68 protein-coding genes, 1 other RNA gene, 1 pseudogene and 1 riboswitch (2 of these 71 cut by a window edge) are annotated in these 56,330 nt (G+C 46.1%); of the genes and pseudogenes, 62 read left to right on the top strand and 8 right to left on the bottom strand.

Going from position 1 to position 56,330, the window contains the following annotated elements; all coding sequences use genetic code 11:
• From IV40_RS06605 to IV40_RS06425, 36 genes and pseudogenes are all read left to right on the top strand, one after another.
• Nucleotides 1–454: pseudogene (locus IV40_RS06605) on the top strand (recombinase RecT); it begins 399 nt to the left of the window's first position.
• Nucleotides 414–1,241, top strand: a complete 828-nt coding sequence (locus IV40_RS06600; protein ID WP_057769727.1) for a PD-(D/E)XK nuclease-like domain-containing protein — start codon at nt 414–416, stop codon at nt 1,239–1,241. The pseudogene IV40_RS06605 and the gene IV40_RS06600 overlap by 41 nt, the downstream one beginning before the upstream one ends.
• A 15-nt stretch (nt 1,242–1,256) precedes the next feature.
• On the top strand, nt 1,257–2,276 hold the full coding sequence (locus IV40_RS06595) for a DnaD domain protein (protein WP_057769725.1): 1,020 nt from the start codon (nt 1,257–1,259) through the stop codon (nt 2,274–2,276).
• Nucleotides 2,269–2,604: a hypothetical protein gene (locus tag IV40_RS06590; RefSeq protein ID WP_057769723.1), complete on the top strand. Its 336-nt coding sequence runs from the start codon at nt 2,269–2,271 to the stop codon at nt 2,602–2,604. The genes IV40_RS06595 and IV40_RS06590 overlap by 8 nt, the downstream gene beginning before the upstream one ends.
• Complete coding sequence (locus IV40_RS06585; protein ID WP_057769721.1) at nt 2,604–3,023, top strand: hypothetical protein; 420 nt, start codon at nt 2,604–2,606, stop codon at nt 3,021–3,023. Before IV40_RS06590 ends, IV40_RS06585 begins: the two co-directional genes overlap by 1 nt.
• Entirely contained in the window at nt 3,020–3,274 is a 255-nt protein-coding gene (locus IV40_RS06580; RefSeq protein WP_057769719.1) for a hypothetical protein, read from the top strand. Before IV40_RS06585 ends, IV40_RS06580 begins: the two co-directional genes overlap by 4 nt.
• Nucleotides 3,261–3,689, top strand: coding sequence for a YopX family protein (locus IV40_RS06575; RefSeq protein ID WP_057769716.1), 429 nt, complete (start codon nt 3,261–3,263; stop codon nt 3,687–3,689). Before IV40_RS06580 ends, IV40_RS06575 begins: the two co-directional genes overlap by 14 nt.
• Nucleotides 3,686–3,973 carry a DUF6440 family protein gene (locus tag IV40_RS06570; RefSeq protein WP_057769714.1) on the top strand — a complete coding sequence of 96 codons (288 nt, stop codon included), beginning with the start codon at nt 3,686–3,688 and terminating at the stop codon, nt 3,971–3,973. The genes IV40_RS06575 and IV40_RS06570 overlap by 4 nt, the downstream gene beginning before the upstream one ends.
• Nucleotides 3,970–4,470, top strand: a complete 501-nt coding sequence (gene ssb, locus IV40_RS06565) for a single-stranded DNA-binding protein (RefSeq protein WP_057769713.1) — start codon at nt 3,970–3,972, stop codon at nt 4,468–4,470. Before IV40_RS06570 ends, ssb begins: the two co-directional genes overlap by 4 nt.
• A 14-nt stretch (nt 4,471–4,484) precedes the next feature.
• Nucleotides 4,485–4,754, top strand: a complete 270-nt coding sequence (locus IV40_RS06560) for a hypothetical protein (protein WP_057769710.1) — start codon at nt 4,485–4,487, stop codon at nt 4,752–4,754.
• Between the two features lie 589 nt (nt 4,755–5,343).
• Nucleotides 5,344–5,781, top strand: coding sequence for an ArpU family phage packaging/lysis transcriptional regulator (locus IV40_RS06550; RefSeq protein WP_057769706.1), 438 nt, complete (start codon nt 5,344–5,346; stop codon nt 5,779–5,781).
• Nucleotides 5,782–6,480: 699 nt separating this feature from the next.
• Entirely contained in the window at nt 6,481–6,666 is a 186-nt protein-coding gene (locus tag IV40_RS06545) for a hypothetical protein (protein WP_057769703.1), read from the top strand.
• A 199-nt stretch (nt 6,667–6,865) separates the two neighbouring features.
• Complete coding sequence (locus tag IV40_RS06540; protein WP_057769702.1) at nt 6,866–7,309, top strand: hypothetical protein; 444 nt, start codon at nt 6,866–6,868, stop codon at nt 7,307–7,309.
• The gene (locus tag IV40_RS06535; protein ID WP_057769700.1) at nt 7,293–8,558 is read left to right on the top strand and encodes a PBSX family phage terminase large subunit; all 1,266 of its coding nucleotides are present in this window, start codon (nt 7,293–7,295) and stop codon (nt 8,556–8,558) included. Before IV40_RS06540 ends, IV40_RS06535 begins: the two co-directional genes overlap by 17 nt.
• Nucleotides 8,559–8,642: 84 nt before the next feature.
• Nucleotides 8,643–9,959 (top strand): phage portal protein, encoded by a 1,317-nt coding sequence (locus IV40_RS06530; protein WP_082617858.1) that lies wholly within the window; start codon nt 8,643–8,645, stop codon nt 9,957–9,959.
• Between the two features lie 5 nt (nt 9,960–9,964).
• Nucleotides 9,965–11,692, top strand: coding sequence for a minor capsid protein (locus IV40_RS06525; RefSeq protein WP_057769695.1), 1,728 nt, complete (start codon nt 9,965–9,967; stop codon nt 11,690–11,692).
• A 4-nt stretch (nt 11,693–11,696) separates the two neighbouring features.
• Nucleotides 11,697–11,936, top strand: a complete 240-nt coding sequence (locus IV40_RS06520; protein ID WP_057769693.1) for a hypothetical protein — start codon at nt 11,697–11,699, stop codon at nt 11,934–11,936.
• A 123-nt stretch (nt 11,937–12,059) separates the two neighbouring features.
• On the top strand, nt 12,060–12,695 hold the full coding sequence (locus tag IV40_RS06515) for a DUF4355 domain-containing protein (protein WP_057769691.1): 636 nt from the start codon (nt 12,060–12,062) through the stop codon (nt 12,693–12,695).
• A 1-nt stretch (nt 12,696) separates the two neighbouring features.
• The gene (locus tag IV40_RS06510) at nt 12,697–13,569 is read left to right on the top strand and encodes a N4-gp56 family major capsid protein (protein WP_057769689.1); all 873 of its coding nucleotides are present in this window, start codon (nt 12,697–12,699) and stop codon (nt 13,567–13,569) included.
• Between the two features lie 16 nt (nt 13,570–13,585).
• The gene (locus IV40_RS06505; RefSeq protein ID WP_057769687.1) at nt 13,586–13,963 is read left to right on the top strand and encodes a phage head-tail connector protein; all 378 of its coding nucleotides are present in this window, start codon (nt 13,586–13,588) and stop codon (nt 13,961–13,963) included.
• A complete protein-coding gene (locus IV40_RS06500) occupies nt 13,953–14,264 on the top strand; it encodes a hypothetical protein (RefSeq protein ID WP_057769685.1) in 312 nt (103 codons plus the stop codon). Before IV40_RS06505 ends, IV40_RS06500 begins: the two co-directional genes overlap by 11 nt.
• The gene (locus tag IV40_RS06495) at nt 14,254–14,607 is read left to right on the top strand and encodes an HK97-gp10 family putative phage morphogenesis protein (RefSeq protein WP_057769683.1); all 354 of its coding nucleotides are present in this window, start codon (nt 14,254–14,256) and stop codon (nt 14,605–14,607) included. The genes IV40_RS06500 and IV40_RS06495 overlap by 11 nt, the downstream gene beginning before the upstream one ends.
• Nucleotides 14,608–14,615: 8 nt before the next feature.
• Nucleotides 14,616–15,002: a DUF3168 domain-containing protein gene (locus tag IV40_RS06490; RefSeq protein ID WP_057769681.1), complete on the top strand. Its 387-nt coding sequence runs from the start codon at nt 14,616–14,618 to the stop codon at nt 15,000–15,002.
• An 11-nt stretch (nt 15,003–15,013) separates the two neighbouring features.
• Nucleotides 15,014–15,622, top strand: coding sequence for a phage tail tube protein (locus tag IV40_RS06485; RefSeq protein ID WP_057769678.1), 609 nt, complete (start codon nt 15,014–15,016; stop codon nt 15,620–15,622).
• A 64-nt stretch (nt 15,623–15,686) separates the two neighbouring features.
• The gene (locus IV40_RS06480) at nt 15,687–16,019 is read left to right on the top strand and encodes a tail assembly chaperone (protein ID WP_057769676.1); all 333 of its coding nucleotides are present in this window, start codon (nt 15,687–15,689) and stop codon (nt 16,017–16,019) included.
• A gap of 92 nt (nt 16,020–16,111) precedes the next feature.
• Nucleotides 16,112–16,468 (top strand): hypothetical protein, encoded by a 357-nt coding sequence (locus IV40_RS06475; protein WP_057769960.1) that lies wholly within the window; start codon nt 16,112–16,114, stop codon nt 16,466–16,468.
• Complete coding sequence (locus IV40_RS06470; RefSeq protein WP_057769674.1) at nt 16,455–19,475, top strand: phage tail tape measure protein; 3,021 nt, start codon at nt 16,455–16,457, stop codon at nt 19,473–19,475. Before IV40_RS06475 ends, IV40_RS06470 begins: the two co-directional genes overlap by 14 nt.
• Before the next feature lies 1 nt (nt 19,476).
• On the top strand, nt 19,477–20,244 hold the full coding sequence (locus IV40_RS06465) for a hypothetical protein (RefSeq protein WP_057769672.1): 768 nt from the start codon (nt 19,477–19,479) through the stop codon (nt 20,242–20,244).
• Nucleotides 20,241–22,580: a phage tail protein gene (locus IV40_RS06460; RefSeq protein WP_057769670.1), complete on the top strand. Its 2,340-nt coding sequence runs from the start codon at nt 20,241–20,243 to the stop codon at nt 22,578–22,580. The genes IV40_RS06465 and IV40_RS06460 overlap by 4 nt, the downstream gene beginning before the upstream one ends.
• Nucleotides 22,570–23,046 carry a hypothetical protein gene (locus IV40_RS06455; protein ID WP_057769667.1) on the top strand — a complete coding sequence of 159 codons (477 nt, stop codon included), beginning with the start codon at nt 22,570–22,572 and terminating at the stop codon, nt 23,044–23,046. Before IV40_RS06460 ends, IV40_RS06455 begins: the two co-directional genes overlap by 11 nt.
• 12 nt (nt 23,047–23,058) lie before the next feature.
• Nucleotides 23,059–23,676, top strand: a complete 618-nt coding sequence (locus IV40_RS06450) for a hypothetical protein (RefSeq protein WP_057769665.1) — start codon at nt 23,059–23,061, stop codon at nt 23,674–23,676.
• Nucleotides 23,677–25,182 (top strand): glycerophosphodiester phosphodiesterase family protein, encoded by a 1,506-nt coding sequence (locus IV40_RS06445; protein ID WP_057769664.1) that lies wholly within the window; start codon nt 23,677–23,679, stop codon nt 25,180–25,182.
• Nucleotides 25,183–25,194: 12 nt separating this feature from the next.
• Nucleotides 25,195–26,337 carry a hypothetical protein gene (locus IV40_RS06440; protein ID WP_057769662.1) on the top strand — a complete coding sequence of 381 codons (1,143 nt, stop codon included), beginning with the start codon at nt 25,195–25,197 and terminating at the stop codon, nt 26,335–26,337.
• Nucleotides 26,338–26,964: an SGNH/GDSL hydrolase family protein gene (locus IV40_RS06435; RefSeq protein WP_082617816.1), complete on the top strand. Its 627-nt coding sequence runs from the start codon at nt 26,338–26,340 to the stop codon at nt 26,962–26,964.
• Between the two features lie 40 nt (nt 26,965–27,004).
• Entirely contained in the window at nt 27,005–27,493 is a 489-nt protein-coding gene (locus IV40_RS06430; protein ID WP_057769658.1) for a phage holin family protein, read from the top strand.
• Nucleotides 27,477–28,424 carry a GH25 family lysozyme gene (locus tag IV40_RS06425; protein WP_057769655.1) on the top strand — a complete coding sequence of 316 codons (948 nt, stop codon included), beginning with the start codon at nt 27,477–27,479 and terminating at the stop codon, nt 28,422–28,424. Before IV40_RS06430 ends, IV40_RS06425 begins: the two co-directional genes overlap by 17 nt.
• A gap of 217 nt (nt 28,425–28,641) precedes the next feature.
• On the opposite strand, the gene IV40_RS10740 is transcribed toward IV40_RS06425, so the two are convergent.
• Genes IV40_RS10740 through IV40_RS06410 form a run of 4 tightly spaced genes read right to left on the bottom strand, consistent with a single transcriptional unit; the run spans nt 28,642 to nt 31,825 of the window.
• Nucleotides 28,642–28,818 (bottom strand): hypothetical protein, encoded by a 177-nt coding sequence (locus IV40_RS10740; protein ID WP_156404251.1) that lies wholly within the window; start codon nt 28,816–28,818, stop codon nt 28,642–28,644.
• Nucleotides 28,809–29,318: an IbrB-like domain-containing protein gene (locus tag IV40_RS06420; protein WP_057769653.1), complete on the bottom strand. Its 510-nt coding sequence runs from the start codon at nt 29,316–29,318 to the stop codon at nt 28,809–28,811. The genes IV40_RS10740 and IV40_RS06420 overlap by 10 nt, the downstream gene beginning before the upstream one ends.
• A gap of 9 nt (nt 29,319–29,327) precedes the next feature.
• Complete coding sequence (locus IV40_RS06415; protein WP_057769651.1) at nt 29,328–30,626, bottom strand: DUF3440 domain-containing protein; 1,299 nt, start codon at nt 30,624–30,626, stop codon at nt 29,328–29,330.
• Entirely contained in the window at nt 30,626–31,825 is a 1,200-nt protein-coding gene (locus IV40_RS06410) for an SNF2-related protein (protein ID WP_057769650.1), read from the bottom strand. The genes IV40_RS06415 and IV40_RS06410 overlap by 1 nt, the downstream gene beginning before the upstream one ends.
• A gap of 90 nt (nt 31,826–31,915) precedes the next feature.
• Here IV40_RS06410 and IV40_RS06405 point away from each other — a divergent pair, with 90 nt between their 5' ends.
• Nucleotides 31,916–32,278, top strand: coding sequence for a hypothetical protein (locus tag IV40_RS06405; protein WP_057769649.1), 363 nt, complete (start codon nt 31,916–31,918; stop codon nt 32,276–32,278).
• 34 nt (nt 32,279–32,312) lie between these two features.
• Here the strand turns inward: IV40_RS06405 and IV40_RS06400 are convergent, their stop codons facing one another.
• Nucleotides 32,313–32,498: a hypothetical protein gene (locus IV40_RS06400; protein ID WP_057769648.1), complete on the bottom strand. Its 186-nt coding sequence runs from the start codon at nt 32,496–32,498 to the stop codon at nt 32,313–32,315.
• Between the two features lie 725 nt (nt 32,499–33,223).
• Here IV40_RS06400 and mprF point away from each other — a divergent pair.
• The 15 genes from mprF (at nt 33,224) to IV40_RS06330 (ending at nt 44,769) form a co-directional block, all read left to right on the top strand.
• Nucleotides 33,224–35,833 (top strand): bifunctional lysylphosphatidylglycerol flippase/synthetase MprF, encoded by a 2,610-nt coding sequence (gene mprF, locus IV40_RS06395; protein ID WP_057769647.1) that lies wholly within the window; start codon nt 33,224–33,226, stop codon nt 35,831–35,833.
• 3 nt (nt 35,834–35,836) lie between these two features.
• Entirely contained in the window at nt 35,837–36,442 is a 606-nt protein-coding gene (locus IV40_RS06390) for a class I SAM-dependent methyltransferase (RefSeq protein ID WP_057769645.1), read from the top strand.
• A gap of 70 nt (nt 36,443–36,512) precedes the next feature.
• Nucleotides 36,513–36,842, top strand: a complete 330-nt coding sequence (locus tag IV40_RS06385) for a hypothetical protein (RefSeq protein WP_057769643.1) — start codon at nt 36,513–36,515, stop codon at nt 36,840–36,842.
• Between the two features lie 94 nt (nt 36,843–36,936).
• Nucleotides 36,937–37,431, top strand: a complete 495-nt coding sequence (gene tadA, locus IV40_RS06380) for a tRNA adenosine(34) deaminase TadA (RefSeq protein ID WP_476737433.1) — start codon at nt 36,937–36,939, stop codon at nt 37,429–37,431.
• Between the two features lie 36 nt (nt 37,432–37,467).
• Nucleotides 37,468–37,564: signal recognition particle sRNA small type (gene ffs, locus IV40_RS10600), an RNA gene on the top strand.
• An 80-nt stretch (nt 37,565–37,644) separates the two neighbouring features.
• On the top strand, nt 37,645–39,354 hold the full coding sequence (gene dnaX / locus IV40_RS06375) for a DNA polymerase III subunit gamma/tau (RefSeq protein ID WP_057769641.1): 1,710 nt from the start codon (nt 37,645–37,647) through the stop codon (nt 39,352–39,354).
• Nucleotides 39,355–39,366: 12 nt separating this feature from the next.
• The gene (locus tag IV40_RS06370; RefSeq protein WP_057769639.1) at nt 39,367–39,672 is read left to right on the top strand and encodes a YbaB/EbfC family nucleoid-associated protein; all 306 of its coding nucleotides are present in this window, start codon (nt 39,367–39,369) and stop codon (nt 39,670–39,672) included.
• 34 nt (nt 39,673–39,706) lie between these two features.
• Nucleotides 39,707–40,306, top strand: coding sequence for a recombination mediator RecR (gene recR / locus IV40_RS06365; RefSeq protein WP_057769636.1), 600 nt, complete (start codon nt 39,707–39,709; stop codon nt 40,304–40,306).
• A 12-nt stretch (nt 40,307–40,318) separates the two neighbouring features.
• Complete coding sequence (locus IV40_RS06360) at nt 40,319–40,588, top strand: YaaL family protein (protein ID WP_057769634.1); 270 nt, start codon at nt 40,319–40,321, stop codon at nt 40,586–40,588.
• A 148-nt stretch (nt 40,589–40,736) separates the two neighbouring features.
• A complete protein-coding gene (gene tmk, locus IV40_RS06355; RefSeq protein ID WP_057769632.1) occupies nt 40,737–41,384 on the top strand; it encodes a dTMP kinase in 648 nt (215 codons plus the stop codon).
• A gap of 6 nt (nt 41,385–41,390) precedes the next feature.
• Nucleotides 41,391–41,720, top strand: coding sequence for a cyclic-di-AMP receptor (locus tag IV40_RS06350; RefSeq protein ID WP_057769630.1), 330 nt, complete (start codon nt 41,391–41,393; stop codon nt 41,718–41,720).
• A 2-nt stretch (nt 41,721–41,722) separates the two neighbouring features.
• Entirely contained in the window at nt 41,723–42,739 is a 1,017-nt protein-coding gene (holB, locus tag IV40_RS06345) for a DNA polymerase III subunit delta' (protein ID WP_057769628.1), read from the top strand.
• Nucleotides 42,736–43,083, top strand: a complete 348-nt coding sequence (locus IV40_RS06340) for a DNA replication initiation control protein YabA (protein WP_057769626.1) — start codon at nt 42,736–42,738, stop codon at nt 43,081–43,083. Before holB ends, IV40_RS06340 begins: the two co-directional genes overlap by 4 nt.
• A 26-nt stretch (nt 43,084–43,109) precedes the next feature.
• Entirely contained in the window at nt 43,110–43,988 is an 879-nt protein-coding gene (gene rsmI, locus IV40_RS06335) for a 16S rRNA (cytidine(1402)-2'-O)-methyltransferase (protein ID WP_057769624.1), read from the top strand.
• Between the two features lie 16 nt (nt 43,989–44,004).
• Complete coding sequence (locus tag IV40_RS06330; protein WP_057769622.1) at nt 44,005–44,769, top strand: acyl-[acyl-carrier-protein] thioesterase; 765 nt, start codon at nt 44,005–44,007, stop codon at nt 44,767–44,769.
• Nucleotides 44,770–44,826: 57 nt separating this feature from the next.
• Here IV40_RS06330 and IV40_RS06325 read toward each other — a convergent pair whose 3' ends face one another.
• The gene (locus IV40_RS06325; RefSeq protein ID WP_057769619.1) at nt 44,827–45,861 is read right to left on the bottom strand and encodes an NAD-dependent epimerase/dehydratase family protein; all 1,035 of its coding nucleotides are present in this window, start codon (nt 45,859–45,861) and stop codon (nt 44,827–44,829) included.
• Nucleotides 45,862–45,942: 81 nt separating this feature from the next.
• Between IV40_RS06325 and IV40_RS06320 the strand changes: the two genes are divergently transcribed.
• Nucleotides 45,943–46,380 (top strand): MerR family transcriptional regulator, encoded by a 438-nt coding sequence (locus tag IV40_RS06320; RefSeq protein ID WP_057769617.1) that lies wholly within the window; start codon nt 45,943–45,945, stop codon nt 46,378–46,380.
• Nucleotides 46,381–46,414: 34 nt separating this feature from the next.
• Here IV40_RS06320 and IV40_RS06315 read toward each other — a convergent pair whose 3' ends face one another.
• On the bottom strand, nt 46,415–47,389 hold the full coding sequence (locus IV40_RS06315) for an asparaginase (RefSeq protein WP_057769615.1): 975 nt from the start codon (nt 47,387–47,389) through the stop codon (nt 46,415–46,417).
• 122 nt (nt 47,390–47,511) lie between these two features.
• Nucleotides 47,512–47,616: riboswitch (THF riboswitch) on the top strand.
• Between the two features lie 38 nt (nt 47,617–47,654).
• Between IV40_RS06315 and IV40_RS06310 the strand changes: the two genes are divergently transcribed.
• From IV40_RS06310 to IV40_RS06290, 5 genes are all read left to right on the top strand, one after another.
• Entirely contained in the window at nt 47,655–48,194 is a 540-nt protein-coding gene (locus IV40_RS06310; protein ID WP_057769614.1) for a folate family ECF transporter S component, read from the top strand.
• Nucleotides 48,195–48,313: 119 nt separating this feature from the next.
• Nucleotides 48,314–49,042: a tRNA (adenosine(37)-N6)-threonylcarbamoyltransferase complex dimerization subunit type 1 TsaB gene (tsaB, locus tag IV40_RS06305; RefSeq protein ID WP_057769612.1), complete on the top strand. Its 729-nt coding sequence runs from the start codon at nt 48,314–48,316 to the stop codon at nt 49,040–49,042.
• Complete coding sequence (gene rimI, locus IV40_RS06300; RefSeq protein WP_057769610.1) at nt 49,026–49,577, top strand: ribosomal protein S18-alanine N-acetyltransferase; 552 nt, start codon at nt 49,026–49,028, stop codon at nt 49,575–49,577. The genes tsaB and rimI overlap by 17 nt, the downstream gene beginning before the upstream one ends.
• Nucleotides 49,578–49,595: 18 nt before the next feature.
• The gene (gene tsaD, locus IV40_RS06295) at nt 49,596–50,636 is read left to right on the top strand and encodes a tRNA (adenosine(37)-N6)-threonylcarbamoyltransferase complex transferase subunit TsaD (protein WP_057769609.1); all 1,041 of its coding nucleotides are present in this window, start codon (nt 49,596–49,598) and stop codon (nt 50,634–50,636) included.
• A gap of 160 nt (nt 50,637–50,796) precedes the next feature.
• Nucleotides 50,797–51,123, top strand: a complete 327-nt coding sequence (locus IV40_RS06290) for a PTS sugar transporter subunit IIB (protein ID WP_057769607.1) — start codon at nt 50,797–50,799, stop codon at nt 51,121–51,123.
• Between the two features lie 60 nt (nt 51,124–51,183).
• Here the strand turns inward: IV40_RS06290 and IV40_RS06285 are convergent, their stop codons facing one another.
• Nucleotides 51,184–53,136 (bottom strand): ABC-F family ATP-binding cassette domain-containing protein, encoded by a 1,953-nt coding sequence (locus IV40_RS06285; RefSeq protein WP_057769605.1) that lies wholly within the window; start codon nt 53,134–53,136, stop codon nt 51,184–51,186.
• 203 nt (nt 53,137–53,339) lie between these two features.
• Between IV40_RS06285 and IV40_RS06280 the strand changes: the two genes are divergently transcribed.
• The 4 genes from IV40_RS06280 to IV40_RS06265 form a co-directional block, all read left to right on the top strand.
• Entirely contained in the window at nt 53,340–54,002 is a 663-nt protein-coding gene (locus tag IV40_RS06280; protein ID WP_057769603.1) for a redox-sensing transcriptional repressor Rex, read from the top strand.
• Between the two features lie 197 nt (nt 54,003–54,199).
• Complete coding sequence (groES, locus tag IV40_RS06275; protein ID WP_057769601.1) at nt 54,200–54,484, top strand: co-chaperone GroES; 285 nt, start codon at nt 54,200–54,202, stop codon at nt 54,482–54,484.
• A 55-nt stretch (nt 54,485–54,539) separates the two neighbouring features.
• Entirely contained in the window at nt 54,540–56,180 is a 1,641-nt protein-coding gene (groL, locus tag IV40_RS06270) for a chaperonin GroEL (RefSeq protein ID WP_057769599.1), read from the top strand.
• A 120-nt stretch (nt 56,181–56,300) separates the two neighbouring features.
• Nucleotides 56,301–56,330, top strand: partial view of a DUF1827 family protein gene (locus IV40_RS06265; protein ID WP_057769596.1) — the 5' portion only. 339 nt of this gene lie beyond the right edge of the window; the window shows 30 of its 369 coding nt (coding positions 1–30); it begins with the start codon at nt 56,301–56,303; its stop codon lies off the right edge, out of view.

Genomic DNA, 56,330 nt, shown 5'->3' with positions numbered 1-56,330 from the left:
AAACTTCCGAGATCGTGATGCTGGGGAACAACCGGTTGGCTATGTTGGTTATTTCCAACTCGTGAATGGGTTCGAGAAAACGGTTTATTGGACGCGTAAGCAGATTGATGACCACCGCAAGCAGTTCTCAAAGATGAGCGGTAAGGACAAGCCTACTGGAGTTTGGGCGTCCAACTTTGACGCAATGGCCTTGAAGACAGTGCTACGCAACTTGTTGAGTAAGTGGGGCCCGATGACTGTTGACATGCAGACCGCGGTTGTGTCCGATGAGGAATCTCCAGAACCTGTCGATGTGACCGATTCTGTTGAAGATACCGAGGAAGCAAAGGCCACACAGCTTGCGGCTTCATTTGCTAGTGATCCTGAACCGGTTACCGAACCGAAAGAGGTTCAAGAGGTAGGGGGCAAGGATAATGCCGAACAGCAAGAAATCTTTGAACAGCCAGCTTATTAAGCTGACCCCCGAAAACTATTACACACAAGAAACCGATCTCCAGTATATGTCGGCTTCCTTGTTCAAGGGGTTCGCGGCCTGTGAAGCGTCAGCCCTTGCACAGCTAAAAGGGGACTGGAAACCAACTTCAAATCCTACGGCGCTGTTAGTCGGTAACTATATCCATTCTTATTTTGAGTCAAAGGAATCTCACGAGAAGTTCGTTGATGAAAATAAGGAGGCCATGCAAACGAGGTCTGGTGCGTTTAGAGCACCTTACAAGCATGCTGACAAGATGATCGAGGTTCTGGAAGCTGACCCGTTCTTCATGAACGCGTATCAAGGCGATAAAGAAGTGATTGTTACAGGGGATCTGTTCGGGAAGAAGTGGAAGGGCAAAATCGACTGCTTAAATCTCGATAAAGGTTACTTCGTGGATCTCAAGACCACTGCCGATATTCATAAGCGTTTCTGGAGCATTGCAGACCATAAGTGGGTGTCTTTTATTGAATCCTACGATTATGTGCTTCAAATGGCCGTATACACGGAACTGATACGTCAAACGTTCGGTGTCGATTGTACCTGTTTCATCATGGCCGTTTCAAAGCAAGACCCGCCTGATCATGCGGCAATCTATATCGAACCAGAGCGGTTTCAGGAACGAATGGAGTTCATACGCGACTATCAGCCGCGAGTTCAACAAATCCTTGCAGGAGAGATTGAGCCAGAGGCGTGCGGAACGTGTGAGTATTGCAGAACAACTAAGAAGTTAAAGAACTTCATCACGATTGACGATTTAATCGACTAGGAAGGAGGTCAAGCATTGGATTACTTCAAACAACGACGGGCATACCGTAAGTTGAAAATGGTTGAAATAGATGTCTCCAACGGCCAAAACAATCTGTATCGCGAGTTATTAGACTATGCGAACGACGAAGGCAAGTCAGACTGTCTATTTCCCATGAAAAACTTCGCATTGCTTAGTCTGACAGGACTATCCGAGGCCGGCCTCAAAAAAGCACGTAATGAATTAGTTCAGTTGGGACTAATTGAATATGTGAAGGGGATAAAAGGAAAAAAGGTGCCCCAATATCGAATCATAAAACTGTATCAGGATAAGCAACTGGCTACTACTTCGGCTACTAGGAATGAAAAAAGTAGCTCAAGTAGTACAGATAAAGTAGCTCAAGTAGTAACCCAACCAGAAGCTCAAGTAGTAGCTCATAAAGAACTTACTACTACCGACCCTGACTTGACTGGTACTGACTCTGTTGTCGTAGATGACACCGCAGCTAATGAATCATCTCTCCCAGAATCGAAAGCCAAAGGACAGGGCGCTGTAGATCTCTGGCAGAACTTGTGGGGATTTCCTAACGCAGTGGCCATGGAGGATTTATCCGGATGGTTAACGGAGTTTGGCGATGATCTGGTCAGTTTCGTGATCAGATATGCTGCTAAGTACAATGTTCAGGCTAAAGGTGCTGACCGGTACCTAGAACGCGTTTTTGAAGGTTACCGTAAGGAGAAGATTGACACGGTGGCTAAAGCAGAGGAAGCCGCGAAGAAACATGAACAACGAATGAAGTCGAGTTATTCGGCGCCTAAGCGTACTTATGGGCGTCAGCCACGCAAGGAAGAAGTTCCCGATTGGCTCGCAAAGCAGGAAGCTGAACGGAAAGAACACGAGAAGGCAGAACGAGAAAAAGCTGCGGCTAAAACGCCAGCAGAAAAACAAGCGGAATTTGAAAAAAATCAGCGAAAAGTTGCCGATCTTCTCTCTGATAGCACCGAACGGCTGAAAGAGTTACGTCGTAAACGCGAGGAGGCGAAGAACAATGCCTGAAACAGAGTATCACTCGCGCTACGATGTCATGTCGCTTGCTCGTGAGTACGAGGACTTGAGAGACGTGCCCGACGATGATCCGCGATTGCTTAGAATCCGTGAGCACGCTGAACAGTGGGTCCGATCACCACAAAAGCCAGCTCGCTCGCGTCGATCATACGAAATCTGGGAAGACGACTACATTACAGATAACTACATGCGTCTCTCGCTAGACACAATCGCACGTCACTTACAGCGCACGACAGCAAGCATTTCGACCAGAATTGGCCGATTGCACAACTGGGGAGAACTTGAGTACAAAAACAAAACGAAAGCAGGAGAAAAATAATGACAAAGAAAATCACATTTACACAAAATACCGACGAAACACCAGAAATCAGTTATGAAGGCTTCACAGAAGGCTCTGCTATTGCGGCTGTAGCTGTATCTCTGGCCTTTATGGTCAAGCATGCGAAGTTCCCGGCCGAATTAGCGGTCGCAGCGTTTGAGACGCAGGAAGAGCAACTTGACGATGATACGCCAATCAAAAACGTCCATCTCGATCCGCACGAAGAAGACTTGCGTGCAGCGGAAAAGATGAAATTTATTGCAGATTTGCTTCGAGCCGCTCATGAACCAGAGCAGAAAACAGAAAGCCCAATTCCAGCGACTGTTAAGGAAGAGACCTCAATCGACTTAGACCCCAACGATGACGGCTTGACCTTGGCCGACTTGATCAAGGCCTTGTTCGAGGAGGAAGAAAAATGAGCGAAAAAAAAGTAACGGTTAAATTATTAGGAGAAGGAAAAGACCTTGGTGCCTCTGTAAAAATAAAGGGCCTTAATCCAACAGAAGCGACATCATTATTGATTGCCGGAATACTTACAACCGCTGAAAAAGCTGGTATTTCCGTCTCTCTGTTGACAACGCTTATTAAGGTGGCAGCAAATCCTAATGGCACTGAAATTCTTCTAAACGCCGAAAAACGAGTAAAGGAGGCACACGATGAGAGAGATTAAGTTTCGCCAATGGAATACAGATGAAAACGAGTATTTTTACGCGGATCCCGGAACGATTGACTGGGAATGCCTCTATGATGTTGAAAATATGGAGCAGTATACCGGACTGAAAGACGTAAATGGCAAGGAAATCTACGAAGGCGACTTTGTTCATATCACTGGGGAACACTGGATTGCCAGAATGCCGATAACAGATGACTATTATTCGGCGGTATTTTTTGAGGGTGGAATGTTTGCGGTCAAGTCCGATGAGGAACCGGGGAAACATATACCAGATGGAAACTTTGGATATGGGACGTGTCATCAGATACGCCCATTAGCAGAGCTAGTTGAAGAACAAAGCATGAACGATATGAGCGTTGAGGTGCTCGGCAACATTCACGAGAACCCAGAATTGTTGGAGGATATGGAATGAAAAAGAAAATTGTTGTGTTTGCGTCATTACTCGTAATGGGAGTGTCGCTTGCCGGATGTTCAGAAGCTGATGAATCTGCAAAAGCACAAGAAAACTCACCATTGAAGTTTACTTATAACCAAGATAGTAATGGGCGTGATTCAACAAAGATTATTCATGATAAAGAAACCGGAGTTGAATACATCGTCGTTGAGTCACGAAGTGCTGGGGAAGACGGCAAAGTGGCAGTTACGCCGCGTTTAAATGCTGATGGAACTGTTTATCACACGGAGGTGAAGAAATGATCAACCGAGTAGTGCTTTGCGGTCGCCTTACACGTGATCCAGAGTTGCGCTACACACAAAGTGGTGCCGCTGTTGCATCGTTCACCGTTGCGGTAAACCGTCAGTTTACCAATGCACAGGGCGAACGTGAGGCGGACTTTATTCAATGTGTGATCTGGCGTAAATCAGCCGAGAACTTTGCTAATTTTACCCATAAAGGGTCGTTAGTCGGAATTGATGGCCGTCTTCAAACTCGCAACTACGAGAACAAGGAAGGCAACCGCGTTTATGTGACCGAAGTGGTCGTAGATAACTTCTCACTACTGGAATCACGCGCAGAGAGCGAGCAACGGCAACGTGACGAAGGCAGTGGCTATTCAAATAGCAATCAGGACAATTACAGCCAAAGCAAACACCCGGCCTCACAAGGCAATACAGGGACACAAAACAAACAGGCAGATCCATTCGCTGGTAACGGTCAACAGATCGACATTGATGAATCGGACCTTCCGTTCTGATTGGAGGCGAAAACATGAACAAAGACATTTTCGTGATCAAAGTCGGTAACATGTTTGTTCGAGAATTTGGATTTATGGACGCGGTTCCGTATCGCTTAGAGCTTGTCCAGGATATTGAAGATGCGCTTCCATTCGGATATGACGATCTTGACCGTCCTCTTGCCGAAAACATTGCACGGCATACCGGTGGAAAGTTTATTTTCTTAAAACACGTTCAGGAAGCGCTGAAAGACAAGCAACGACGGGAGGCATTAGATGCAGGCAAGACCGACAGCGCTAAATAAGCGCGGCAACAAGGTGCTGTTAGACGGGTACAAGTTTGACTCGCAGAAGGAAGCGTACATTCTATACATGTTTCCTAAAAGGCAAAGTGCCTTATCTTGACGTTCATCCGCGCTATGAAATCGTCAAAGGCTTCGAGGCCGCTATGCTGAACTTCGCTAAAGTCTCATACACGCCCGACTTCATCACGTATGACGATGAAGGAAACGTCGCTCACGTCTTCGATGTGAAGAACTCATTCGGCATATACGGCATTGACGCAAGCAATCGGCTTAGATTTAAGCTGTTTACCCGTGCAACCGGTTATCCGGTAGAAGCAGTCGTTGTGAATAAGAACTCGTTTAGAACGAAGCTCATGGGCGCTACAAGTCATGTCAAAGAGTTCAAGCATACAGATGTGAATTACCCATCGATACTTAAGCAAATGCAAGCAGAAAGGGAGAGTTGGTAATGGCGATCGGAGTTCTAGCAATGCTCATCTTCATGATGGCCATGACGTCATCAATTAATCGGTAGTATGAAAAAAGCCGCCCATTGCGGACGGCATACATAATCTAAGCAGATCAATCATATCATAAAGGGGTTGTCACATTGGCAGAACATTACGAAATGGGGACTTTGTTTCCAGAGATCGACAAGAAAAAGACGGTTGCAAAAGTAAACAGATTCATGAAAACAGGGTTCCCGCGTGCAGTGCGTCAAGCTGGCAGCTCTATGAACGATTTACGATCGCCTAATTATGACGGCATGCCTAAGGGAAGCAGCGGCGGCAATGCGGTTGAAGAGACGATCACACGCCGTTTAATCTCGCAGCAAGTTGTTCAGCGTGTTATTGAAGCGATGAGCCACTGTAGCTCGTTCAGCAGAAAGCTACTCCGAATGTTGTACTTCAATGATGGTGATGTTCGTGATTGGCAAGTGGAACAAAAAACGGGGTATGCGCACACTCGTTACGAGTATTACAAAAGCAAGGCGTTGCTTGAATTTGCCGACGCATATATGTTAGACGACCTGCACGAATATCTATAATTACTGAACATTTAGTGAACAATGGCGGAACGATACACGTATTTATTCGGGTTATATTAGTAATGTGATAATTCGGCAACGAGTTATCGCGGGTGTCCGATCAGACTCCGGCACCCTTATCAATACATAATCACATTCCCATGATTACATACCCGTGTGGGCAACCACAAAATCTATCGGGTAGAGCCTTAGCTATTGCGAAGGTTTAATTCAGCAGGCTGTACGGGGTTCGAATCCTCGTTCAGTCTTATGTCGCTCTCAAATGAGGCAAACAGCCCAGAACAGTAATACAGCGGCGCCGGGGCTTTCTTAAAAATTATCTGTGAGTGCAGTTTCGGAAACATGGTCCCGTGAGGCCACGAAGGTTCGACTCCTTCTACACCCGTTGCCGATCGCGGAAAAGGTCGGCAAACAAAATACATGTGATTTCATTTTTACTCCTTTCAATGAGAACCGTTGACCGTTTCGAAGTGTAGACTTCAGACGGCCATCTGGGGGCGGTGGGTGTTCGGCTTCGGCCGTTCTGGGGTTCGATTCCTCACGTCCCCATTGAGCTGGTTTCATGTCAACAGGCCATTTTGTGAGAAAATTTAGCCCTGTTTTACCAGCTCAAAGCAAATGATCTTGCTCATTTATGATTGCCCGCGTGTGGAAAGCGTGGGCTTTTTTAGTACATAAGAATCGAAAGAAGGAAACGTGATGGACGAACACACAACTTTGGCAATTTGGATGGAAAGTGGAAAGACACTGCAATTTATTGACGTTACTGATTTTAATGATAATGCCACAACGGTTGAATTTAGCTATTTTGGGCAACGTTCACAAGAGAAACGTCATGCAATCTTTAGAAAAAATATGATTGCTGGCTATGCGGTTACAGAATGAGACCAACTCACACGAAGTACGGCTATGAAACGGCAGAATGGGCCAGAGCCGACGCAAGACTAGAAAAGTGGCTGAAACGAAAGAAGGCACGGGACACCAGTAGACGTAATACAAATGCCGGTAAAACAGCAATTTATGTCCCCAGTGTCCCATCTAAATAAATTTGACCAGAAATGGGAAGGATGTGTGGTGATATGTAATGGTTAAGAGTAAAAAATCTGCTGGCCGTCCGTCCACAATCACACCAGAAGTGCTGTCGAAATTAGAAACGGCGTATCGAAGCAACTGCACCGATGTGGAAGCTTGTAATTTCGCGGATATAACTACCATGTCTTTGTATCGTTATCAGAAAGCAAATCCAGATTTCGTTAGTAAAAAAGCACGCTGGAAAAAGGGGCTAAAAGGTCGCGCAAAAATGGCTATCGCAATGAAGATATTTGGCGGCGATTCAAAGACGTCACAGTGGTATATCGAGCATGAAGAACGTGCTGAAATGAACAAGGCTAACGTCAAGAGATTACAAGCTGAAACTAAAAGGACACTGGCCGAAGCTCAAATGGCCGAATACAAGGCTAAGATTCTTGAGGGCGGTCGGAGTACGGATATTAACATTCAAATTGGGGGCGATGACGATAGCAATTAACATTGCGATTAAAGACCCCAAACAAGTGTTCAATGACGACTTTTACAGTCGCCTTTTTGATTACGATAATTTCACAGAAGTTTATTATGGTGGAGCTTCCAGTGGAAAGTCGCATGGTGTGATTCAAAAGGTCATTATCAAATGTTGCCAAAGCTGGGAGATTCCACGCAAGGTACTTTGGCTCCGCAAAGTTGGTGCGGCCGTTAAGCTGTCTATCTTTCAAGACGTCAAGGACGGGCTCGCTGATCTGGGGTTATTGCCCTTTTGCAAAGTGAATAATTCAAGCTATGAAATCGTGCTCCCGAATGGGGCATTGTTTATCTTTAAAGGGCTTGATGATTCCGAAAAGATTAAGTCAATTAAAGGGATCTCCGATGTTGTCATGGAGGAAGCTACCGACTTTATCCTTGATGATTACACTCAACTCGTTCTTCGTTTACGTGAAAAGAAGCAGAAGAAACGTCAGATTTTTCTGATGTTTAACCCCGTTTCAAAATTGAACTGGGTTTACAAAGAGTTCTTCGAAGGTGCGGCTCCGGCCGGTACGAAAGTTATCCAGTCAACGTTCCTGAACAACCGGTTCCTCGATGATGCTGTGAAGCAACACATTATGGACCTGGAGCGAACTAACCCCGCTTATTATCGTATCTATGCGCTGGGAGAGTTTGCAACACTAGACAAGCTGGTTTTCCCTACGTTTGAGAAGCGGCGGTTGGATCCGCATTCTGACGAGTTGAAGGAACTTCCAGATTACTTCGGCTTGGATTTCGGTTATACAAATGATCCTACATTCTTTGTAAGGGTCAAAGTCGACATGAAGAAAAAGAAGCTATATTTCATCGAAGAGATGTGCCGGAAGGGAATGCTGAACGATTCCATAGCACATGCGATTAAGAGCATGGGTTACTCGAAGGAAGTCATCACTGCCGATGCTGCCGAGCAAAAGTCTATTGCTGAAATCAAGCGTGACGGGATTCGTAGAATTAAGGCCGCCAAGAAAGGCCCTGATTCGATTATTCAGGGGATCTCGTTCATGCAACAGTTCGAAATCATCGTTGATGATCGGTGCGTGAAGATTATCGAAGAGCTGGAAAACTACACGTATATCAAGGATAAGCAGACAGGGGAGTACACTAACACGCCTGTCGATTCATACAATCATGGGATTGATGCTACGCGTTACGCACTCGAACCTCTTAATGGCTCAGCTAACCCGCGTGCCAATACATTCAAAAATTATTACTTCTAGGAGGTGTTTTTTATCGCAGATACAAAAGTTGGCTCTGGAATGGTAAGCAATTCTAACGTGTTCACGTTCCCCGTTGGCGAGGAGATGACCACCCAAGATCTAAAAGACTTCATCGAATATTATGACGGCACAATCAAGCCTGAATTTGATGACGACTACAAACTTTACGTTGGCGACCACGATATACTTCATCAGGCCAATAAAACTATTGGAAGGCCCGACAATCGGATCGTGGCTAATCTTGCCCATTACATTGTAGAAACGTTTAACGGCTATTTTATAGGTGTTCCACCAAAAATCGGGTTTGATGATACAAGTGCAAACGAACAGCTTCAAGATTGGCTTAACCAAACTTCATTTGTGGATAAGCTAAGCGAAGTGGCAAGGCTTTCCGACATCTATGGGAGGTCTTTCTTATTCGCTTATCAAGACGAAGAGAGCCAGACACGGGTTGCGTTCAGCGATGCTCGCAACACCTTCATGGTCTATGATGACACGGTTGTTCATAACCCTATTGCGTTTGTTCGCTATTCTTACACGTCAGACCATGAGTTAAGCGGATCCGTCTATTATGCAAATAGTTACAGCGCCTTTGATGATAATGCCCATTATGTTGATGAGAAAGTCAATCCGTTTAAGGCCGTTCCCGCTGTTGAGTTCTACGACAACGAAGATAGGCAATCAATCTTTGACAACGTTAAGACCCTGATTAACGGGCTGGATAAGGCTTTGAGCCAGAAGGCCAATCAGAGCGAGTACTTCGATAATGCGTATTTGAAGATGCTCGGATTAGAGCTTCCAGAAGACGAAGACGGGAACCCAATCGTAAATTTAAGCGACAACCAGTTGATCTATTCCAAGGATATTGATTCCAAAGATGCCGATGTTGATTTCCTGACTAAACCTGACGGAGACGTTATCCAAGAACATTTAATCGACCGACTTACTGATTTAAGCTACCAGATCTCTATGGTCGCGAACTTAAACGATGTGGCATTCTCTGGCAACTCAAGCGGTGTGGCCTTACAGTACAAGCTGTTGCCAATGAAGAACCTTGCTTCGAACAAGGAACGAAAGTTTACGGAATCCTTGCGAAAGATGTTTGAGGTCATTTTCGGCGCTGGCACAGTTCTAAAGGGAGATTCGTCTGACAAGGTAAAGGATTTGCTGTTTCAGTTTAACCGCAATTTGCCAATCAACATGGCAGATGAAGCCACTACGGCGGCGACCCTTGAAGGGATTGTATCGAAGGAAACACAGCTCAAAGGTTTATCAATTGTTGATGATCCTAAAGCTGAAATCAAACGAATGCAGAAAGAACAGGTCGCGACTATGCAAAACGCTACGAAGTCTAAGCTGGATTACACCGATGACCTGAACAAGCCAGAAGAAGTGAAGTGATTTGAATGCCCGATGATTACTGGAAGAAGCGAGAAGAAGCGTGGATCGCTCAAAATATCAAATCCGATGCGGAGTTTGACCAACAGATCAACGAACATTACCGTGCGGCGATGAAGGGAATTGAGGACGACATTAACCGGTACTATGCCAACTATGCTGGGCGTGAAGGTATCTCGATTGCTGAAGCGCGTAAGCGAGTGGCTTCTGCCGATGTAAAAGGTTTCTCAAAGCGTGCCGCTCAAATGGTTAAGGACAAGGACTTTTCAGACGAAGCAAATGAGCGTCTAAAGCTGTATAACGCCACGATGCGAATCAACCGTGCTGAACAGCTTAAAGCCCGGATAGGGCTGAGCCTTACCGATATGACCAGCTCGGAGCAGAAAGCGTTCAAGGATAAGTTTAACCGGAGCTATAAGGCCGAGATTAAACGTCAAGCTGGGATCTTAGGCGAAAACCAAGTTGGTGTGTCTAATGACAGAATGGCCGAGGTTGTGAATGGTTCTTTTAACGGTGCTCGTTGGTCTGACAGGCTTTGGGCTAATCAAGACGAGCTCAAAGGCTTGCTGGATAATATTCTCACTCAAGATATGATCCAAGGGCAAGGGATTCAAGAGCTTACAAGGAAGATCCAGAAGGCTATGGACGCTCGCAAGTTCGTTGCTGAACGGCTTGCTCGCACTGAAACAGCTAGAATCCAAGACCAAGCTCAAATGGATTCGTTTAAGAAGTACGGCTACAAACAGGTTCATTGGATTGCTGAGCCTTCTGCATGTAAGACCTGTCGGAATATCGCCGAGGATAACGAAGGCATTTATGATCTCGAAGATGTTCCTTTGATTCCTGTACACCCGAACTGCCGTTGCACGAAGGCCGCTTATATGGATCGCGATAAGGTCATGAAAGACATTGATGAGAAGTTAGGCTCTGAAGACCCCCGTGAAAGCATTGATGATTCTGGAAGCGATGGCCTTCAAAAAATGTTTGATCGTTTAGATTTGAGTAAGGCCAGCCCGGCTGATATGATGAAGCTAGGCAAGATGTTTGATGATAAGTATGGGATCTCTAAGCGAATTGGCGATAAGGATTATATTAGCGGTGCAATCTCCAAATTCAGACCTGTTGGGGGACACATTCCTAATGAAAATTGGTGGAAGCGGTCTAACAAGGCGATAAAAAGTCAGATTCAAGATGCGTTCTCTTATTATCCAAAGCAATGGAGCGATTATGTTGTTGATAACGGCAAAAAGTTCTTTGCTGGGAAAACAAAGCGTGGGTTCTTTAGCGGAGCATTATGTGACAGCTCCGGCCGTTATTATTTGAGAGGTGCGCAAGAAGGCCAAGGAATTAGTATTTATGCAAACGGCGTTCGGAAAACGACTGCATTCCATGAGCTGGGCCATTTGGTGGAGTATTTCAATCCTAATCTCGTTAGAATCAATAAGGATTTTGTCGCTAGTCGAACAAAGGGAGAAAAGCCTAGCCGGTTAAGGGATATATTCATTGGCTATGGTTACAGTCCCGAGGAAGTTACCAAAAAGGACGATTTCATAAGCCCATATATTGGCAAGGAGTATAGAAACGCAACCGAGGTTCTAAGCGTGGGATTAGAAAGCGTATTCCAGCCGGAGTGGGGCCAAGTAAAACGGGATACTGGCTATAAACGTGAAATGGCTATGATTACAGATGATCCTGATTATTTGCATTTGATCTTAGCCATATTATTAAAGGGGTAATCTTATGACCGGAATTGACAGCATGATTAAAAAGTCACTCGAACTCAATGAAAAGTATAAGGAGCATTTCAAAAAAGAGATTCCAGATTCCGTTGTCTGGTGGGATCCGTTTAACATTTCAAGCTATCCAAATGAATTTAAATCTGGGCTTGAAGCAATGGAACGCGATGTCAACAAGGCTATTGCGACCGATGTTCCGTTTGAAGATGTTCAGCCAAAAGATGATTTGCACTCAATTTATTGATTGCACTTAGCAGTTAAGCTAGGTGCTTTTTTTGTACCCAAAATTCGACCACACCATGCCGATGTCGTTAAAAGCCGCAAGAGATATAGCCCACCAAGGCTTTAAACCGAGGAGGATTCACACATGAAAATGCACTTACAGTATTTCGCCAAAGATTCCGGTTCTGATCCCAACTCCGCGGAAGGACAGACAGAGGGATCTAACGAAACAGAAGGACAAAGCGAAGGTTCTGAAAATGAAGGCTCTAAGTCGGAAGGCGGAAAGACCTTTACTCAAGAAGAACTTGATCGAATTGTAGCCGACAGCGTGGCTCGTGAGCAAAAGAAAGCTCAAGAAGCCCTGAACGAGTCCAAGAAACTTCAAAAGATGAACGCTGATCAGAAGCGCGATTATGAGAACGAAAAACTCAAGAGTGAAGTTGAAGAAGCTAAAGCCACCCTCGCCAAGTATCAGATGACCGACACGGCGCGAAAGATGTTGTCCGAAAAGGGAATCAATGCTACCGATGAGGATTTACAGCTCGTCACGACTTCCGAAGCCGAAAGCACTCAAAAGAACGTTGAGCAAATGATCGCGTTTGCTGACCGGATTCGTTCCGATGTGAAGAAGGAGTTCATGCGTGGGACAACACCACGCGAAACTGGTTCAAAGATGACCGGCGTTACTCAATCTGACTTTGATTCGATGAGCTATGACGAACGCACCAAGATCCAACAAACAAATCCTGATTTATTCAAAAAACTAACTGGAGGTTTTTAACATGGCAGACACAGCACCTACAAAATTAGCAGATTTAATCGACCCAGAAGTATTGGCTCCGATTACTCAATATGAGTTGCAAAAGGCATTACGGTTTACACCGTTAGCAAGCGTTGATACCAACTTGCAGGGGAAGCCCGGCGACACGATCACGTTCCCGGCTTACACCTACATTGGAGATGCGGTTGATGTTCCTGAAGGCGAACCAATTCCTTTGGATAAAATCGGTACAAGCACTAAGTCCGTAACGATTAAGAAGGCCGGTAAAGGGACTGAAATTACTGACGAAGCCGTATTGTCCGGCTATGGAGATCCTAAGGGCGAATCAAGTCGTCAATTAGGCTTATCTATTGCCAACAAGGTTGATGACGACTTACTTGATGCCGCGAAGACTACGACTCAAAAGATTACTGCACCGGCCACTGTTGACGGCTTGCAGTCCGCGTTGGATATGTTCAACGATGAAGATGCACAGACTTACGTTCTGATCGTTTCTCCAAAGACTGCCGCATTGCTCCGCAAGGACGCTAACTCCATTAAGGCTGGCTCTGATGTTGGTGCTAACGCGCTGATCTCTGGGACTTATGCCAACATTCTTGGCGTTGAAATCGTTCGTTCCCGCAAGTTGGCTGACACGGAAGGGTTGCTGTTTAAGATCGTATCTAACCACCCAGCGCTGAAGTTAGTCATGAAGCGCGCCGTACAGGTTGAAACTGCTCGCGACATCATTAAGAAGGAAACAATCATCACTGCCGATGAACATTTCGCTTCATATCTCTATGATGAAACGAAGGTTGTCAACATCACTATTGGTGCTGGAGCTGGAACAGCATCTGCTCCAATTAAGGCTACAAAAGTCGCTGTTAAAAAATAGTCAGGAGGTGGCTTAGGTGGCCGAAACTGATTATTTAACGGACGTCAAAACCATGCTTGGCTTGTCTGACGATTCTTTCGAGAAGCAACAAGGCCGGTTAGAGCTGATTATTCGTAACACCTCTGCAAGACTGCTTCTAAAGCTCAAGGGTGCTGCTGATTCCATTCCAGATGAATTGGCATTCATTGTCGTTGAAGTGACTGTATCTCGATTTAATCGGCTAAAAAACGAGGGTATGAAATCTTATGAGCAAGAAGGCGAAGCGATTACCTTCAAGGATTCTGATTTCGATGACTTTCTAGGCGACATCGACCAGTGGCTGGATAATCAAAACAAGCGAAAAACGTTAGGATCTGTCGCTTTCATTGGAAGGGGCAAAAACGATGCGGTTTGATTCGATTGTTAAGTTCTGGGAAGACGGTTCACACTATGACCCCGATTCTGGGGAGTACGTGGACGGCACAGACCTGTTAGCCATCCTTGGAGCTAATGTCACTGATATGGGGACTACGACATCAAACGAGCTGTTAGGCGATTACAAACAGCGCTCGAAAGTTGTGCGCACATTTGAAGATGCGCCCGATGATTGGACGTATTTAACCATTGGTGATTCGTCCAAACACTATAAGCAGCTCACGGGACGTGATCCTCTGAAAAATCATACGATGATTGTAGGCGAAGACAATGGCGAATAGCGTGGTTAGGGTCAAAGGAATTAAACAGCTTCAAAGCAAGCTAAAGAAGAACATTCAAATGGACGATGTGAAAAGAATTGTTCAGCTAAACCTTGCTGAACTTCAAGATTCCGCCAAGAAGAATGCCTTCTACAAGGGGCCTTACACCCGCGGGAAAACCCGCCAGTCTATTGCGATTGTTCAAGATACGGACGGTTTAGGCGGCTTCGTTGGAATGGGCACTCCCTACTCTCCATATCTTGAAGTTGGGACGCGGTTTATGTCCGCACAGCCAGCCTTAAAGCCCGCTTTTATGATTCAGAAGATTCAGTTTGCGAACGACCTTAAAAAGTTGATGAAGTGAGGTGTGATATGAAGACACCCGACCAAGAATTATTTGATTTTTTCTACAAAGCTTCCCTTGATCTGGGATATAGCACTTACGACCACTTAGAAATGGACGATATTCCATATCCATTCGTGGTGGTGAGCGATACCCAAATTGTTCAGGATCCAAATAAAACGGCTATCGCAGCTAACGTGTCCGTAACAATTGATGTATGGGGCAATCAGAAACAGCGGCAGACCGTTTCTAAGATGTTGAACAGCTTATTACAGGCCGCGCGGAAGTTAGACACAACTACGAGCTACCAGTGGGCGATTAGGAACCAAGCGAGTTCCCCACGAATTATCGGGGACACTTCGACTGGCTCTTTTTTATTCCACGGGATTCTCGATGTTGAAATGAAACTTATTTAGGAGGTAATAAAATGGCAGATTCAAATGAGCTGGCATATCTGCAAGGGATTGATACCCTTGCTTTTTTTCGTAAATTAAAAGATGCGTCTTTAAAGGAAGGGGAACTTATGCCGTGGCAAACGTCCCTTTCTTTTGATCCACAACGCGATTCAGATACTAATCCGACTAAGGACGGTATGGTCACTACAAGCTCTGCTGTCGAAACTGATTTTGAAGTTGAGTTCACGAACAACACTTCTGCGATTGCTGATGCGATGTACGATTCGCTGTTTGATGGAGAAGTCTTAGAAGGCTGGATCGTTTATCGGAAGCGCCAGAATGCGGAAGGAAAATACTTTGCGTGGTATCTGCGCTGTACCGTATCTGAAGATTCAAACGACAATGACCCGGACGATAACTCAACCCGTGATGTGACTTTCGCTGTGAACGGCAAACCCAAACGTGGGTGGCTGGATCTCCCCGATTCCGCACAAGAAACCATTGATTATGTGTTCCGCGGCTTGGGTGCGGTTACTGATTCCGATGCAAACGGCGGTGGCGATGCTTGGACTGATTCCGATGCTGGCACAAACGTAACACCGGTTGATCCTAATAAACAAGCCACGTTGCTTAAAAAATAAGCAGAACTTTGGCCCAGTGAGCCTCGCGGCTTGCTGGGTCTTTTTATGAAAAGGAGAACAAAACATGCAAATTACAATTGATAAAGAAAAGCAAGAGCTTCATTTCGGTGTCAAATTCGTTCGTGAACTAGATAAGACCTCTGGCGTTACTGCCAATGGGGTTGCGTTTGGTATGGGGCTCACAAAGTCCATTCCGGCGTTGAAGGCGTATGACCCCGCAGTCCTTTCCGATGTGATTTATGCGGCTACGATCACTAACGACCCACGTGTTTCTCATGACGAAGTTGATGACTATATCGACCGTTGCACTAACCTTGAAAAGCTGTTCGACGACGTTCAGAAGCAAATGAACAGTGCAAATGCGATTAAGGTCGCGTTAAAAAACGCAACAGCCTAGGTCGGCTACCGAGTTCAGAACAAACGTACCGCGAAATTGTTCTGAATTGCCTTGCCTACCTAGGTATTGCAGATATGCTCCAAATCGAGCGTATGACCGTTGTCGAGTATACCTTGCGTATTGAAGCCTACCAGCTTCAACAGTCTACCATGCGTGAAAATCTGGCGTTACAAGCGTGGTTTAACCAAAGCGTACAGGCTACTACCGGTAGAAAAAAGCCTAAGCCGAAGTTTCGGACTTTCTCCGAGTTCTACGACCGGCAAGCCTACGATGATGAAATTAGATCTGCGTTTGAATCTGATTATGTTACAAGTCATATCTCGACAACAAACAAAAAAGAGCACGAAGCAGAAATATTCCAGAAACGAATACGTGAATTTAAGGCACTAAAAAATGCGGGGAAGATTGTTCCGCTTAAAGAGAGGAGGGCGAAAAATGGAAAGTTATAGCGTCCAAGCGGTTCTATCTGCCGTTGATGCTGGCTTCAGCTCTGTGTTTGGAAAGGCTAACTCAACCGTGCAAACCTTCGGTCAGAAGACCGGCTCTGCGTTGCAAAGTGTTGGGAAGGTCAGCACCACCATGGGGCTTGCTGTTGGAGCTGGGACAATGGCTGCAATCAAAAGTTTCGGTGACTTCGATGAGTCCATTAACAAGGCGGCCGTTATTGGTGGCTCAAGTAACAAGGCTTTGGCTGGGAACATGAAGGATCTCGAAAAAGAAGCGCTCTCGCTTGGCAAGACCTTGCCTATCTCATCAGAAGATGCTGGGAACGCTATGGTTGAAATGGCTCGTAACGGGGCCAACATCAAAGACCTTAAAACCGAATTTCCGGCAATCTCAAAGGCCGCGGCTGTTGCTGGAGAAGACCTTTCAAATACTGCAACAACCGTACAACAAGCGATGAACATTTGGGGGAGTGGATCAAAGAACGCCGCAAAGGATTCTGCGACCTTGGCTATTGTTGCTAACAAGTCTAACGCGACTATCGGCGACATGGGACAGGTCTTTGCCAACGTTGGTTCTACCGCCAAAACCATGGGCTATTCTCTGAAAGATGTCGGCATTTCAGCCGGGATCATGACAAATGCTGGTATTCCAGCCGCACAGGCTTCACAGGATTTAAACAATGCCTTTACACATATGTATAAACCGACCGATAGTGCCAGAGGAGTTATGACCAAACTTGGTCTAAGTTTCACCGATGCCAGCGGAAATATGAAACCGTTGAAGTCGATTATTACCGATGTGGCTAAAGCTACGGACGGTATGAGCAAATCTGAAAAACTCGCGGCCTTGAATACGATGTTCGGGACTGCTGGTGCGAAAGCTATGCTCCCGTTAATGGACGCCACGTACAAAAAGACTAAGAAAAATAAAGGTAGCTGGGACGAGTTCGGCGCTTCGATTGATAAAGGCGCGAAAACCTATGCAAGGGCGAACAAATATTTATCTGATAATTCTTCTAACATGACTAAGAACGTTGGTCAGTCTATCGGCCAAATGAAAGATGCTTTTGATGCTTTAATCAAAACTTCAATTGGATCTCTCGCACCTCAAATCAAGGCTGTTGCTAATGCTTTGGGAGATTTTGCAACGTGGTTGACAACCTCTAAATCGCCTATGGCTTCGTTCACAAAGAAACTGATCGCGCTTAGTCCGATTATCGCGATTGCTCTAATTGGCTTTGGGCTTCTTTCAACGGCGCTTGGAAAACTAATCTCGGCATTCAGCGCTCCGACAAAGGCCCTATCTGCGTTTAGAAACGGGACTGGTGCGGCTGGCAAAGCAAGCACTGCGTCTGCTGGTCAAATCGCCGCAATGGGGGTCAAGGCTCTCGGTATCGGTGCTGGTATCGGTATCGCGGCGGCTGGGCTTGCCCTTTTCGCTATGGGCGTTGCAAAGCTGGCTTCTACCGGAACGAAGGGGCTGGTGGCTTTGGCCGCTATGACCGCTTCAATCGCGGTATTGGCTGGCGTGTTTGCTTTGCTCGGCTCTCGATTAGATACGGCGCTTCCCGGAATGATTGGATTAAGCGCAACGATGTTGTCTGCTGGCGCTGGAGCGTTGATGTTTGGCGCGGCAATTGCACTAGCTGGTGTCGGTGTAAACCAAGCATCGCAAGGGATTATGACACTTACAAAGGCGTTCGTTCTGCTTGGATCTAACGCCAAAATGATTGTCCCAACGCTGACCGCTATCGGTGTTGGCTTAGCTTCAATGATCACTGGATTCGTGACAACGCTTGTGGCTGCAACACCACAGGTAGCTACATCATTTATGCAGATGCTAGTGTCTGTTGGTCAAACGGTTCTCACTTATCTTCCGCAAATGATTACACTAGGAACCCAGATTATTGTGTCCTTTATCCAAGGCATTACGGTTGCACTTCCACAGATTATGACCGCTACTGTGCAGCTTATTGTTGCGTTCTTAAACGGGATTACAGTAGGGCTTCCACAAATTATGGCTTCGGCTGTGGCTTTAATCGTTGCATTTATTAACGGGCTGGCTACCGGATTACCTCAAATTATCACTGCTGGTGTAACTTTGATTGTTAATTTCCTCGAAGGGTTAGCACAAGGGATTCCGCAAGTCATCACTGCGGCTGTTGATGTAATCGTGTCCTTTATCAACGGGATTGCTTCAAATCTGGGGCAAATTATTGATGCTGCTGTAAATCTAATCGGTAGCTTTATCAACGGGTTAGTTGCTGCTATCCCAAATATCGTGGATCAGGGTTATAAGGCTGTGATGTCCTTTGTTGAAGGGGTCGGCTATATGATCGGGAAAGCCCTCACTTCTGGCGGGGATTTAATCAACAATTTCGTAACCGGAATTATTAACGGTATGAGCCGGTCACGGGGCGGAGGTTCTAAGAACGGCAGTGCGGTTCTTGAAGGAATCAAGGGCCACGTCAACGATTTAATTAGTGCTGGTGGCGATATGATTGCTGGATTTGTAAAAGGTATCGCTGATGCGGCAAGTAGTGTAGTCAAGACGGCCGCTCGTGTTGCCAAAGGCGCGGTAAATGCTGTTAAGAAGGCGCTGGGCATTCATTCGCCTTCGCGTGTATTTAAGAACGAAGTCGGGAAGTATATTCCACTCGGTATGGCAAAAGGGATCGACAAGAGTGCTGGGGCCGTCAATCAGTCTGTATCTGCTTTGGCTAGTTCTGCCGCTGTTCAAATTCCTACTCCAACCATGGATACACGGGCGTTTGCTAGCCAAATTGCTGGTGCAAATGCTTCGCTCCAAAACCAAGTAAGCTCAAGCGTTAATGGATCTCTCTCGGTTGCTTCACCACAAGCCGATGAAACCAATTCTTTACTCCGTCAGCTCGTCAACAAGAACAGCGATATTGTTCTCGATTCTGGGGCGTGGGTAGGTCACACGGCTTCAAGCTATGATCAGGTTCTAGGAAACAATGCCAATATGGCGAAACGTTGGGGGCGCTAGTATGAGATATGAATTCAGAGATTTACAACCAACTTATCAACCTGAACCAGAAGAAACCATTCGCGAAGGATTCGTTTTCGGTGGCTTTGATAGCCGCCAATATGGGCTTTATTTGAACGATCGGAGTGCCCCAACTCCTGACGAATACGAAATCGTTGAAACTATCCCGTACATGCAAGGTGTGCGGGATTTTTCGACCCTGAACGGAGAACGTTTTTTCCAAAACCGCGAGATCACATTTTCAATGCTGAAGCTGGCCGAACCCTACCAAACCCGAAAAGGGCTGGAACAGGACATTAAGCGCCAGCTTATGCCACTCGGCAATCAGGCTTTGGTCGATACTCATGAGCCAGTCCACTACTGGGTCGGGAAGTGTAAGAGCGTTAGCGTAACCGATAGCTCGGATAACAACACGCTCACGGTTTCGGTTGTTTTCGACTGTTACCCGTTCGCTTTTACCGACCACGATGAAGGTGCTGATGTCTGGGACGATGTGTACTTTAATCACTGGATCTGGCAAAAAGTGAGCTATTCAATCGCGACTGGAGCCGCTCAAGAAGTCGATTTACAAAACATCGGATCGCGTCCGATCGAATGTACATTTGATGTTACTGGTTCGGTAACAATCAAGGGCGACTTCGGTTCTATGGACTTGGATTCCGGCGCGACTGATAAATCATCAATTGTGCTGAAGGTGGGGCTCAACAAAATTTCGCTTACCGGAAACGGGACAATCGCGTTCAAGTTTAGAAGGGAGGAGCTCCTTTGAAATATACGATTATCGCTTATGACCAGCCCGACACGCGGAATGGATATACGATTCATAACCCGTTGGTCGGCAAGTCTGTTTCGGCTGGAACGCTCACGCTGAAAGAATCAGAAGTCAATGATCTAAGCCTAACTGTCAATCAAGATAACCCTCTTTTTAACAATGTAAAACCGATGCAAACTCATGTTGAAGTCTATGACGAAGGTTACCTGATTTTCCGAGGTCGCGCTTTAAAGCCGACAAAAGAAATGAAGGATTCGGGGCAGTTTCTCCAAACGTATGTCTTTGAAGATATTCAATCGTACCTAATTGACAGCGTTCAGCGATTTATCACAGTTAAGAATGCGACTCCAAAACAGTTTCTCCAGCAAGTCCTTGATGAGCACAACGCACAAGTCCCTGATTACAAGAAGTTTGTTTTGCGGAATTGCGATGTAACTAATTCAAAAGATGATGCTTCTCGTCAGGTCGATTATGCGACCACCGCGGACGTGATCAAGAACCTTCTGACCGATTCAATCGGGGGTTATATCATCACGGAGTTTAAAGACGGGAAAAACTATCTCGATTACCTCCAGAACCCCGGAACTGACCACAAGACCGATACTCCTATTGCGATTTCACGAAACTTGAAGTCGGCTAGTGTTGCGATTGATCCTTCAAAGGTCATTACGCGGCTGATCCCATTAGGTGCCGAAGTCGATGTTGATATCGATAAGGATTCTGGTGGTTCATCGGGGACAGATTTATCTGGGCCAACGGAAGCTGATTCCAGCGGCTGGAGCAAGGTTATTAAGTTTGCTGCGCAGGTTACGAACACCGAATTGAGCGATTCCGCACTGCAAACGATTATCAACCGAATCAACCAAGAATCCGGTGGGAGTGAGTCCGTCACAAATAATTGGGATTCAAATGCGGCGGCTGGAACGCCCTCAACAGGGTTATTGCAGTACATTCAGCCGACCTTTGACTTCTGGGCGATTTCTCCGTATACGAATATCAACAAGGGCTGGGATCAACTCTTGGCGATGTTTAACGATTCTAATTGGTTGAGTGACATTTCAGCACCAGGTGGCTGGGGCCCGACTGGATCTAAGCGATTTACTGGCCCGCTAAATATCAACATTTATAAGCCCGGAACTGGCGGTTCGTGGGGCTGGCCTTTCCCAGATGTTGGGGAAGGCAGTTTCACAGGTGGCCAGTTATTCGGTGTTCATGCCGGAGGAGAGTTCCGTCCGAACGGCTACCATGACGGCCTGGATTTTGGCTCCGTTGACCACCCCGGAAGTCAGGTTCATGCAATCCATGGTGGAACTGTGATCCAGAAGGGTTACATGGGAGGGCTAAATTATTATTTCGTTGTGAAGTCTGGGGACGGACTTAGTGTCGTCTATCAGGAAGCGTTTGGATCTATGGGGGATATATATGTATCCGAGGGCCAAAAGGTTTCCACTGGCGATGTGGTCGGCATTAGAACTACTGACCACCTACATGTTGGAATCACGAAAATTGATTTCAACACCGCGGTAGCAAACTCATTCAGTGATGCTGGCTGCTGGATTGATCCACAAGCAACGATTAAGTCTGGATATTCCAGTGGTTCTAGTGGTTCTGGGAGTTCGTCAAGCTCTGCTGATAACTCCGGGCCACGTCCAAAGACAACAGTCGCCGATGTGAACGGTGGTAAAGACTACATCGACATTCCAGACTTTCAAAAAGAGTTCGGAGTCATAAACGGGTTCGTCACGTTTGACGATATTAAAGACCCAACCGCACTTATGGCCGCGGCTCAAACTTGGATCAAGAACCAAAAGGCTTCGACAAATTCGTGGACTGTTTCAGCAATCGAATTGCCTGAATTTGACTGGTTTAAGGTGTACGACCGCTACATGTTCATCAATCCGTATGTGGCTTCTGAACAATTGTTGACCGTGGTATCGAAAAAAATTGATCTATTGGCGCCGCAAAAATCTGTGCTCACGATCGGTGATAAAACACCTCGGCTGACTGACTACCAGAACGAAACCGAAGCCGCACTTAGCGAGGTCGGGAAACTAAAAAATACGATTGCAACGGTTGCTGGGACGGTCTCCTCAATTAGAAACGGGTCTGCTGATACAGATGCAATTATTGAATCAATCAGGCAGGCAGTCGGCGGCGTTGACGTCCCGCAGATGTACAAGGACGTTGAAGGAATTCTCGATAGTGGGAAGGACACCGAAAAACGTCTTTCCACAATTGAAGATGACGTCAAGGGCTATGACAATTCGTTCTCCAGCATCGAAGATCGTTTAACGGCACTTGAAAAGAAAGGGAGTGAAAGCAATGGCAGTTAGTTATGATGATCCAACCCCGTTCCCTGACGGTACGCACACTCCCGAAGAGCTTGCGGAAGCGATGCGGCACAAAATGTATGGGAAAGATGTGCGTGAAGTTATGGCCCAGATTGCGGAGCTTCAAAGTCAGGCACTATCTGAAGCACTGAAGGCACAAGAAATGGCAGAGAACCTCTCGGCTGATGCAAAGCAAGAAGCCTTGAAAGGTCAGCAAATGGCCACCGATGCGATGAACGCGGCCAATGCAGCTATGGATCAGGCCAAGCAGGCAGAAGAGAACGTTGAAGCCGCTGAAAGAAATATTTTGCAGAATGCGAAAGATATTGAGCTTCAAGACCAAATGATCCGTGCATTGACCGGATTTCTCCGGTCAGTCGGGTATGCGGTTGATTTCGATTCAAGCGGCAATCTAATCAAACCAAGTATGTCCGGCGGAGATGAGTATAACGACGGGTCGATTAAATAAGGAGGTATAAAAATGGAAGATGTTTCAAAATATCGTGGCCGCGTGATTCCTATGGATCTATATAAGCCGAGTTACCAAGTAAGAGATATTTCGGACTATTTCAACGTTCGGAAGGGGGACAGCAATTTACCACTTCCAATCAGATACGAAAAAAATCAAATCGGCGTAACGAACACCGAAGGATTTCGTCCATTTGCTGAAGGTCGGTCAGGCGTTCCTGACGATGAAGGGCACTTAAATGAAGATAATTCCACCGCCACATCGTGGATCGGCAAGACAAGCGACCTTCAAGAAGGTGGCCTTGCTGTTCTGCGTTTACCCGATGAGTTCTTTCCCAACGTTGGGATCTTTGAAGGCTATTTCGGGCTGATAAACGAGCAAACGGGCCAGCGATATACCGCGGCTAAGATTACTTTTACCGTTGCTGGAGATAACCGGACAATGGTTCTTGATAACACTGAATCAACGGCGCAGAACGCTTTAGCAATCGCACAAGAGACACAAGAACAAGTAAACAAGCTTGATAAAGATATTAACGACCGGCTCACTCGAATCATCTTGGGAACCGACCGTGGAACGATTGAAACTGTTGTAAATGAGGTTTTGAAAAACAAAGGGGTGATCTCATAAATGGAACTTTTAACTTTTAACGTTGACCTTGACCGGCGGAACTTGGTCGATGACCAGCAGAAATTTGATATTGATTTTAGCGATTCACAATACTCATGGGTTCAGGCGCGGCAGTATGAGAATCAAATGCGTCAAGTGCAAGTAAACGTAGTTCATGGGGACGGCTCTCCGTTTGACCTAACGGGTTGTAATCCTGTGCTAGAAGGGCTTATGCCAGACGGAGTACACCGAATTATTGATGCCAAGCATGGCGTGATCTTAGATGCACAATCCGGTCAATTCCGTTTTGATTTTCCGGCTTCAGCATTTGCGCTTGCTGGATCATATAAGCAAATCTTTTTCCGCCTTTATCGTGACGGCTTGAACGTTGCTACCCTTGAGTTTTCAATGGAAGTCATGGCTGATAAAGTTATTAGTGGATTGATTCCCGCAGATTACATTACCCCGTTTGAAGATCTCTTTGACAAGCTTGAGGAGATCTATAAGAATGCCGATTCAACGGTTCAAGGCTATATCACACAGTGGAAACAGCAAATTGCAGATGTCATCACGAATTTAAACGGGAATTATGCTACGGTTCAGAACACATTTGATTCGTTGAAAATTCAGCTTGAAGGAATTCAAGACCAAATAAAATCTGGGAACATTATCACGGTTTCCCAGTTCAACGATTTAAAAGACGGCTTGGCCGCTACAATCAATGCCGCAATCAATCCAATTGCCGGTACCGTAGGGCTTACACGGTCTACCTCGTGGTTTTATCGCGGAGAGAAGACTCTCTGCGCCCACCGCGGGTCTTATGTGGACGCGGCTGAAAACACCGTCATGGCCGCCGACCATGCGGGCCGCTATGGCTACGGTATGATCGAGTGCGATCCGCGTGTGACCTCTGATAGTCAAATCGTCATCATGCACGATGATACCGTCGATCGTATGACCGACGGTACCGGCAACGTGGCCGATTTCACTTTGGCCCAGCTCAAGTCGATGAAGGTCGATGTGGACTATGCTGGAAAGAAGTCGTACAACACAATTCGGATTCCGACCCTTGATGAGCTCCTAGAAACTTGCAAGAAGTGGGGTATGGGGGTCAACCTCGACGGCAACAAGGTAAATTGGCAAGACGAAGACATTATCCGGCTCATGGTCAATGCGGTCAAAAAGCAGAAAATGCTAGGGCAGACGCTCTTCTCTGTGTCTGACGATAAGGCGCGCACTAAGATCAATGCGCTCTACCCTGAGGTCACGCTTAGCTGGGCCGCGTGGGGCTCCATGGACGCGTATATCGCAGAAGCCTCATCGTACACTAACGCCATGATCACGATGTCATACGCGCAGATGACGGCCAATGGTGGCCAAGATTTCGCCAAGGCACAAGCCAGCGGAATTCCGCTCTACATTTGGTCTGTAAACACCACAGACGCCTACGCAGACTGTATCGCGAAGGGTGTGCGTATGATCGAAACTGATAACACCTTGATGCCGATGCAAGTCGGTCAAGCCTAAGGAGGTACAAAGATGAAGTATACAATGCCAATTATTCCGCTCAACAGTTTTAAAACGCAAAAGGGCTTGATGACACCAGATAAGGCCGTCTATGACAGCATGGTGTCACGGGGAATCTATGCCCCTGACCCGCAAGCTTCGTGGTTCCAGATGAAGGCTTCAGCCGGTCAAACCGGTGGGCCTTATCTGGAGCCAAGCATCAATAACCTTATGATCGGGGACAAAGTGACGATTGACGCCGATATCACACAGATCTCTGGCAGCTCTAAGCTTGATGTGAGCTACTTTTCACAGAAGACTGACAGTACGATTCTCCAGGTACATCCAATTTCACTTTCTTTCACAGAAGCTAGAACGCATGTCAAGGCCCAATTCGTCATCAGCGCGGTCATGACACCTGCGCTTGTCAACGGGTTCCTTCCAGAAGTTTGGCTGAATTTCAGATCAGATCCTAAGGACTTGGCTACTAACTCTGAAGCCGTAGTTGAAAACATCGCTATCACGGTGGACTCGCAGAACGCGATGGCTACGTATGATTCATATGACGCTGGTTTGCTCTCCGGTGGTGACATCGAACGCGTGCTCTTTGATAATCAAGCGTTTTCTGAAAGTAACTCAAGCGAAAATTATCAAGCTACCTATGATCTGCTTTCTAAGAAGCAGACCGGCTTCTCGCTGACTGACGCGGGTCTTACGATCTACATCAACAAAGACGGCGAAGATGTGCCCCATGCTTCGGATTTCAAAGGCATCGCGCTTCAGCATATCCCGTCCACAGCGATTCACGCCTTTGGCGGATACATCGAGTATGAGTCCACAAACTACATGCCAGTACGGCTTATGTACTACTTAGTCGATTACGATGGCTCTGTCACGAGCAAAATCGGACGTTTGCTCACTTTGAAGCCAGACCACACTGGCAAAAATAAGCAGTACTTCTTCTTAGAGTCCGATACTGAAATGGCGCTCTCTGACTCCGATAAGGGCAAGCTGGCCTTCTATAACATCGAGGTGGGCTCACGCGTCACGGATAACGGCGCGCTAGGCTTTCAGACGACACTAGCTAAGCTCTTAGTCCACCAAGACCGCACCTTCAAAACCGGCAAATATGTTTCACTTCAAATTCCTACAAGCAAGATTGCTGATGCGAGTTGAATCTTTTATCTTGGCGATAGTATCACCGCCGGATATAAGACAAGCAATCCTGCGGTATGCCGGTATCCAAACCAGATTTTTCTGCAAAACCAAATTCCGTATCAAGCTGATGCGGTCACTGGCTCGACCGTAGTCCACTCGAGTGACGGCAAGGGCTTCTACGACCGTGTGTCCGATGATGATTTTTCAAAAACTGAAAAATTAGTTATCTTTGGCGGGCACAACGATTTCCATCAAAATAAGCCTCTTGGCAAGCTAGGCGACACAACTGGCGATACCTTCTATGGCGCATACGAAGGCGTCATTAAGTCAGCGCTGGCAAGCAATCCAAAGCTGAAGATCTATTTAGTCACTCCGAATTGGCGGATCGTCGACGAGAGCGATCAAACGAGTATAAATAAAGATATCGACACTTATGTAAACGGCGCCGGTGCGACCTTTGGGGACTACACCAAGGCGATTGAGGATCTAGGTGCTAAGTATCATCTACCCGTGCTCAACTTGTATAAGGATTGGGGGGTTTTCAGAGGAAACCGCACTGTGTGGCTTGTGGATAATCTTCACCCAAACGACGCAGGTCAGAAGTGGCTAGCTGAAAAGATCAACGGCTTTATCGAAAGCAATTGATCGGGGCGAGCAAAATGAGACGAAAAAAGGAGTGTTTTAAATGATGAATTTACCGCCGCAGGATCACCTGTGGCTTTTACTTTGGAATAGTTTTCGCGCAATGGTTGACCAGCCAATCGTACTTTGGTTCGCGTGGGCTTGGATCATCGACATTTGCACTGGCACGTTCAAGTCGGTGTTTCCTAACGCGCGAACGAAGCTGGATTCAAGTGTCGGTCTTAAAGGATTGTTCAAGCACGTTTCAATCTTGATGATCGTGGTAACAGTCTACCCGTTCCTAGATGCGATCCAGTTCGATGCTGTGGGATCTGCGCTAGTGATCTTTTATGCCGCACAGTACACACTTTCAATTGTGGAAAATCTTGGTGTCATGGGGCTTCCAATTCCTAGCTTCATTACTGATAACGTCGAGAAGTTGAAGGAAGCGGCCGACCAGAACGACCAATCCAAAACGCATCAGGAATTAAGTTCTTTAAATAAGAAGGTAGACGATATTAAGAAGGAGGGCAAAAATGATGAACGGAATTGATGTTGCTTCATATCAGGCTGGAATGATGACCGCCAAAATCTCTGCCGATTTCGTAATTTCAAAAGCCACAGAAGGAACGAATTACGTCAATCCTGCTTGTGCTGGGCAAATTAACGGTGCGTTAGCTGGTGGCAAGCGAATTGGTCTTTATCATTTCGCTTCCGGTGGAGATTCAAAGCAAGAAGCTGATTATTTCATTTCAGCAGTTCAAGGCTGGATCGGGAAGGCGATTCTGGTGCTTGATTATGAAGCCCCAGCGGTCAAGAATGGTGCGACATGGGCTAAAACGTGGCTAGACTATGTGTCCGCTAAAACTGGTGTCCGTCCGCTGATTTATCTCGGGTTGAGTGATGAGAACGCTTATGATTGGTCAACGGTAGCTGGTGCTAACTACGGTTTATGGATCGCACAGTACAACAACTACAACCCAGTTTACGGCTATGCACCGCGTGATCTGTATGGGGCTCTCAAATATTGGAAGTCAGCCGCAATGTTCCAGTACACGAGCTCTGGCCGGTTAGGCGGCTGGGACGGCCCATTAGATTTCGACGTATTCTATGGGGACGAAAGCGCATGGGATAAGTATGCAAAGAAAAACGGCGGATCTACACCAGTTCAACCAAGCACACCTTCTAAGCCTGATACCCCCGTTTCAAAGCTTACCGGCTTTACCGATTCGCTCGGCGACCGCTGGTATAACGAAAGCGGAAGCTTCAAGCTGAATCAGCCAATCAATTTGCGGTGGGGCGCCAAGATTTCATCTAAGCTAATCGGTACACTTCAATCCGGCGCTTCCATTAAGTATGATGCGTTCTCACACCATGACGGATATGTTTGGTTACGCCAGCCTAGAAGCGACGGTTACGGCTACCTTGCATCTGGCGAAAGCTCTGGGGGAAAGCGTACTAGCTCATGGGGCACATTCTCATAATCAAAAGATTCACTTCACATTTGCTTCTGAACGGATTATAATTACATTATTAAATATTCCCCGCGTAAGCGGGGGTGATCCTTTGATAATTAGGGTCAAATCCTGTAAATCAGGGTATTCCCCGCGTTAGCGGGGCGGCTCGCCTTTGGGCGGGCTTTTTTTGTGCGCTAAAAAAGAAGAGTTACCAATGCGGCTGCTCTTCTTTTGCGTGCTGATATTATTCGAATGATCTTAGCTTTTCCTTGACCATTTTTAAAATGTCATTTAGATCATCTTTGGTAGCAATTTTTATAAAGCCTTTAGCCGAACTTTTTAGATTCCAATATCGCTGTTTACCCTTTGTCTTTTCCTTATATTTTTTCTGAGCACGTTTTTGAGCTTCTGTCATTGCCATGCGTTGCTAAACTCCCCATCTTCAAATAGTGAAGCCAGTCCACTGACTTGTTTTAATCTTAGCAGTTCATCAGCGTCCATGCCAATATTTTTCATGATCCACGCATCGCTCATGCCGGAATCTTTAAGCTCTTTGACAATATTTACCATCAAGTCAATATCATGCGTTCCGCGCGCCCTGTTATGGCGAATTGTTGATGCAATACGATCTTCGATAGGTTTGTCAATAACTGTAACGGGTAAAACCCCGCCTTCGCGATCATAAATGTCCTTGTGATTAAGCATTGTGGTATAGCGATGATAGCCATCGACAATTTCATACTTATCATCATCCTTCAAATAGTAGCATACGATAGGCATTGTATAACCATCATCTTTAATCGACTCATATAGAAGCTTCATTTCGGGCGGTGCAACATGATTTGGGTTGTATGCATTGGCTTGGATTTTTTCAATTGGGACAGGACGAACGTTATAAGCCGGAGATGTATATTTTTTCATGACTTCCTCCTAAATAAGGTTTTTGTACTTTGCAATTGCTTTTTTTCGTTTTTCTACTTGCGCCTTTGTCTGTGCAAATCCCATGTACTTAGCTGTGTGATCGTTTTTCATGATAGTAATGCACATGCGTTTATAGCTCGGAACGGCCTTAAAGTTTTTAACCGGCGTATCATCAGGGTAGGTTTCAAAGCGGACCGGCTTTTTCAACGTATGATAATTTGTTTTTTCGCCGACTTCTATTGCAATACCAGCATCCTTAAGTTCGTTAATGGTTTCATCATCTAAAACGCCACCTTTTCTTTGCCAAAATTCCAATGATGTTTTAAAAATGTTTTCATAATTTTCACGTGTGGTCTTTGGCAAAGAATTTAGTAGAAATTTAAGGTATGATTCCCACGACATTCCCTTTGGAAGTTGCAAGGACTTCCACCCCATTGCGGTTGTACCGCCATAGATTCCAGCGAAGTTGACGCCGTTTACACGCCCCAACATTTTTGCCCATGTATCAGGCTCGATGACCTGATAATACTTTAGAGAATCAAGTCCCTCTGATAGGAAGGGAGAGGCAACCCGCATTTTGTTGATTGGAATTCCGGCTTTGTAGTAAAGGTCATAAATATGGTTGTACGAATATGCGTATTTAGCATTGGCGACCCAAATATCATTTACTTGCCAGTCATAAATAGGATATGCATTATAGACCTGATTTGAAATCATTGTGATGTAATTTTTATCGTGATAGGAATTCACTTTGTTCTTTGATTTGATTGCTCTGTAACGGTCAAGGCTTTCGTCAGCACGAATTCCAATTAAAACGGCGGTTTCACCGTGTTTACGGGCAAACCATTTTGTGAAATCAGTTTGGACCTTATAATCGCGAGTACCGGCCTCATAGTTCCAAGGAACATTATTCTCGTTGATGACATATTCGGCAGTCGGCATTTGTCTAACCCAGATACTTCGCTTCGACTTTTCCCATGGAATCCAAAGACCTTGACTCATTGACGTAGCTGTAGGGACGCTATTGGGCAGACATAGCCAGAAACGCTTTACGTCATTTTTTTCGTTAAACTCCTTTTGAGCATACTCAATGGTGGCCTGATATTGAACCTCATAATCGAGAAAATAAAAACCAAATTTATCAAGAAATCCATGTTTTTTAGCATAGTCATAGGCCTTGTTTAGCAGCAGGCCGCTATCTTTACCACCCGAGAAGGCGACTAAAACGTTGCCGAAGTGATCGAACACATATTTCAAACGATTTTCCGCTGCTTGGTCAACGTCTATATCTAAATATTTCTTGGTCATTATACTAATTGCCCCCACTTATAATTTCCGTCATCTGTTTGGATAATCTCCTTGAACATGGACAGGAGAGATTGCTTTCTCTCAATGTTACTATCCATTGTTTTTTCCAAGTTCACATCACCCGTAAGATCATAATAGGTGACATCGTCCTTTTGACCCATGCGGTAAATGCGATGCTCTGCCTGATCACGTTGAGCATAGTCAAAGGTCTTATCGAAGAAGACTATACGGTTATAGTTCTGCAAGTTTAGGCCAAGACTGCCTTTGCCGTATGTGAGTACTTTCGTATGCGGAAAAGCCTGCTCTACGGCTTCCTTCGAACGAATAAATTTCGTAAATACGATGGTTTTATCGTTTACGATTCCGAAAAGTTCCCTTATTTTGTTCGGCTCATCACAGTAGGAGTGCTGCATTGCCTGTGTCAACTTTAGAAAAGATTCCGTATCTCCATATTTCATTCGGTTTAAAAAAGTAGCTCGTAGCGCCGAATATTTATTCCAGTTCTCGACAACTTGATAGTTTATCGTTTGATATGACTTATCATGATTAAGCTGAAGATCAGAGTCATATACGTATGGTTCAATCAGTGAATACAAGTAGTCGAGATTCATGTACCCGTCAATGATCTCGGCCCAATTACTGTAGTAGCCATAGGCCAATTCACGTCTGAACTGGGTATATTTGCAGAAGGTATCTTTAAATTGTCTATAGTCCATTTTCAAGATTTTATGACTCAAAAATTCCATTTGTAGCCACAGATCAAGAATATTTTTAGAGAGTGGAGTACCGTTCAAGACAAGTCGATATTCAGACAGCTTACCAAGTTCAAGAGCGCGCCGTGTTCTTTTAGCATATGGATTTTTAATTTTTAGCGATTCATCAAGTACAATAAATGGCTTTTTACTTTTTTGAAGAAGCTCTCGGAGTTCTAAATAAACTCTGTCCGAATTTGACAGTGTCTCAATTCCTTCTATTCTAAATGGAGTTTTTAGTCCCCAATGCTTGATCTCCTTTTTTATGTTTTCTTTGGTTTGATATGGGACAAGAAAAAGGCAAAAGTCTGTATCAGTATGATTCACAAGCCACAGGGATGTTCTTGTTTTTCCGGTCCCAGGGCGCATGAAAAGTGCGCCAACTTTCAACCTTTCAAGTTTCTTGACGGCCGATATTTGCCCTTCCGTATAGGATTCATCTTTCATTTTAAAGTTCCTTTCTTGACATCTGCACGTGTCTCGTCTATAATGTTATTATAGCCTAGAGGCTATATAAAAGCAAGGGAAGCATACTAAATGAGAGAAAACGAAGATCGTTGGGAAACTATATGTTTCCCAATTTCATTTATAAAATATGAAACTGAAAAAGCACTATTGGTTGGTGTTCCGCATAGCAGGAAGTCATTTTGGTTGCCTAAATGGTTTGTGAAAAGTAGAATCGACTCAAATTTGAAAAGAGTGGAGATCTGTAAGGACTGGTTTTATCACACTTCATACGATCATAAGAAGGGCAAAATATCTGGAGAAGTAATAATTGAAATGTTTTCTAATTTAGGAAAGCCGCTTAAAGCAGAGTATACAGAATCGCATTTTCATATTCCTAAAAAAGTACACGTCTCAAGGGTTGCTAAAGTAGATAAGAGCTTACTAAAAGAGTGACCCTCGCGGATCACCCTTTTTTATTTTCCTTCTATTAAAAGTGCGTCCATTCCGCACCTCCAAACATCCTGTCGTAGAACTCTGCTGCCGCCTCGACTTGGTTGTCAAACATGGTCATGAGATACTCGCCGCTCTCGCAGTCCGTGACCATGAGCGTGCCTTCGCCGAGTTCGACAAAGCACCTTCTTCCATTAAACTCGGTTGTAAATGAATCATACATATTTTTCACCCCTTCATTAGTGATTACGCAAACGGATCCGAATGCACCTTTTTTGGCCAAAAAGCCGTTTTTTGACGCGATGACGGTACAGATACGGTACAAGGGCGGTTCAGACCTGCAACCGCAACAAGTGTCACAACTACATTGAAGTAATTCAGCCTTTTATGAAAGGACGTTTCCGAAGGGAAGCGTCTTTTTTTTGTGTTAAATTTTTCCAAGCGGATTTAGTGAACTTCAAGTGACTTGTCGCACTCTGATTTTAAACGTGCTCCAAGTGATTGTCGTTTTCATTTAGTGAACTTCTCCTTGAATGTCTCAAGGGCTTAGACATTCTGCGTCAAAGTTCGTCTAAATTTCAAACGCCAGTTCATCACTTGTCGCACTCTGATTTTAAACGTGTTTCAAGGTGCTGCCCATTCCGCTGAACTGACTTTTCCTGACGAGCAACAAGCACTCGTTGCGTCAAAGTCAAGTTCATGCTCATTGGCAACCCGCACCTTGTCGCACTCTGATTCTAAACGTGCTTCAAGTGATTGTCGTTTTCATTTAGTGAACTTCTCCTTGAATGTCTCAAGGGCTTAGACATTCTGCGTCAAAGTTCGTCTAAATTTCAAACGCCAGTTCATCACTTGTCGCACTCTGATTTCCATAATGGGTTTCTTTTGGAACGATGGTGCGCATGGCCTATAATAATCATAAGAACATTTCGGAAGGGAATTTTTGCGATGAAAGCGTGGCTAAAGAAGGTTTCGAACCTCATTGAGAAACATTTGACGGCATTGAAAGCAATCTTCATTCTTTCGGTGCTTGCCTTTGTCATTTATGAAGTAGGGCGCATCGCCCAGCAATTTAATGTGCAGCAGCTGAAGGCACAACTCTCGACGCAGAGCCCTTGGAGTTTGCTGCTCCTATTCGTGCTGGGTTTTGTTGCGGTGCTGCCGATGTTAAATTATGATTTTGTGATTACGGAATTGCTGCCGGCAAACTATTCCAAACGCTATATTGCCAAATCAGGCTGGATTGTCAATACGTTTACGAATCTGGCTGGGTTCGGCGGCTTTTTGGGGGCCAGCTTGCGGGCTAATTTTTACGGCAAACATGCCAGCCAGAAACAAGTTTTACTGGCGGTGTCTAAGATTGCCCTCTTTCTATTAGCCGGACTATCCGTCTGGTGCTGGGTTGCGCTCGCTGAAGTCTTCATTTTCGGGATTGGCCATGTTTTTGCCAATTACTGGATTTGGATGGTCGGCGGTGCCGTTTATTTTCCCGGACTGATGCTGCTGACCCATTGGAAGGAATCCAAATTGTTTCAAGATTTGCCCCTCAAACGTGAATTACGTTTAGCTTTAGGTTCTGCGCTTGAATGGGGAGCTTGTGCAGCTTTCTTTTTGCTGATCGGTTGGGTGCTGAAGATTCACGTTGATTATGCGGCTGTCTTTCCATTGTTTATGATTGCCAACGTGGTGGGCGTCGTTTCGATGGTACCTGGTGGTTTAGGCACATTCGATGTTTTCATGATTTTCGGGTTGGGCGCATTAGGAATCGATAGCAGTGTCGCCGTTGCCTGGCTGCTATTCTACCGGCTATTCTATTATATTTTTCCATTTCTGCTGGGCGTTGTTTTCTTTGCACAGGACGCCGGTCATCATTTCAATGCCTACTTGCAAGGCTTGCCGAAACAATTGCTGCAACGGGCGGCACACGGCATCTTGGTCTTCTTCCTGTATTTCACGACGGTGATGCTGCTGCTCGTCGCCACAGTACCTTCACTGACGAATCACAGCAGTTTGTTTCAGCAGTTATATCCGTATACGTTCTTTTTCCTGAATCGGATGACTAATATTATCGTGGCCTTTATGCTGATTGGTTTTGCACGGGGAATCGCCAATAAAGTCCGGCGGGCATACTGGCCGACAATGATCATGCTGATGGTTGCCATCGTATATACGATTTTTCAGGCCTTTTCCGTCAAGATGCTCGTTTTGCTGATTTTCATTTTAATTCTAACCTTTTTCAGCAAGAGCGAACTGTATCGTGTTAAGCTGGAATCTTCATGGGGCAATCGGCTGATTGACGGCACCGTTTATGCGTTAGCTTTCATTTTCTACGCTGTGGCCGGCTTTTATAATTCGCCGCATATTCATCACCGTCATGCTATTCCAACTGCCTTTCTCTTCCCCAATGAGAAAGTGTGGTTGAGCGGGCTCGTCGGAATGCTGATTGCGGCCGTGCTCTTGTGGCTGATTTTCCTGTACTTGCACGCCGGCCAGCAGACGTTGGCTACGCCATTCGATCCGGACCGAATCCATGCGGTCATTAAGCAGTACGGCGGCAATGAGGTCAGCCATTTGGCCTATCTGCGGGACAAGGAAATTTATTTCTACCAGGTGGATGGCCAAGACCGTGTCTTCATTATGTATCGCAAAACAGCCGATAAGCTGATTGTCATGGGCGAACCCGTTGGTGACCAAACGCAAATTATGCCGGCCATCTTGCAATTTGTGACGGATGCCGATAAACTCGATTGTACACCGGTCTTTTATGAAATTTCAGAAGCGCTGACGATGCAGCTCCATGAATACGGCTTCGACTTTATGAAATTCGGCGAAGAGGGCTATGTTCATCTGCCTGATTTCAATATTAGCGGCAATAAACACAAGGGTGAACGTTCCTTGATGAATAAATTCAAACGGGAAGGTTATACGTTCAGCATGCTCCAGCCGCCGTATTCCGATGCTGATTTCAAGCAGCTTCAGGATGTGTCGACGGAATGGCTGCATGGCCGGGCCGAAAAAGGCTTCTCGCTGGGCTTCTTTGATCGTTATTATCTGGAACGAGCGCCAATTGCGGTCATTCGGAATCAGGACAACAACATCGTTGCCTTTGCGAACATGATGCCGACGGGAGATCATACGGTCACCAGTATCGACTTGATGCGCCATTCGTCTAAAGCACCGTCCGGAATCATGGATGAGATCTTTATCAATTTATTTTACGAAAGCCGTGATGAAGGCTACCAGTATTTCAACATGGGAATGGCGCCGTTATCGAATGTCGGCACCTCGCAGTTCAGTTTTCTGCCGGAAAAGATTGCCCATTTGATTTATCAGTATGGGGCCCGTTTCTACGGTTTCCAAGGATTGCGGTCGTATAAAAACAAATACGTATCGAAGTGGGTTTCCAGATATATTGCGTATCGCAAACATCATTCGATTATTATTATGATGATTCAGTTGCTGCTGGTCGATAATCGCAAGGTCACCACGACGGAACCAAAGACGATGACGAGCCATTTTAAGCATTCGATTCAATTAGGGAAAAAGGCGAAGGAGTAAACAATGACAAATTATTATTTTTCAGCGCATCCAGATGTGCAGCACGATGAACACGAATGGAATTACACTTTACTCGGTGAACCAATGCGGTTTGTGACCGATAATGGGGTCTTTTCAAAACATACGGTTGATTATGGGACCCGTGTCCTCTTAAGTACTTTTAACGATGCGGACTATGCGGCCGGTGAATTTCTGGATATAGGCTGCGGCTACGGACCAATCGGCCTGACACTGGCTAAGAAAGCCCCAGAACGGCATGTCGATATGGTCGATGTCAATGAGCTGGCATTGTCGTTGGCGCAAAAGAGTGCCAAGCTGAATCAGATTGAGAATGTTTCGATCTTCGTTTCGGACGCTTATGCCCAAATTACCAAACAGTATGCGGCCATTTGGTCGAATCCACCCGTTCGAGCCGGCAAGGAGGTCGTCACTGAAATTCTGACGGGGGCCAAAGACCATTTGCTGCCCGGCGGGAAATTAACGATTGTTCTGCAGAAAAAGCAGGGCGCTCCGTCAGCCAAAAAGACGATGCAGGCTACTTATGGCAATGTCAAAACGCTGAAAAAAGATAAAGGCTATTATATTCTCCAAAGTCAGTACAATGCATGAACGAAAACGCTGCCGGAAATGGTGGCGCTATGTTAGAATGAAGCTAATCAAACGAATGGAGGTATTGGGTATGAAAACGAGTCAAAAAGTCATGATTGGATTAGGCATCACAACCGCCTTAGGGGCAACAGGTGTTTATTTTGCCACCCGTTCGATCGTCGCAAAGGTGCAGAAGAGGCAGAAACGGCAAAAAGTGCGCCGCTTTGTCGATGAAAAGTTCCATGGCAATGACAAAGCCTTAGCACTCGTTGACCAACTCTCCGATGAAGACGTCGATCATTTGCTCAATTTTTCAGATCATCTGAGCGATTTATGGGATCAAATCAGCGGCTATTCCAGCAATTTACAGGACTTAGCTAGTGATTTGCGTGACCAAGCCATCGATAAATTACAAAAATAATTTTAACTGTGAACGGCCGAGCATCCCGACTTTTTTGTCAGGGTGCTTTTTTTTTGTTAAAATGGATTATCATTACTTACGAAGGGGAGGCCACATTGTGACAAAATCATTAACACAGGCAGATATTCAGCACTATATGGGCGAGGCTTTGTTTGAGGCACGTGCGGCCGAACAGATCGGCGAAGTGCCAATCGGCGCCGTTGTCGTCCAAAACGGTAAAATTATCGGACGAGGCCATAATATTCGGGAGCATACGCAGGATGCAACCTTGCACGCCGAAATGATTGCCATCCAAGAAGCTTGTATGACGGTGCACAGTTGGCGGCTTGAGGATGCCCAATTATTCGTTACCTTGGAACCGTGTCCGATGTGTGCTGGTGCGATCATCAACAGCCGCATTGACCGGGTTTATTATGGTGCGCCCGACCCGAAAGCAGGAGCAGCCGGCACCTTAGTGAATTTGTTGACGGACCACCGCTTCAATCATCAGGCCGATGTATTTTCTAACGTCCGAGCCGCTGAATCTAAGGCCTTGTTACAGCATTTCTTTCAAGAAATCCGCCGCAAACGAAAAAATAAAAAGGGGTAGCTTTTTATCCCTAAAACGTGTAATATAGAATGTGCCGAAAGGTCTTGAGGCAATGTCCGGCCTACGAATCGTGTCAGATCCGGAAGGAAGCAGCACTAAGTTCGTTTGGACATGTGCCTTAAGTTTTTATGATAATTGAGCGGAGCCTGACTTTAATATTTTGCGAGTCAGGCTCTTTAAATATGTAATTTCACGGAACAGGGAGGCAAATGGATGAGTTATCAAGCATTGTATCGTGTTTGGCGGCCGCAGCGGTTTGATGAGATCGTCGGTCAGAAGACGATCACCCAAACTTTGAAGAATGCGATCATGACAAAACAAACCAGTCATGCCTATTTGTTCACCGGACCACGTGGGACTGGAAAGACTTCGATGGCCAAGATTTTTGCCAAGGCGATCAACTGTCATCACACGGTCGATGGCGAGCCCTGCAACAAGTGCGAGACCTGTATGGCGATTACCGAAGGTCGGTTGAATGATGTTATCGAAATCGATGCGGCGTCTAATAATGGGGTCGAAGAGATTCGCGACATTCGGGATAAGGTCAAATATGCACCGACCGAAGCTGATTACAAAGTCTATATCATCGATGAAGTGCATATGTTGTCGACAGGGGCTTTCAATGCATTGCTGAAAACGCTGGAAGAACCGCCGGCCAATGTTGTCTTTATTTTAGCGACGACGGAACCGCATAAAGTACCAGCGACAATCATTTCACGAACCCAGCAGTTCAGTTTTCGCCGGATTGCACCGCAGGATATTTATGAGCGGATGGTCTATATCTTAAAGGATAAGAAAATTACCTTCGATGAAAAAGCGCTGAAAGTGATAGCCAAAGCGGCGGAAGGCGGAATGCGGGATGCACTCAGCATTCTTGATCAAGTTTTGTCGTTCAGCGACAATCATGTCACTTTAGAAAGTGCACTCGATGTGACCGGTGAAGTCACAGAAGATCAGATTGCTGAATATCTGCAGGCGGCCTTGAAACGAGATACAACCCAGGCGTTGACACTGTTAGAGCAGATTCAGGCTGCTGGCAAAGATGGGGCTCGTTTAATTGAAGATTTGATTGAGTACTGCCGGGACCTCTTGCTGTACCAGCAGTCACCGGAAATGGTCGAAAAGATCGAAATGGGTCTGATTGATGATACGTTTAAGCAGTTGAGCCAGCAGTTTACGGCTGAACAGCTGTATCAGATGATTGAAATCTTGAATGAAACGCAGCAGCAGCTGCGGTTTACCAATCATCCCGACGTCTATCTTGAAGTGGTCACGGTTCGTCTGACGCAGTTACAACCTAAAGCAGCTGTACCAGCTGCCAATGCCGCACCAGCACCGCAAGTTCAGCAATTAGAACAGCAGATTCAGCAGCTGCAACAACAGCTGCAGCAAATGCAAGCCCAACCAGCTGCAAATACGGCGGCAGCCAAACCAGCATCTAAACCGGCGCCGCATTCGGCTGTCAAAACGCCGCATGTCCATTTGGAACAGCTGGAACCCGTCTTATCGGTTGCAACGCGCAAGGATCTGAATACGGTTCAAGATATCTGGCCGGATTTGATGACGATGCTATCGATGACGGAACGAGCAATGCTGAAGGTGTCGGCACCTGTTGCAGCAAGTCCTGGCGGCGTGATTGTCGCTTTCGATTATCCGATTTTATTCGAACGAGCCACCAAGAACCAAGAACTGCGCAACGATATTACCGGCAACCTTAATAAACTGACCGGCAATACTTATCAGCTGGTCTTAGTCGCTAAAGACGAGTGGCCGAGTTTGCGGAAACGTTATATTGAATTGCACCATGGCAATCTAAAAAAGAAACCAGCCGCAGCGGCTGAAAAAAAGCCTGAAGAACCACCAGTTGTGACGAAAGCAATGGACTTTTTTGGCAAAGACAATGTGAAAGTTGAAGAAAATTAGGAGATGACCAACATGCGTGGAATGGGTAATATGCAAGGTATGATGAAACAAGTTCAGAAGATGCAGAAGGAAATGAAAAAGACGCAGGAAGCTTTGAACGAAACCGAATTTGTCGGTGAAGCCGCCGATGACAAAGTCAAAGTGACCTTTACCGGCGATCATACGATGACTGATATCGTGATCGCACCAGAAGCCGTTGATCCTGACGACGTTGATATGTTGCAGGATTTGATTTTGATGGCAGTCAACGATGCCATGAAGCAGATCGATGCCGAAACCCAGAACAAGATGGGCAAGTATACGAAAGGCTTGATGTAAACTTCCGCCCGTTGCCTGTGGAAAGGAAGATAAGATGCAGCAATATCCACAACCGATCGCAAATTTGATCGATAGTTATAAGAAATTACCCGGGATTGGCGACAAAACAGCCACACGTTTGGCATTCTATACAATTGATATGGATGAAGACGATGTGACCAAGTTTGCCCAGAATCTGATTGCCGCCAAACGTGATCTGCATTATTGCAGTATTTGCGGCAACATCACCGAACAAGATCCGTGCGAAATTTGTACCGATAAAACCCGTGACCAGTCGACGATTCTTGTGGTTGAACAGCCGAAAGATGTGATGTCGATGGAACGGATGAACGATTATCATGGCTTGTACCATGTTCTACATGGGGTCTTATCCCCCATTGAAGGACTCGGTCCCGAAGATATCAATATCACTTCCTTGATTAAACGGCTTCAAAAGGATACCGTTAAGGAAGTAATCGTGGCCACAAATGCGACTCCTGAAGGGGAAGCAACTGCCCGTTATATCGCCCAGTTGATTAAACCGGCCGGAATCAAAGTGACACGACTGGCGCATGGTTTGTCCGTCGGCAGTGATATCGAATATGCCGATGAAATGACCTTGATCAAAGCCGTTGAAGGCCGTCAAGAGATGTAGGGAGGGATTCGTTTGTTTGGACGACATAAGCAGAAACGCCAAGTCAACGATGATCAGCAGCTGATCGACCTGATTTATCGGGTCCGTGAACAATGGCATCAGGCCAAACGAGTGGAAGAAAATGCCATTCAGGTCGATAATGCTTTGGAAATGCAAACTGCACTTCAGAAAAACAAGTATCAATTTTTATACCGTGAGGCTCGCCGACGCAAGGCTGACCCCACACTCGTCTCAAACGAAAGAATCAAATATCAAACCGAAATCGCTAAACAAGCTGATTAACTGTTTAGTGTCATGAACAAGTGTGCGGAATTTTTCCGGACACTTTTTTTGCGGCTTTTCACGTAGCGGACTTTAGTCACGCTCTGGAAATCATGGCCCTAATCAAGTAAAATGAAACTAATTAACAAACAGAAAGTGGGCTATTCGTGTGACTGGAATTTTTATGAGTTTTGAAGGACCGGACGGCGCTGGCAAAACCAGTGTCCTCAAGCAGCTGATCCCACAATTAAAGGAACAGACGGCACCAACGCTATTGCTCACACGTGAACCGGGCGGCGATCCGATTTCAGAGGCCATTCGGGATGTAATCCTTGATGTCAAAAACGTGGACATGGATGCCCGAACGGAAGCTTTGCTGTATGCAGCGGCTCGGCGCCAGCATTTGGCCGAAACGGTGCTGCCGGCGTTGTCACAGGGCGACACGGTGATCAGCGATCGGTTTGTCGACAGTTCGATCGCCTATCAGGGCGCTGGTCGTCAGATCGGAACACAGGCTGTCGCTGATTTGAATCAATTTGCCACCGACGGCTTGACGCCAGCATTGACGATCTATTTAGATGTGCCGGTTAAATTAGGGCTGGAACGCATCCAGACCCAGCGGCAGGATGATTATGATCGTCTGGATCGGGAACAAGTCGATTTTCATGAACGGGTTCATCAGGCCTATTTGGAAATTGCTAAAAACAATCCCAATCGGGTGGTTACAGTTGATGCGACCCAGCCGTTGGTCCAAGTTGTCGCTGATTGCCTGCAAGTCATCAAAACACATTATCCGCAGATTTTTGAAAGGAAGTAGCTGACTATGAAACTTATTTTAGCAATCGTTCAAGATAAAGATGCCTCCCGCCTGCGCAATGAATTTATCGAGTCGAACGTGCGGGCCACCAAGTTATCGACCACTGGCGGCTTTCTGAAATCCGGCAATACGACGTTCATCATCGGGATTGCCGATGATCGGGTCGATGAAGTCCTTAGCATGATTAAAAAGACCTCACAGGCACGACAAGAATATGTCACGCCGCCGATGAATCTCGATGCCAGTTCGGACGGCTCGATTACATCACCGGTCGAAGTCCAAGTTGGCGGGGCCACCGTCTTTGTGCTGCCCGTTGAACAGTTTCACCAGTTCTAACGATGACGGATTTTAAAATCAATCAGCTGCAGCCGCAACTGGTCCAGACATTTGATCGGATTATTGCTGAAAAGCGGCTGGCCCATGCTTATTTATTTGAAGGCGAAAAGGGGACTGGCAAAGTTGATTTGGCAACCTGGATTGCGATGCGGTTATTTTGCCAGCATGTTGAAGATGGGCAGCCGGACGGCACGTGCCCAGAGTGTCAGCGGGTCTTAACCGGAAATCATCCTGATTTCATCCGAATCCAGCCAGACGGACAGCGGATTAAAGTTGATGCGGTCCGTTATTTTAAAGCTGAAATCAGCAAAAGCGGGATGGAAAGCAGCCGTCGTATCTTCGTGATTGAAGATGCCGAAAAGCTGACTACCGGTGCCGCTAATAGTTTATTGAAGTTTTTGGAAGAGCCAGCGGCCAATATTCTGACGATTCTGACGACATCCGCCAAAAATCAAATTTTGCCGACGGTATTGTCACGGCTGCAGATCGTTCATTTTCCGCCGTTAGCCCGGCCGGTTCTCATCAAAGAAATCCAAGATCAGCAGATTGCGACAACTTCCGCACCATTATTGGCTCATTTAACCAATGATTTGGGCGTCGCCAAAGAATGGATGGCTGACGACTATCTGCCGCAACTAACGGACAAGGTCTGGCAGTGGGCCGAACGGGTATTGAAACACGATGATGAAGCGTTTGTACTTGTTCAAACACAGCTGATGCCGGCTGCAAAGGATAAAGAACAGGTGCCGTTGGTGCTGCAGGTGCTCGAACTCGTTTTCCGTGACCTGCTTAATGTTCGTTACAATGTGACGGATGACCTCAGTTTCCCGGCGCAGCAGACTCAGCTTAAGCAATGGAGCCAGAGATTGACGACTCAGCAATTAGTCGCCATGCAGATGGCTGTCTTGGAGGCACGCAAACAACGCTGGTATAACGTCAGCTTGCAAAATGTGCTGGAGAGTTTAACATTGAAGTTATTACAGATCGCCACAAATTCAGCAGGGAGGAGCGCACTGTGAAACAAAAGAATTTGTATGATAGTTTTCTGCAATTAGAACAGGAAACGCAGCAATTATTAAGCCAGCTTGATGTGATCAAAGAAACGATGTCCGGCACGCTCGAGAAAGATGCCGAACTGGAGATTGAAAATGAACATCTCCGCCAGCGTTTGGAAGAACTGCAAAAAGACAATGCCAGCAAGAACAACGACAGCGATGAAAATGGGTTGTCGAAGTCGAAACAGAATCTTGAAAAACTGTATGAGGAAGGTTATCATGTCTGCCGTGAATTTTACGGTTCACGGCGTGAAAATGATGAGTCATGCATGTTTTGTACAGATACAATCTACGAAGACCATCATTAGGATTTGAAAAGGAGTGAGCGTGCAGGATGGACACACAGAAGAGTTTCAGCCAGCCGGATGCCGGACATTTGTATTTAGTGCCGACACCGATTGGCAATTTGGAGGATATGACTTACCGTGCGGTCCGGACGCTCAAAGACGTCGACCTGATTGCGGCTGAAGATACACGACATACACAGCAGCTGCTGAATCATTTTGAGATTAGTACGCATCAGATCAGTTTTCACGAGCACAATTCACAGGCCCGCATTCCTGAACTGGTTGCGAAAATGCAGGCGGGTCAAGATATTGCTCAGGTGAGTGATGCAGGCATGCCGTCAATCAGCGATCCCGGACATGATTTAGTAATGGCTTGTATTGCGGCTAAAATTGCAGTGATTCCATTACCAGGTGCCAATGCCGGGATGACGGCCCTGATTGCTTCAGGATTGTCGCCGCAGCCGTTTTACTTCTGGGGCTTTCTGCCACGCAAGAAGGGCGATTTGGCAACCACATTAGATGAATTGGCCGATTTTCCGGAAACAATCATTTTTTATGAGGCCCCGCACCGGTTGAAGAAAACGCTGCAGGCTTTGGCCAAACATCTTGGCGGTGAACGTCAGATTGTTGTGTGCCGTGAACTGACTAAAAAATTTGAGGAATTCATTCGGGGCGATTTGAAACAAGTCGTGCAGTGGAGTACAGAAACTGAAATTCGGGGCGAGTTTGTTCTGATCGTCGAAGGCAGTCATGAGACCCATGCGGAATTAGACAACGATCTAGCGGCGCAGCCACTGCGGGTTCAAGTGGAAACTTGGATGGAGCGGGGCGAACGGACGAACGATGCTATCAAAAAGGTTGCTAAAGCAAACGGGTTGAAGCGCCAAGTCGTTTATGACGACTACCATCAGATTACAAAAGAGTAGAGAAAGTAGGAGAAACATGGCAGGTTTAAAATATCGTGAACAATATCGCATTCCGTATTTTGAAGCGGATGCCACTGGCGAAATGACCCTTTCATCAATGATCAACGTCATGGTGCTGGTGTCCGATCATCAGTCGGATGCTCTGGGAGTCGGCTTAGCGGTCATGAATGCCCATGATGTCGGCTGGGTCATCACACAGTATCACATGAATATCACGCGTTTTCCAAAGGTCGATGAAGTTGTGACGGTGACTACGGAAGCTACCAGTTACAACAAATATTTCTGCTACCGGCATTTTTGGATGCATGACAGTGATGGGAACGAACTGGCGAGTGTAGCAGGTACTTTTGTGATGATGAGTTTCAAGACGCGCCGGATGGTCAAAGTGATTCCAGAAATCATTCAGGCGTACCAATCGGATGAGATTAACGGCGTCGAAAAGTTTCCCCGTATTCCGCATTTGGATGCTAAAAAATCGACTGGCAAGAATTATCGGGTTCGTTATTTCGATATTGATTCGAACCGTCATGTCAATAATGTGCATTATTTCGACTGGATGCTCGATGCTTTGCGGCGTGATTTTTTGCTGACGCATAATGTCAAGACACTTGACATTCGTTATGAACGTGAGATTCATTATGGGGAAACCACTCAGAGTCAGGTTGAATTTGCCGATAGCCTGCGAACGCTGCATCGGATTCAAACCGGTGACACGACCAATGCCGAAGCGCAAATCGAATGGGCCGATCGGCCGGAACCGGAAAAAGTCGAGAATGAATAAAAATGGAATCAAAAAAACTGCTGGCACGCTGATTGAGGTGCAAGCAGTTTTTTGTAGTTAAGGCAGCAAATTATAATGAGCGAGTGTATCAGCCGATTCCAAGACGATTTGCGCATTATTCGTTATTGGGTGCCAGCCTAATAAAGCCTTGGCTTTTTGGTTACTGACGTTGCGATTCATTGTGGCCATTAAAAGTCCAGAACGGGCCTGCTGGTTAAAAGGGGCGGCGACTTTTAAAATCCAGTTCGGCAGGGTGTGGGTCGGAACCTTGCGGGCCATCTCCGGTCGAGCGGCTTTCAGTATGGCAGCCATTTCTGGCATTGAGATTTGACCATCGGCAGAAGCAATGAAACGCTGACCAGCAGCGGCGGGCATCGTCATGGCCCGAATGTGCAGATCAGCGACGGCCCGCACATCGACGAGATTTAAGGGAATGTCGGGAATCAGTTTCATCGAACCCTTTAAAAGGTTGGTCAAGATTTCAAAACTGCCAGACACATGGGCGTCGAGTGCCGGCCCCAGCATCGCGACTGGATTAACAGTTGCAAATTCAAAGGTCACTTCCGGCTGCTGAACGAATTCCCAAGCTTTCCGTTCGGCAATCAGCTTTGATTTTTCATAAATCGACAAGCCCGGTTCGTTTTCGTCGGTCCAATCGTTTTCAGTGGTGGGGCGCTTCGAAGTCGCTTTGCGGCTGAAGCCGACGCCGCCGAAGTTGGCTGTCATGACGACTCGTTTGATATTTTCCTGCTGGGCAAACTTTAAAATACGTAAGGTGCCTTCAACGGCTGGCCGAATGGCTTGTTCTTCATCGGTGATTTTGCCGAAGAAAACAGGCGCAGCGACACTCAAGACGTAATCACGGTCGTGCATCGCTTCTTTCCAGTTGGCGTCGTTCATCAGATCAGCCTCAATGAACGATAAACGGGTCAAATCGGTCAAGCCGGCGTTATGCATGGCCGTTTTGATCTGAGCTTGTTTGGCAAGGGAACGCATTGTCGTCCGGACATCATAGCCTTTCTGCAAGAGCTGGGCGATGATGTGCAGCGCTAGATAGCCGGTGCCGCCCGTTACTAATACTTTTTTTGTCATTATTTGGACCTCCGTTTTTTTTATGTTATCCTCACTTTAAAGCCTGAACCATGGTTTAGGTCAAGCTAAGGAGTGAAAAAAATGAAAACTTTTTCGATTGGAGAAGTGGCCGCCCATTTCGGCCTGCCGATTTCGACACTTCATTATTATGATCGGCAAGGTCTGCTGCCGTTTGTGTCGAAGAATACTTCTGGGCAACGTGAGTTTACGGCGGCCGACCTCAATCTGATTCAAACCATCTGCTGTCTGAAAGGCACTGAAATGCCGATTAAAGAAATCCGGCAGTATATCGATTATGTAATGGCCGGACCAGCGACGATTGCGGAGCGGCAGCAATTATTACGGCACCATAAGGAACGGGTGCTGGCAAAACAGCAGCAGATTGAACACGACTTGGTTGAAATCGACAAAAAGATTGCCAAATATGATTCGCCGGCTGCCCCACAAATGATTACTCGTGAACTGCAGTTTGCAGCGCATGAGAAAGAACAGCACCATTTAGCCAATCCGTACCACTAAAAAACGCTGCCCTTATTGGTCAGCGTTTGAGTGATTATGAAACTGCATTATCGAGAAAATGTTTGAGCTCATCGCCCTGTTTGCCGCCGCTAAGGCCGACTAACAGTTTGATGCGGGCTTTTTGTCCATTTAAGCCTTGGCAGAAGGTGATGCCCATCTTTTTCAGTTCGACACCGCCGCCTTCGTAATCATAGATGTCTTGGGCGATTCCATTGGGGCACCGTGAGACGAGAACGATCGGAATATGGCGGTCGAGCATCTTCTGAATGGCCGGCAGGGTCGCCGGCGGCAAATTGCCGGCACCTAATGCCTCGATAACTAGGCCATTCGTATCGGGCCGATCCAGCAATTCGAATTGTTCGCCATCCATCCCAGCGTAAGCTTTCAGCAAGAAGACGTGATCGACAACATGATCGATGGGGCAGACTTCCTGGTGCAGGAGTTTTTGAAAGAAACGGACTTTGCCTTTGGAAATCAAGCCAATGGGGCCGAATGTCGGCGTCCGGAAGGTGGCCACATTTGTCGTTTGGGTTTTAGTGACATAACGTGCCGTGTGGACTTCATCGTTCATAACGACTAAAACACCCATGCCGTAAGCTTCGTCACTGGCAGCCGCCCGAATGGCCGATTGAAAGTTATAGAGGCCGTCAGAGCCGATCTCATTGGCCGAACGCATGGCTCCAGTCAAGACTACCGGAATTGTGTTGGGTAAGGTTAAATCGAGAAAATAGGCGGTTTCCTCAAGGGTATCCGTCCCATGGGTGACCACTACACCATCAATGCCTTCTGCTTCGGCCTTCAGAATCCGGTCATGCAGTTTAAGCATCACTTTGGGCGTCATGTGCGGTGAAGGCAGATTCGAGAAATCTTCTGCCGTAACCGAAATTTCATCATTAAATGGCTGGTCGGTTTGCAGCAGCGGGTTATGGGCACTAGGTTCAATATTGCCGGCTTCATTTTGAGTCATCGAAATTGTGCCGCCGGTATGGAGCGCTAAAATATGTTTCACAGGTGTTCTTCCTCCTTAATAAAGTGATTCATTGGTTCTATCATACCAAAGTTAGCCTTAAAATGCCGTGTCATGGTGTAAAACTGGACACGTATGTTATAGTTGACAAGTACCAAATAAATATCGGAGTAGGAGATAGAGCGTTAAGTGCCGATGGAACGGAATATGAACATCGGACAAAGGGTATCACTTTGCCAGCCCGCGACTCTACCTCCGCATTCGCCGCATATTCTGTGGCGCACACTCCTTAAAGGAGATGGCGACCATGAAAACTGCATTATTAGGCAGTGGTCAAAAATTAACCACGCGTAAATTGACGTGGATGGCAATCCTGATGGCGTTGCAAATCGTTTTAGGCAAGCTCAGCTTCGGAACGAGTTTTGTTCAGGTCAGTCCAGGGTTTATTGCAACGGCACTTTTGGGGTATTACTTTGGTCCTTGGTGGGCCGGTTTGGCAGGCATCCTCACCGATCTTCTGTCGAACGGCTTGTTCGGAATCACTGGCGGAGGGCCGTTTTTCCTTGGATTTACGCTGTCCGTTTTTGTTGGCGGCTGGTTATACGGCCTCTTTTTATATCCCGAACACCATGATTGGCTGCGAATTATCTTGGCGGTCTTATTCGTCACGGTAATCGTCAACATTGGGCTCAACACTTTATGGGTGCACATGCTGTATCAAACCCCTTGGAAAGTGCTGTTTGGGATTCGATTGGTCAAGGATGCAATCGTTGCACCGATTCAGATCTTGATTTTAGGATTAGTGCTGCGGGCAATGGGGCGGTTGCATCTGAGTTTGGACCGCTGATCACAATTGAGATTGAAACTAGAAAGTTCGGGGCAACTCGGGCTTTTTTCGTTTTTGAAACGTGGTAAGATTATATTCAGAATACTTGATGAAAAAGTGAAAGAGATGAACAAACGGCAATGAATATCTTAGCAATGGATACTTCCAACCGCGCCTTAAGTGTTGCAGTCCTGTCCGATGACCGGATTCTGGCTGAAAAAACAACGGATGTTAACAAGAATCACAGCACCACTTTATTACCAGCAATCGATCAGATTTTGAAAGATTCCCATCTGACCAGTGATCAGATCGATCGGTTTGTCGTTGCCCAAGGACCTGGTTCGTATACTGGTCTGCGAATCGGTGTCACAACGGCCAAAACATTTGCATTTACTTTGCATAAAGAATTAGTCGGGGTTTCCAGCTTGGCTAGTCTGGCCGGCAATATCCGCCACACCAACGCTTTATTGGTGCCATTATTCGATGCTCGGCGGGATAACGTTTTTACCGGCGTTTACCAGCGGGATGATCACGGCCAATTGACAAATGTCGTCAGTGATAAACATGTACCAGTGGCTGCTTTGATTGCGCAATTGAAAATGCTAAATGAAGACATTATCTTTATCGGCACCGATGTAGCTCATTTTGCCGAACGGTTTCGGGCTGCTTTTGGGCAGCAGGCACATTTTGCCGATGATGAAGCGAATTTGCCGCATGCCAGCGAATTAGGTTTGCTGGGGGCGCAAAAGGAAGCTGTAAAGGATATCCATGCCTTCATTCCGCATTACTTGCGGCGGACGCAAGCAGAAAATGATTGGTTGAAGACACATTCTGATAAAGGACATCAACCCTATGTGGAAGAAGTTTAGACAAGCCTGGCACCATTTATTTCAACTCGACCGGGATGAGCTGCCGTTTCAGGCTCAGACGGTTCAGATCGGTCAGCAGGAGTTGAATCTGCGGCGGTTGGAACGACAAAATATTACAGCGCTCCTCGATTTGGAACGAGCGTGTTATGCTGGACTGACTCCTTGGGATCGCTTTGCCTTCATGGTCGAGCTCCGCAAACGACGCCAGTCCCTTTATTTGGCTTTATTTGATCATGATGAACGATTACTAGCGTTTGTCGGCTGCTGGTTTGTGGCAGCTGGCGAATCGCATATTACCAATATCGCCGTTGCACCGGAGCAGCAGAGCAAGGGATTCGGCACTTTTTTGCTGAACTTTATGATTGATTATGCCCGGACGCTGAAGTGCCGCAAAATGACATTGGAAGTTCGAGTCGATAATTCCGGCGCCCATCGTTTATATGAACGGCTTGGATTTACGGATGGCAATCTCAAAAAGGCTTATTATGTCGAAGACCATTCGGATGCACGTGATATGACATTAAATTTGAATTAGTGAGAAAAGGGAGAAGAAATGGAATCGAAACGAGAATTGATTTTGGCCTTTGAATCGAGTTGCGATGAAACTAGTGTTGCTGTCATTGAAGATGGCACCAAAATTTTATCGAATATTATTGCTACTCAAATCAATAGCCACAAACGGTTTGGCGGAGTCGTGCCCGAAGTCGCCAGCCGGCATCACGTTGAATATGTAACCCGCTGTACGGAAGATGCCATGAAAGCCGCCAATGTGACTTATGACGACTTAACGGCCGTTGCAGTCACTTATGGACCCGGACTGGTCGGCTCTTTGCTGATCGGAGTCACGGCTGCCAAAACGATCGCTTATGCACATCATTTGCCGCTGATTCCGGTCAATCATATGGCAGGGCATATTTATGCGGCGCGGTATGTGAAGCCGTTAGAGTACCCATTATTGGCTTTATTGGTCTCCGGCGGGCATACGGAATTGGTCTATATGAAAGCAGCCGGCGAGTTTGAAATCATCGGCGATACTCGTGACGATGCTGCGGGTGAAGCTTACGATAAAATCGGTCGTGTCTTGGGGATTCCATATCCAGCGGGCAAGGAAGTCGATCGTTTAGCCCACCTTGGTCATGATACGTTCAACTTTCCCCGTGCGATGATCCATGAAGACAATGATGATTTCAGTTTCTCTGGTCTGAAGAGTGCGTTTATCAATACGGTCCATCATGCCGATCAAATCGGTGAAAAATTGAGTCGTGAAGACTTAGCAGCCAGCTTTCAAGCGGCCGTAATCGATGTGCTGGTCACAAAGACAATTCGGGTTGCCAAACGGCTCGGCATCAAACAATTGGTCGTTGCCGGCGGGGTCGCTGCTAATCAGGGACTGCGGGAACGGCTGGCCCAAGTGGTCAAAGACGAACATCTCGACTTGGACGTCGTTTTTCCGCCGTTGCGATTATGTGGTGATAATGGGGCCATGGTCGGTGCTGCGGCCCACATCGAGCTGCAAAAAAAGCATTTTGCCGGTCTGGATCTGAACGCCGATCCGAGTTTGGAATTTGCGTATGCGGCGACTTATCAGCCTTAAAAAACAAAATTGGTCTGGATTGCAATCGTATGATTGGTCCAGACCTTTTTTAAAAGAATTGCAAAATAGGCATTGACACCGCTTTCAAAAATGCTATCATAATTTTTGTAAGAAGAATAACGCTGCTTATTAACAGCAGCAAAATATGGGAGAGAGAATTGTGGCAAAGAAAACAATTATGTTAGTTTGCGCAGCGGGGATGTCAACTAGTTTATTGGTTTCAAAGATGCAAAAGGCAGCAGAAGCTGATGGCGTGGACGCCGATATCTTTGCAACGGCCGCTTCAGAAGCCGATGCAGAATTCGCACAGAAAGATGTCGATGTCTTATTGCTTGGACCTCAGGTTCGTTTCATGGAAAGCCAGTTCAAGAAGAAGGCAGATGGTAAGTTCCCTGTCGAAGTCATTGATATGCGTGCTTACGGCACCATGGATGGTGAAAAAGTCTTGCAACAGGCTTTGAAGCTTTCTGATGCAGCCGCTAATTAAATTTGATCATTAAAAAGCAAAAAAGGCGTTTCGGGATTTTCCGAAACGCCTTTTTTGGGCTTATTGAGCCATCATATCTTCGAGTGCCAAGCTTTTTTCTTCCCATTGGGTTTCAATCTTTTCCGATTCAGCATTGGCGGCTTCGAGCTGATCCTGCAGGTCTTTGACTTTGGCAACATCCGAATAAACATCCGGTTGCGCCATTTGTTCCTGCAATTGCTGCGACTGCTGTTCCAAGTCGGTTAATTGTTGTTCGAGTTTATCGATCTCACGACGGAGTTTACGTTCCTCACGCTGCTGGGTTTTGCTGGCCTGGTAGTTGTCTTGGGCTGATTTTTGCGGGGCTTCGCTTGCTGGCTGCTGGCCGGCCGCTTTTTGGGCAGCGAATTCCTGTTCTTCGGCGTGTTTGTCAAGATAGTAATCATAATCCCCTAAGTAGCGTTTGCTGCCGTGCTCCGAAACGACCACGATTGAAGTCGCAATCTTGTTGATAAAGTAACGGTCATGCGAAACAAATAAAATTGTCCCATCGAAATCGAGCAGGGCCTGTTCCAGCACTTCCTTGCTGTCAATATCCAAATGGTTGGTCGGTTCATCGAGAACTAAGAAATTATCATGATCGAGTGCCAGTTTAGTGAGTGCCAAACGAGCTTTTTCACCACCGCTTAAGTTGGCGACGGGTTTTAAGACATCATCGCCCCGAAACAGGAAGCTGCCCAAAATGGAGCGAATATCGCGTTCGGGCATTGTCGGATGTTCATCCCAAACTTCATGGAGAATGTCTTTGTTGCGGTGCAATTGCTGCTGCTCCTGATCATAGTAACCAATTTGAACGCCGCTGCCGATTTTGGCACTGCCTTTCATAAACGGAATCTTGCCGAGAATACTCTTGAGCAGTGTCGATTTTCCAATCCCATTGGGACCGATAATGGCCTGTACATCGCCCTTTTGCACATCCAAGTTAATTGGTTCAGCCATAATATGGTCAGGTGAGTAACCAATCGCCGCATTTGTGACTTTGAGGACATCGTTGCCGCTTGGATGGTCGACTTTGAACTGCAGTCGGATTTCATTGGTGCCGCTCTTGGGTTTTTCCAATTTATCCATTTTTTCAAGTTGTTTGCGCCGGCTTTGGGCCTGCTTTGTTGTGGACGCGCGAACAATGTTTTTATCAACGAAGGTTTGCAGCTTTTGAATTTCGGCTTGCTGTTTTTCGTAAGCCTTCCATTCTTGGTCCAAACGAGCTTGTTTCTGTTTCAAAAAGGTGGTGTAGTTCCCGTTGTAATGTTCAGTACCACGACTGGATAATTCGTAAGTTTCGTTGACGACATGGTCTAAGAAGTAGCGGTCATGGGAAACCATCAGCAGGGCGCCTTGATAACCCTTGAGGTAGTTTTCCAACCAGGTCAGGGTGTCGATGTCCAAATGGTTGGTTGGTTCATCAAGAATTAAAACATCATTTTTTTCGAGTAATAATTTTGCGAGTGCTAAGCGTGACTTTTCACCCCCTGAAAGGGTATGAATCGGTTTCTGATAGGTTGGTTCGTCAAATTGGAAGCCATGCAGGACACTGCGGATTTCGGCTTCATAACCATAACCATTACGGGCACTGAAATCATGCTGGGCCTGGTCGTACTGGCTCAATAATTGCTGGTAAGCTGGTGAACTTTGATTGGCATCGGGAGCGCTGATTTGCTGTTCGAGGTCATGAATGTGCTGTTCTAGTTTTTGCAAAGGCGCAAAGACAGTCAGCATTTCATCATAAATAGTCCGTTCGGAATCAAGACCGGAATCCTGCGCCATATAAGCGATTCGAACACCTTTTCCGTAAATCACCTGGCCTTCATCAGGCGGGTCGATGCCGGCAATGATCTTCAGAAAAGTCGATTTGCCGACGCCGTTGGGTCCGACCAGCGCCACTCGGGCGTTGTTTTGGACTTCAAGCTGGGCGTTCTGGAAGAGATAATCGCCGCCGAAGCGACGAGCCACTTGCTGGGCTTGTAGTAAAATCACAACGTGTTCCTTCTTTCTGATTGTGTATTTTAAGTAAAAAACGAAATAAATGATTTGTTAATAGTATAACAGGTTTTGGAAAGGTGCTAAAATGGGTTTTGAGTGAGTGAATTTTATCCAATTTATCCGAACTCGTTGTATTCGGCTTATAAAACGTGTATTCTATAAAGATAGAAATATTTTCACAAGGGGAGATTAGTAAAATGGTACAGACGGTTATTCCTAAGGCAACGGCCAAACGCCTGCCACTTTATTATCGTTATTTGAATTTCTTATACAACGCAGGTAAGAAAAAAGTTTCATCGACGGAGCTGTCAGAGGTCGTCAAGGTGGATAGCGCAACGATCCGGCGCGATTTTTCTTATTTCGGTGCATTGGGGAAACGTGGCTATGGCTATGACGTTGAAACCTTATTAAACTTCTTTAAGAAAACATTGAATCAGGATCATTTAACGAACGTGGCGCTGGTTGGGGTTGGCAACTTGGGACATGCGTTACTGAATTATAATTTCCAGCAGACAAACAATATCCGGATCAGTGCCGCTTTTGATGTCAATCCTGAGATCGCCGGCACGATTCAAAGCGGTGTGCCCGTTTATGCGATGGATGACATGGTGAATCAGCTCAAGATTCAGCAGATTGATATTGTAATTCTGACTGTTCCGGCAGAAGATGCGCAGGCCGTTTCCGAACAGTTGATCCAAGCAGGAATTAAAGGCATCATGAATTTCACGCCGATGCGGATTTCACTGCCAGCCAATGTCCGTGTTCAAAATGTGGATTTAGCAAATGAATTGCAAACTTTGATCTACTTTCTAGATCACTATTCAAAAAAAGATAAGCTGCACCATTTACAGAGTTCATAATCAGCAAGGTCCGAAGCAAGCCGTTTCGGATCTTTTTTTGTGCTGTGAGAGGCTTTAGCACTCTTTTTTTTAATTGCTAAAAAAGTGGCCAAAAGGCTTGCAATTCACATTGAGTGTGTTATTATCATTTATGAACTTAGCACAAGGAAGTTACGAGTGCTAAGTTAATTGATCTAGAAAAATGGAGGGACATTAAAGTGTTAAAACCATTAGGTGATCGTGTCATTATTGAAGTAGAAGAACCAAAAGAAGAAACAGTCGGCGGTATCGTCTTAGCAAACAATGCCAAGCAAAAGCCACAATCAGGTAAAATCGTTGCAGTTGGCAACGGTAATGTTACCGCTGATGGTAAAACCATTCCCATGAACGTAAAGGTCGGCGATGTTGTCGTTTATGACAAGTATGCCGGTTCAGAAGTTACTTATGATGAAAAGAAATACCTCGTTCTCCATGAAAAAGATTTAATGGCGATCGAAGACTAATTAGAGTGTGCAAAAACACGTTTCCGTTAAAATTTTAATTTGAGGTGAAAAATATATGGCAGCAAAAGATATTAAATTCTCAGATGACGCGCGCAACTCCTTGTTACGTGGTGTTGATAAATTAGCAGATACAGTTAAAACAACTTTAGGACCGAAAGGCCGCAACGTTGTTTTGGAAAAATCATATGGTTCACCCGAAATCACCAATGATGGGGTAACAATTGCCAAGAACATCGAACTCCCAGATCATTTTGAAAACATGGGTTCCAAGCTTGTTTCGGAAGTTGCTTCCAAGACAAACGATGTTGCCGGTGATGGGACAACTACAGCGACAGTTTTAGCACAGTCTATCATCCGTGAAGGGATGAAGAACGTTACAGCTGGTGCCAACCCCGTTGGTATTCGTCGTGGGATCGAAGAAGCCACACAAGCAGCTGTTGATGAATTACACAAGCAGTCGCATGAAGTGAAGAACAAAGATGAAATTGCACAAGTTGCTGCTGTTTCATCAGCCAGTGAAGAAACGGGTAAGTTGATCGCCGATGCCATGGAAAAAGTTGGTAATGACGGTGTGATCACAATTGAAGAATCCAAAGGGATCGACACTGAATTAAATGTTGTCGAAGGGATGCAGTTCGATCGTGGCTATTTGTCACAATACATGGTGACTGATCAAGACAAGATGGAAGCCGACCTCGACAATCCATACATCTTAATCACAGATAAGAAGATTTCCAACATTCAGGATATCTTGCCATTGCTGCAGCAAATCGTTCAGCAAGGTCGTTCACTGTTGATCATTGCGGACGATGTCTCCGGTGAAGCACTCCCAACCCTTGTTTTGAACAAGATTCGTGGGACCTTCAACGTGGTTGCAGTTAAGGCACCTGGCTTTGGCGATCGTCGTAAGGCTCAATTACAAGATATCGCTGTTTTAACCGGCGGTACTGTTATCAGTGCTGATCTTGGTCTTGAATTAAAGGACACAACCATTGATCAATTAGGTCAAGCTGGCAAAGTTACAGTTACAAAGGACAACACAACGATTGTTGAAGGTTCCGGTAGCAAAGATGCCATCGATGCCCGTGTTCAGGAAATCAAAGGTCAGATTGCTGCAACAACATCCGACTTTGACAAGGAAAAGCTGCAAGAACGTTTGGCTAAATTAGCCGGCGGTGTTGCTGTTATCCGTGTCGGTGCTGCCACTGAAACTGAATTGAAAGAACGCAAGTATCGGATTGAAGATGCTTTGAACGCCACACGTGCTGCCGTCGCTGAAGGCTACGTTGCTGGTGGTGGGACTGCCTTAGTCGACGTCATTCCAGCAGTGGATGCTTTGAAGGAAAGCGGCGATGTTCAGACAGGGATCGACATCGTTCGTCGGGCCCTTGAATCACCAGTTCGTCAGATCGCTGAAAACGCTGGTTTGGAAGGCTCTGTCATTGTTGAAAAGCTCAAGGGTCAGAAGCAGGGCATTGGGTTCAATGCGGCAACTGATACTTGGGAAGACATGGTTAAGGCCGGCATCATCGACCCAACCAAAGTTACTCGTTCCGCTTTGCAGAACGCTGCCAGTGTATCAGCCTTGATCTTAACGACCGAAGCTGTCGTTGCTGACGAACCAGACGATGATAAGAATAACGCTGCACCTGCAGCCGGTGCCGGTGCACAACCAGGCATGGGCGGCATGATGTAATGAAATAGAATGTGTTTAAAAAGATGGGAAAAGTCATTTTTCCCATCTTTTTTTAGTTAAAACTGGCATTTTAACCGGCCGACTTGGTAAAATAAGGCAAAGACTAAAGGAGCTGATCAAATGAAATTAGTCGCAAATCCGATTCGTGTC

Origin of the sequence: Lactobacillus selangorensis, assembly GCF_001437205.1 — a bacterium.
Lineage (GTDB): Bacteria > Bacillota > Bacilli > Lactobacillales > Lactobacillaceae > Paralactobacillus > Paralactobacillus selangorensis.
Note: the sequence above shows the minus strand (reverse complement) of the source record. Positions and strands in the feature narration are given on the sequence as shown.

Bases quoted from the DNA above. Each gene is read 5' to 3' on its own strand.
- IV40_RS06600 (WP_057769727.1), top strand. From the start codon at position 414: ATGCCGAACAGCAAGAAATCTTTGAACAGCCAGCTTATTAAGCTGACC.
- IV40_RS06590 (WP_057769723.1), top strand. From the start codon at position 2,269: ATGCCTGAAACAGAGTATCACTCGCGCTACGATGTCATGTCGCTTGCT.
- IV40_RS06585 (WP_057769721.1), top strand. From the start codon at position 2,604: ATGACAAAGAAAATCACATTTACACAAAATACCGACGAAACACCAGAA.
- IV40_RS06580 (WP_057769719.1), top strand. From the start codon at position 3,020: ATGAGCGAAAAAAAAGTAACGGTTAAATTATTAGGAGAAGGAAAAGAC.
- IV40_RS06575 (WP_057769716.1), top strand. From the start codon at position 3,261: ATGAGAGAGATTAAGTTTCGCCAATGGAATACAGATGAAAACGAGTAT.
- IV40_RS06570 (WP_057769714.1), top strand. From the start codon at position 3,686: ATGAAAAAGAAAATTGTTGTGTTTGCGTCATTACTCGTAATGGGAGTG.
- ssb (WP_057769713.1), top strand. From the start codon at position 3,970: ATGATCAACCGAGTAGTGCTTTGCGGTCGCCTTACACGTGATCCAGAG.
- IV40_RS06560 (WP_057769710.1), top strand. From the start codon at position 4,485: ATGAACAAAGACATTTTCGTGATCAAAGTCGGTAACATGTTTGTTCGA.
- IV40_RS06545 (WP_057769703.1), top strand. From the start codon at position 6,481: ATGGACGAACACACAACTTTGGCAATTTGGATGGAAAGTGGAAAGACA.
- IV40_RS06540 (WP_057769702.1), top strand. From the start codon at position 6,866: ATGGTTAAGAGTAAAAAATCTGCTGGCCGTCCGTCCACAATCACACCA.
- IV40_RS06535 (WP_057769700.1), top strand. From the start codon at position 7,293: ATGACGATAGCAATTAACATTGCGATTAAAGACCCCAAACAAGTGTTC.
- IV40_RS06530 (WP_082617858.1), top strand. From the start codon at position 8,643: ATGACCACCCAAGATCTAAAAGACTTCATCGAATATTATGACGGCACA.
- IV40_RS06525 (WP_057769695.1), top strand. From the start codon at position 9,965: ATGCCCGATGATTACTGGAAGAAGCGAGAAGAAGCGTGGATCGCTCAA.
- IV40_RS06520 (WP_057769693.1), top strand. From the start codon at position 11,697: ATGACCGGAATTGACAGCATGATTAAAAAGTCACTCGAACTCAATGAA.
- IV40_RS06515 (WP_057769691.1), top strand. From the start codon at position 12,060: ATGAAAATGCACTTACAGTATTTCGCCAAAGATTCCGGTTCTGATCCC.
- IV40_RS06510 (WP_057769689.1), top strand. From the start codon at position 12,697: ATGGCAGACACAGCACCTACAAAATTAGCAGATTTAATCGACCCAGAA.
- IV40_RS06500 (WP_057769685.1), top strand. From the start codon at position 13,953: ATGCGGTTTGATTCGATTGTTAAGTTCTGGGAAGACGGTTCACACTAT.
- IV40_RS06495 (WP_057769683.1), top strand. From the start codon at position 14,254: ATGGCGAATAGCGTGGTTAGGGTCAAAGGAATTAAACAGCTTCAAAGC.
- IV40_RS06490 (WP_057769681.1), top strand. From the start codon at position 14,616: ATGAAGACACCCGACCAAGAATTATTTGATTTTTTCTACAAAGCTTCC.
- IV40_RS06485 (WP_057769678.1), top strand. From the start codon at position 15,014: ATGGCAGATTCAAATGAGCTGGCATATCTGCAAGGGATTGATACCCTT.
- IV40_RS06480 (WP_057769676.1), top strand. From the start codon at position 15,687: ATGCAAATTACAATTGATAAAGAAAAGCAAGAGCTTCATTTCGGTGTC.
- IV40_RS06475 (WP_057769960.1), top strand. From the start codon at position 16,112: ATGACCGTTGTCGAGTATACCTTGCGTATTGAAGCCTACCAGCTTCAA.
- IV40_RS06470 (WP_057769674.1), top strand. From the start codon at position 16,455: ATGGAAAGTTATAGCGTCCAAGCGGTTCTATCTGCCGTTGATGCTGGC.
- IV40_RS06465 (WP_057769672.1), top strand. From the start codon at position 19,477: ATGAGATATGAATTCAGAGATTTACAACCAACTTATCAACCTGAACCA.
- IV40_RS06455 (WP_057769667.1), top strand. From the start codon at position 22,570: ATGGCAGTTAGTTATGATGATCCAACCCCGTTCCCTGACGGTACGCAC.
- IV40_RS06450 (WP_057769665.1), top strand. From the start codon at position 23,059: ATGGAAGATGTTTCAAAATATCGTGGCCGCGTGATTCCTATGGATCTA.
- IV40_RS06445 (WP_057769664.1), top strand. From the start codon at position 23,677: ATGGAACTTTTAACTTTTAACGTTGACCTTGACCGGCGGAACTTGGTC.
- IV40_RS06440 (WP_057769662.1), top strand. From the start codon at position 25,195: ATGAAGTATACAATGCCAATTATTCCGCTCAACAGTTTTAAAACGCAA.
- IV40_RS06430 (WP_057769658.1), top strand. From the start codon at position 27,005: ATGATGAATTTACCGCCGCAGGATCACCTGTGGCTTTTACTTTGGAAT.
- IV40_RS06425 (WP_057769655.1), top strand. From the start codon at position 27,477: ATGATGAACGGAATTGATGTTGCTTCATATCAGGCTGGAATGATGACC.
- IV40_RS10740 (WP_156404251.1), bottom strand. From the start codon at position 28,818: ATGGCAATGACAGAAGCTCAAAAACGTGCTCAGAAAAAATATAAGGAA.
- IV40_RS06420 (WP_057769653.1), bottom strand. From the start codon at position 29,318: ATGAAAAAATATACATCTCCGGCTTATAACGTTCGTCCTGTCCCAATT.
- IV40_RS06415 (WP_057769651.1), bottom strand. From the start codon at position 30,626: ATGACCAAGAAATATTTAGATATAGACGTTGACCAAGCAGCGGAAAAT.
- IV40_RS06410 (WP_057769650.1), bottom strand. From the start codon at position 31,825: ATGAAAGATGAATCCTATACGGAAGGGCAAATATCGGCCGTCAAGAAA.
- IV40_RS06405 (WP_057769649.1), top strand. From the start codon at position 31,916: ATGAGAGAAAACGAAGATCGTTGGGAAACTATATGTTTCCCAATTTCA.
- IV40_RS06400 (WP_057769648.1), bottom strand. From the start codon at position 32,498: ATGTATGATTCATTTACAACCGAGTTTAATGGAAGAAGGTGCTTTGTC.
- mprF (WP_057769647.1), top strand. From the start codon at position 33,224: ATGAAAGCGTGGCTAAAGAAGGTTTCGAACCTCATTGAGAAACATTTG.
- IV40_RS06390 (WP_057769645.1), top strand. From the start codon at position 35,837: ATGACAAATTATTATTTTTCAGCGCATCCAGATGTGCAGCACGATGAA.
- IV40_RS06385 (WP_057769643.1), top strand. From the start codon at position 36,513: ATGAAAACGAGTCAAAAAGTCATGATTGGATTAGGCATCACAACCGCC.
- dnaX (WP_057769641.1), top strand. From the start codon at position 37,645: ATGAGTTATCAAGCATTGTATCGTGTTTGGCGGCCGCAGCGGTTTGAT.
- IV40_RS06370 (WP_057769639.1), top strand. From the start codon at position 39,367: ATGCGTGGAATGGGTAATATGCAAGGTATGATGAAACAAGTTCAGAAG.
- recR (WP_057769636.1), top strand. From the start codon at position 39,707: ATGCAGCAATATCCACAACCGATCGCAAATTTGATCGATAGTTATAAG.
- IV40_RS06350 (WP_057769630.1), top strand. From the start codon at position 41,391: ATGAAACTTATTTTAGCAATCGTTCAAGATAAAGATGCCTCCCGCCTG.
- holB (WP_057769628.1), top strand. From the start codon at position 41,723: ATGACGGATTTTAAAATCAATCAGCTGCAGCCGCAACTGGTCCAGACA.
- rsmI (WP_057769624.1), top strand. From the start codon at position 43,110: ATGGACACACAGAAGAGTTTCAGCCAGCCGGATGCCGGACATTTGTAT.
- IV40_RS06330 (WP_057769622.1), top strand. From the start codon at position 44,005: ATGGCAGGTTTAAAATATCGTGAACAATATCGCATTCCGTATTTTGAA.
- IV40_RS06325 (WP_057769619.1), bottom strand. From the start codon at position 45,861: ATGACAAAAAAAGTATTAGTAACGGGCGGCACCGGCTATCTAGCGCTG.
- IV40_RS06320 (WP_057769617.1), top strand. From the start codon at position 45,943: ATGAAAACTTTTTCGATTGGAGAAGTGGCCGCCCATTTCGGCCTGCCG.
- IV40_RS06310 (WP_057769614.1), top strand. From the start codon at position 47,655: ATGAAAACTGCATTATTAGGCAGTGGTCAAAAATTAACCACGCGTAAA.
- tsaB (WP_057769612.1), top strand. From the start codon at position 48,314: ATGAATATCTTAGCAATGGATACTTCCAACCGCGCCTTAAGTGTTGCA.
- rimI (WP_057769610.1), top strand. From the start codon at position 49,026: ATGTGGAAGAAGTTTAGACAAGCCTGGCACCATTTATTTCAACTCGAC.
- tsaD (WP_057769609.1), top strand. From the start codon at position 49,596: ATGGAATCGAAACGAGAATTGATTTTGGCCTTTGAATCGAGTTGCGAT.
- IV40_RS06280 (WP_057769603.1), top strand. From the start codon at position 53,340: ATGGTACAGACGGTTATTCCTAAGGCAACGGCCAAACGCCTGCCACTT.
- groL (WP_057769599.1), top strand. From the start codon at position 54,540: ATGGCAGCAAAAGATATTAAATTCTCAGATGACGCGCGCAACTCCTTG.